The 56,515-nt window shown below is 60.4% G+C and carries 51 protein-coding genes and 3 pseudogenes (1 of these 54 cut by a window edge); 31 read left to right on the top strand and 23 right to left on the bottom strand.

Features of this window, described 5'->3' with window-relative positions; translation table 11 throughout:
- From ACP7B3_RS28130 to ACP7B3_RS28115, 4 genes and pseudogenes are all read right to left on the bottom strand, one after another.
- A protein-coding gene (locus ACP7B3_RS28130) for a GNAT family N-acetyltransferase (protein WP_426182536.1) crosses the window boundary here: on the bottom strand, positions 1-381 show its 5' portion. It extends 168 nt beyond the left edge of the window; 381 of the gene's 549 nt are visible here — the first part of the coding sequence; it begins with the start codon at positions 379-381; its stop codon lies beyond the left edge, outside the window.
- Positions 378-857 (bottom strand): annotated as a pseudogene (locus ACP7B3_RS28125) (cysteine hydrolase family protein). The gene ACP7B3_RS28130 and the pseudogene ACP7B3_RS28125 overlap by 4 nt, the downstream one beginning before the upstream one ends.
- 242 nt (positions 858-1,099) lie before the next feature.
- Positions 1,100-2,926, bottom strand: a complete 1,827-nt coding sequence (locus ACP7B3_RS28120; protein WP_426182533.1) for a glycoside hydrolase family 15 protein — start codon at positions 2,924-2,926, stop codon at positions 1,100-1,102.
- A complete protein-coding gene (locus ACP7B3_RS28115; protein ID WP_426182530.1) occupies positions 2,919-3,719 on the bottom strand; it encodes a glucose 1-dehydrogenase in 801 nt (266 codons plus the stop codon). The genes ACP7B3_RS28120 and ACP7B3_RS28115 overlap by 8 nt, the downstream gene beginning before the upstream one ends.
- Before the next feature lie 143 nt (positions 3,720-3,862).
- On the opposite strand from ACP7B3_RS28115, the gene ACP7B3_RS28110 reads away from it, so the two are divergent.
- From ACP7B3_RS28110 to ACP7B3_RS28075, 8 genes are all read left to right on the top strand, one after another.
- Positions 3,863-5,578 carry an ATP-dependent nuclease gene (locus ACP7B3_RS28110; protein ID WP_416363987.1) on the top strand — a complete coding sequence of 572 codons (1,716 nt, stop codon included), beginning with the start codon at positions 3,863-3,865 and terminating at the stop codon, positions 5,576-5,578.
- Positions 5,579-5,718: 140 nt separating this feature from the next.
- Positions 5,719-6,219: a sigma-70 family RNA polymerase sigma factor gene (locus ACP7B3_RS28105; protein ID WP_426182525.1), complete on the top strand. Its 501-nt coding sequence runs from the start codon at positions 5,719-5,721 to the stop codon at positions 6,217-6,219.
- Positions 6,220-6,242: 23 nt separating this feature from the next.
- On the top strand, positions 6,243-7,196 hold the full coding sequence (locus ACP7B3_RS28100) for a FecR family protein (RefSeq protein WP_426182522.1): 954 nt from the start codon (positions 6,243-6,245) through the stop codon (positions 7,194-7,196).
- Between the two features lie 97 nt (positions 7,197-7,293).
- Positions 7,294-9,699, top strand: coding sequence for a TonB-dependent siderophore receptor (locus ACP7B3_RS28095; RefSeq protein WP_426182519.1), 2,406 nt, complete (start codon positions 7,294-7,296; stop codon positions 9,697-9,699).
- A gap of 193 nt (positions 9,700-9,892) precedes the next feature.
- Positions 9,893-10,801 (top strand): hypothetical protein, encoded by a 909-nt coding sequence (locus ACP7B3_RS28090; RefSeq protein WP_426182516.1) that lies wholly within the window; start codon positions 9,893-9,895, stop codon positions 10,799-10,801.
- 98 nt (positions 10,802-10,899) lie between these two features.
- Positions 10,900-11,247 (top strand): type III secretion protein, encoded by a 348-nt coding sequence (locus tag ACP7B3_RS28085; protein WP_426182513.1) that lies wholly within the window; start codon positions 10,900-10,902, stop codon positions 11,245-11,247.
- A gap of 204 nt (positions 11,248-11,451) precedes the next feature.
- Positions 11,452-11,787 carry a hypothetical protein gene (locus ACP7B3_RS28080; protein WP_145163326.1) on the top strand — a complete coding sequence of 112 codons (336 nt, stop codon included), beginning with the start codon at positions 11,452-11,454 and terminating at the stop codon, positions 11,785-11,787.
- Positions 11,780-12,334: a type III secretion effector protein gene (locus ACP7B3_RS28075; protein WP_426182509.1), complete on the top strand. Its 555-nt coding sequence runs from the start codon at positions 11,780-11,782 to the stop codon at positions 12,332-12,334. The genes ACP7B3_RS28080 and ACP7B3_RS28075 overlap by 8 nt, the downstream gene beginning before the upstream one ends.
- A 26-nt stretch (positions 12,335-12,360) precedes the next feature.
- Here the strand turns inward: ACP7B3_RS28075 and ACP7B3_RS28070 are convergent, their stop codons facing one another.
- Complete coding sequence (locus tag ACP7B3_RS28070) at positions 12,361-13,512, bottom strand: MFS transporter (protein WP_145163328.1); 1,152 nt, start codon at positions 13,510-13,512, stop codon at positions 12,361-12,363.
- Positions 13,513-13,694: 182 nt separating this feature from the next.
- On the opposite strand from ACP7B3_RS28070, the gene ACP7B3_RS28065 reads away from it, so the two are divergent.
- The 5 genes from ACP7B3_RS28065 (at position 13,695) to ACP7B3_RS28045 (ending at position 20,783) form a co-directional block, all read left to right on the top strand.
- Positions 13,695-14,681: a diaminopimelate epimerase gene (locus ACP7B3_RS28065; RefSeq protein ID WP_426182506.1), complete on the top strand. Its 987-nt coding sequence runs from the start codon at positions 13,695-13,697 to the stop codon at positions 14,679-14,681.
- 301 nt (positions 14,682-14,982) lie between these two features.
- Positions 14,983-17,001: a type VI secretion system tip protein VgrG gene (locus ACP7B3_RS28060; RefSeq protein ID WP_426182503.1), complete on the top strand. Its 2,019-nt coding sequence runs from the start codon at positions 14,983-14,985 to the stop codon at positions 16,999-17,001.
- Positions 17,001-17,837, top strand: a complete 837-nt coding sequence (locus tag ACP7B3_RS28055) for a DUF4123 domain-containing protein (protein ID WP_426182500.1) — start codon at positions 17,001-17,003, stop codon at positions 17,835-17,837. The genes ACP7B3_RS28060 and ACP7B3_RS28055 overlap by 1 nt, the downstream gene beginning before the upstream one ends.
- The gene (locus tag ACP7B3_RS28050) at positions 17,830-18,612 is read left to right on the top strand and encodes a hypothetical protein (protein WP_426182497.1); all 783 of its coding nucleotides are present in this window, start codon (positions 17,830-17,832) and stop codon (positions 18,610-18,612) included. The genes ACP7B3_RS28055 and ACP7B3_RS28050 overlap by 8 nt, the downstream gene beginning before the upstream one ends.
- A gap of 14 nt (positions 18,613-18,626) precedes the next feature.
- A complete protein-coding gene (locus ACP7B3_RS28045) occupies positions 18,627-20,783 on the top strand; it encodes a lipase family protein (protein ID WP_426182494.1) in 2,157 nt (718 codons plus the stop codon).
- A 9-nt stretch (positions 20,784-20,792) separates the two neighbouring features.
- Here ACP7B3_RS28045 and codA read toward each other — a convergent pair whose 3' ends face one another.
- The 5 genes from codA to ACP7B3_RS28020 form a co-directional block, all read right to left on the bottom strand.
- The gene (gene codA, locus ACP7B3_RS28040) at positions 20,793-22,028 is read right to left on the bottom strand and encodes a cytosine deaminase (RefSeq protein ID WP_426182491.1); all 1,236 of its coding nucleotides are present in this window, start codon (positions 22,026-22,028) and stop codon (positions 20,793-20,795) included.
- Between the two features lie 27 nt (positions 22,029-22,055).
- The gene (locus ACP7B3_RS28035) at positions 22,056-23,273 is read right to left on the bottom strand and encodes a PucR family transcriptional regulator (RefSeq protein WP_426182488.1); all 1,218 of its coding nucleotides are present in this window, start codon (positions 23,271-23,273) and stop codon (positions 22,056-22,058) included.
- Complete coding sequence (gene codB, locus ACP7B3_RS28030) at positions 23,270-24,538, bottom strand: cytosine permease (protein WP_145163342.1); 1,269 nt, start codon at positions 24,536-24,538, stop codon at positions 23,270-23,272. The genes ACP7B3_RS28035 and codB overlap by 4 nt, the downstream gene beginning before the upstream one ends.
- A gap of 385 nt (positions 24,539-24,923) precedes the next feature.
- Entirely contained in the window at positions 24,924-25,280 is a 357-nt protein-coding gene (gene queD / locus ACP7B3_RS28025) for a 6-carboxytetrahydropterin synthase QueD (protein ID WP_003173033.1), read from the bottom strand.
- A gap of 76 nt (positions 25,281-25,356) precedes the next feature.
- Positions 25,357-26,436, bottom strand: coding sequence for a patatin-like phospholipase family protein (locus ACP7B3_RS28020; protein ID WP_242200939.1), 1,080 nt, complete (start codon positions 26,434-26,436; stop codon positions 25,357-25,359).
- Between the two features lie 159 nt (positions 26,437-26,595).
- Between ACP7B3_RS28020 and ACP7B3_RS28015 the strand changes: the two genes are divergently transcribed.
- Genes ACP7B3_RS28015 through ACP7B3_RS28000 form a run of 4 tightly spaced genes read left to right on the top strand, consistent with a single transcriptional unit; the run spans position 26,596 to position 29,196 of the window.
- Positions 26,596-26,898, top strand: coding sequence for a PepSY domain-containing protein (locus ACP7B3_RS28015; protein WP_426182483.1), 303 nt, complete (start codon positions 26,596-26,598; stop codon positions 26,896-26,898).
- Positions 26,898-27,212, top strand: a complete 315-nt coding sequence (locus tag ACP7B3_RS28010) for a PepSY domain-containing protein (RefSeq protein ID WP_145163348.1) — start codon at positions 26,898-26,900, stop codon at positions 27,210-27,212. The genes ACP7B3_RS28015 and ACP7B3_RS28010 overlap by 1 nt, the downstream gene beginning before the upstream one ends.
- Positions 27,212-27,880 (top strand): response regulator transcription factor, encoded by a 669-nt coding sequence (locus tag ACP7B3_RS28005; RefSeq protein WP_106580083.1) that lies wholly within the window; start codon positions 27,212-27,214, stop codon positions 27,878-27,880. Before ACP7B3_RS28010 ends, ACP7B3_RS28005 begins: the two co-directional genes overlap by 1 nt.
- Positions 27,877-29,196 (top strand): sensor histidine kinase, encoded by a 1,320-nt coding sequence (locus ACP7B3_RS28000; protein ID WP_242200933.1) that lies wholly within the window; start codon positions 27,877-27,879, stop codon positions 29,194-29,196. Before ACP7B3_RS28005 ends, ACP7B3_RS28000 begins: the two co-directional genes overlap by 4 nt.
- Positions 29,197-29,341: 145 nt before the next feature.
- Here ACP7B3_RS28000 and ACP7B3_RS27995 read toward each other — a convergent pair whose 3' ends face one another.
- Both ACP7B3_RS27995 and ACP7B3_RS27990 read right to left on the bottom strand, forming a co-directional pair.
- The gene (locus tag ACP7B3_RS27995; protein ID WP_370004744.1) at positions 29,342-30,097 is read right to left on the bottom strand and encodes a methyl-accepting chemotaxis protein; all 756 of its coding nucleotides are present in this window, start codon (positions 30,095-30,097) and stop codon (positions 29,342-29,344) included.
- 102 nt (positions 30,098-30,199) lie between these two features.
- Positions 30,200-30,346, bottom strand: a pseudogene (locus ACP7B3_RS27990) (HAMP domain-containing protein); the annotation flags it as partial.
- A gap of 1,388 nt (positions 30,347-31,734) precedes the next feature.
- Between ACP7B3_RS27990 and ACP7B3_RS27985 the strand changes: the two are divergent.
- The 3 genes and pseudogenes from ACP7B3_RS27985 to ACP7B3_RS27975 all read left to right on the top strand — a co-directional run bounded on the left by ACP7B3_RS27985 (position 31,735) and on the right by ACP7B3_RS27975 (position 34,836).
- Positions 31,735-33,054 (top strand): Na+/H+ antiporter family protein, encoded by a 1,320-nt coding sequence (locus ACP7B3_RS27985; protein ID WP_164487975.1) that lies wholly within the window; start codon positions 31,735-31,737, stop codon positions 33,052-33,054.
- A 102-nt stretch (positions 33,055-33,156) separates the two neighbouring features.
- Positions 33,157-33,978: pseudogene (locus ACP7B3_RS27980) on the top strand (cache domain-containing protein); the annotation flags it as partial.
- A gap of 36 nt (positions 33,979-34,014) precedes the next feature.
- Complete coding sequence (locus ACP7B3_RS27975) at positions 34,015-34,836, top strand: methyl-accepting chemotaxis protein (RefSeq protein ID WP_406991760.1); 822 nt, start codon at positions 34,015-34,017, stop codon at positions 34,834-34,836.
- 173 nt (positions 34,837-35,009) lie between these two features.
- On the opposite strand, the gene yegQ is transcribed toward ACP7B3_RS27975, so the two are convergent.
- Entirely contained in the window at positions 35,010-36,323 is a 1,314-nt protein-coding gene (yegQ, locus tag ACP7B3_RS27970; RefSeq protein WP_426182478.1) for a tRNA 5-hydroxyuridine modification protein YegQ, read from the bottom strand.
- Positions 36,324-36,674: 351 nt separating this feature from the next.
- On the opposite strand from yegQ, the gene ACP7B3_RS27965 reads away from it, so the two are divergent.
- Positions 36,675-37,742, top strand: coding sequence for an AI-2E family transporter (locus tag ACP7B3_RS27965; protein WP_145163361.1), 1,068 nt, complete (start codon positions 36,675-36,677; stop codon positions 37,740-37,742).
- Positions 37,743-37,761: 19 nt separating this feature from the next.
- On the opposite strand, the gene ACP7B3_RS27960 is transcribed toward ACP7B3_RS27965, so the two are convergent.
- The 3 genes from ACP7B3_RS27960 to ACP7B3_RS27950 form a co-directional block, all read right to left on the bottom strand.
- Entirely contained in the window at positions 37,762-37,944 is a 183-nt protein-coding gene (locus tag ACP7B3_RS27960) for a hypothetical protein (RefSeq protein ID WP_106580093.1), read from the bottom strand.
- Between the two features lie 91 nt (positions 37,945-38,035).
- Positions 38,036-38,230, bottom strand: coding sequence for a hypothetical protein (locus tag ACP7B3_RS27955; RefSeq protein WP_145163363.1), 195 nt, complete (start codon positions 38,228-38,230; stop codon positions 38,036-38,038).
- Positions 38,231-38,464: 234 nt separating this feature from the next.
- Positions 38,465-38,818: a hypothetical protein gene (locus ACP7B3_RS27950; protein WP_053255424.1), complete on the bottom strand. Its 354-nt coding sequence runs from the start codon at positions 38,816-38,818 to the stop codon at positions 38,465-38,467.
- Between the two features lie 156 nt (positions 38,819-38,974).
- Between ACP7B3_RS27950 and ACP7B3_RS27945 the strand changes: the two genes are divergently transcribed.
- On the top strand, positions 38,975-39,793 hold the full coding sequence (locus ACP7B3_RS27945) for a shikimate 5-dehydrogenase (protein WP_145163365.1): 819 nt from the start codon (positions 38,975-38,977) through the stop codon (positions 39,791-39,793).
- Between the two features lie 118 nt (positions 39,794-39,911).
- Here ACP7B3_RS27945 and ACP7B3_RS27940 read toward each other — a convergent pair whose 3' ends face one another.
- Positions 39,912-40,562 carry a YceH family protein gene (locus tag ACP7B3_RS27940; RefSeq protein ID WP_426182472.1) on the bottom strand — a complete coding sequence of 217 codons (651 nt, stop codon included), beginning with the start codon at positions 40,560-40,562 and terminating at the stop codon, positions 39,912-39,914.
- Positions 40,563-40,687: 125 nt separating this feature from the next.
- Between ACP7B3_RS27940 and ACP7B3_RS27935 the strand changes: the two genes are divergently transcribed.
- Positions 40,688-41,197, top strand: coding sequence for a DUF1993 domain-containing protein (locus tag ACP7B3_RS27935; RefSeq protein WP_053255427.1), 510 nt, complete (start codon positions 40,688-40,690; stop codon positions 41,195-41,197).
- A 63-nt stretch (positions 41,198-41,260) separates the two neighbouring features.
- Here ACP7B3_RS27935 and sstT read toward each other — a convergent pair whose 3' ends face one another.
- Complete coding sequence (gene sstT / locus ACP7B3_RS27930; RefSeq protein ID WP_106580097.1) at positions 41,261-42,481, bottom strand: serine/threonine transporter SstT; 1,221 nt, start codon at positions 42,479-42,481, stop codon at positions 41,261-41,263.
- A gap of 239 nt (positions 42,482-42,720) precedes the next feature.
- On the opposite strand from sstT, the gene ACP7B3_RS27925 reads away from it, so the two are divergent.
- Entirely contained in the window at positions 42,721-43,878 is a 1,158-nt protein-coding gene (locus ACP7B3_RS27925; protein WP_369303342.1) for an MFS transporter, read from the top strand.
- A gap of 4 nt (positions 43,879-43,882) precedes the next feature.
- On the opposite strand, the gene nhaR is transcribed toward ACP7B3_RS27925, so the two are convergent.
- A complete protein-coding gene (gene nhaR, locus ACP7B3_RS27920) occupies positions 43,883-44,785 on the bottom strand; it encodes a transcriptional activator NhaR (protein WP_145163373.1) in 903 nt (300 codons plus the stop codon).
- A gap of 134 nt (positions 44,786-44,919) precedes the next feature.
- On the opposite strand from nhaR, the gene ACP7B3_RS27915 reads away from it, so the two are divergent.
- The 4 genes from ACP7B3_RS27915 to mnmH all read left to right on the top strand — a co-directional run bounded on the left by ACP7B3_RS27915 (position 44,920) and on the right by mnmH (position 48,181).
- Positions 44,920-45,171, top strand: coding sequence for a hypothetical protein (locus tag ACP7B3_RS27915; RefSeq protein WP_145163375.1), 252 nt, complete (start codon positions 44,920-44,922; stop codon positions 45,169-45,171).
- Positions 45,172-45,198: 27 nt separating this feature from the next.
- Complete coding sequence (locus ACP7B3_RS27910) at positions 45,199-45,948, top strand: TerC family protein (protein WP_106580101.1); 750 nt, start codon at positions 45,199-45,201, stop codon at positions 45,946-45,948.
- Between the two features lie 95 nt (positions 45,949-46,043).
- Entirely contained in the window at positions 46,044-47,078 is a 1,035-nt protein-coding gene (selD, locus tag ACP7B3_RS27905) for a selenide, water dikinase SelD (RefSeq protein ID WP_262206250.1), read from the top strand.
- A complete protein-coding gene (gene mnmH / locus ACP7B3_RS27900; RefSeq protein WP_426182464.1) occupies positions 47,078-48,181 on the top strand; it encodes a tRNA 2-selenouridine(34) synthase MnmH in 1,104 nt (367 codons plus the stop codon). The genes selD and mnmH overlap by 1 nt, the downstream gene beginning before the upstream one ends.
- Before the next feature lie 129 nt (positions 48,182-48,310).
- Here mnmH and ACP7B3_RS27895 read toward each other — a convergent pair whose 3' ends face one another.
- Entirely contained in the window at positions 48,311-49,366 is a 1,056-nt protein-coding gene (locus ACP7B3_RS27895; protein ID WP_426182461.1) for a permease, read from the bottom strand.
- 58 nt (positions 49,367-49,424) lie between these two features.
- Positions 49,425-50,126 carry a histidine phosphatase family protein gene (locus ACP7B3_RS27890; protein WP_145163383.1) on the bottom strand — a complete coding sequence of 234 codons (702 nt, stop codon included), beginning with the start codon at positions 50,124-50,126 and terminating at the stop codon, positions 49,425-49,427.
- A 251-nt stretch (positions 50,127-50,377) separates the two neighbouring features.
- On the opposite strand from ACP7B3_RS27890, the gene ACP7B3_RS27885 reads away from it, so the two are divergent.
- From ACP7B3_RS27885 to hemB, 3 genes are all read left to right on the top strand, one after another.
- Entirely contained in the window at positions 50,378-51,076 is a 699-nt protein-coding gene (locus ACP7B3_RS27885) for a glutathione S-transferase N-terminal domain-containing protein (protein ID WP_242200913.1), read from the top strand.
- Positions 51,077-51,093: 17 nt separating this feature from the next.
- Positions 51,094-51,936, top strand: coding sequence for a PhzF family phenazine biosynthesis protein (locus ACP7B3_RS27880; RefSeq protein ID WP_262206248.1), 843 nt, complete (start codon positions 51,094-51,096; stop codon positions 51,934-51,936).
- Positions 51,937-52,052: 116 nt separating this feature from the next.
- Entirely contained in the window at positions 52,053-53,027 is a 975-nt protein-coding gene (hemB, locus tag ACP7B3_RS27875; protein ID WP_416363897.1) for a porphobilinogen synthase, read from the top strand.
- Between the two features lie 127 nt (positions 53,028-53,154).
- Here hemB and ACP7B3_RS27870 read toward each other — a convergent pair whose 3' ends face one another.
- The gene (locus tag ACP7B3_RS27870) at positions 53,155-53,502 is read right to left on the bottom strand and encodes a hypothetical protein (protein WP_369303347.1); all 348 of its coding nucleotides are present in this window, start codon (positions 53,500-53,502) and stop codon (positions 53,155-53,157) included.
- A 16-nt stretch (positions 53,503-53,518) separates the two neighbouring features.
- On the bottom strand, positions 53,519-56,515 hold a 2,997-nt coding region (locus tag ACP7B3_RS27865), incomplete at its 5' end, for an RHS repeat-associated core domain-containing protein (protein ID WP_426182456.1).

Here is a 56,515-nt window from a genome sequence, read left to right as displayed (position 1 = left end):
ATGCAAGTGCATGTGCGCGATGCCCCAATCGAGCATCGCCCGCAACGCTTCGCTCATCAAGCCCTGGCCACGGGCGGTGGGCGCCAGTTCACAGGACAGGGCGCAGCTGTGCCAGGCGCGATTCCATTTGAACAGGCCGCAGCTGCCGATCAGTTCGCCGTCCCGTTCAATCCCCCAGCGTGTGCCGGGGTTGGGCTGGGTGCGCCACTGGGCGAAGGTGTCGATCAGCGCGTAGGCCTGGGCGAGGTCGGTCATCGGGTCGGCGCCAAACCAGCGCATGTTGATGGTGTCGCGGTGGATGGCGAACAGGGCGGGGGCGTCGTTTGCGCGCAGTTCGCGCAGGCACAGGCGCTGGGTGGCAAGCGTCGGGAATGGGTTCATGAGGCGGTCGTCGCCATCACCTGAGCCCGATCAATCACGCATCCAAAATGGTGCCGCCACAAATCCACGCCCAGTGTTCCCGACAGGTCCAGCGACGAGCCCATGGTCAAGTCGCTGATCAGTGTCGGCTGCAAGCCGGCGTCAAATAACGCGAACCCGGCCGCCAGCACGCACGTATCGGTTTGAAGGCCACACACCAGCACGCGCTCCGGCGCCAGGCTTTTCAGTTAGTCCAGGGTTTCGGGTGTCGGCGCATAGCCGTGTTTGATGAAGATGCGCTCGGCTGGGATCAGGCTGTCGTCATCCGGCGCGGGTTGCCAGCCCAGTTGGCGGGTGAAGGGGGTGATGCTTTCGTCATGGCGCTCCACAGTGGCCACCAAGGGTAGGCGCCCGAGCAGGGCGTTGATGCCATCGACCAGCCACGCGGGTGGATTGAAGGAAGGTTGCACGTCGATGATCAACAATACCTGGCGCATGGGGTTCCTGAACGCAGCTCGGGGGATGCCCATTGTGCACGCTGTTGGGTTCAGCGAGGCGCCTCAGATCAAAATCAACAGCTGGAGGCTGAACCCAATCCCCTGTGGGAGCGGGCTTGCTCGCGAATGCGATGTGTCAGCCTCTGCATGCAGTCACTGACACTCCCGCTTCTCGACAAATCCGCTCGCACAGGTGGCCCTCAGTGTCAGGTAGATAGGCCTCTGCTGTGCGTCAAGTCCGCTCACGGTTGCCAGGTGGTCTTTTCCCCGCTCAGCTTGCGGTCCAGGAAGGTCGCCGCGCTGATCAGCGCCAAATGGCTCAACGCCTGCGGCGTATTGCCCAGGTGATGCGCCTGGCTGTCGAACTCTTCGGCGTACAAGCCCAACGGGTTGGCGTAGCGCAGCAGTTGTTCGAATTCCAGGTGGGCCTTCTCCACTTGCCCGGCGCGCGCCAGGCATTCGACGTACCAGAACGAACACGCGGCGAATGCGCCTTCGGTGCCTTGCAGCCCGTCGATCTGGCTGTCGTCGTTGCGGTAACGGTAGACCATGCCGTCACGCACCAGGCTTTTCTGGATTGCTTCAAGCGTCGACAGCCAGCGTGGGTCGGTGGCCGCGACGAAGCGCACCAGCGGCATCAGCAGCATCGAACCATCCAGCGCAGTACTGCCGATGTGCTGCACGAAATGCCCGCGCTCTTCATTCCAGAAGTTGCTCCAGATATCCGCGTAGATCGCCTGGCGTGTCTGGTCCCAGCGCGCAAACGGGGCGGGCAGCGAGCGCTTGGAGGCCAACCGGATTGCGCGGTCCAGCGCCACCCAGCACATCAGGCGCGAATGCAGGAAGTGATGCTCCTCACCGCGCATTTCCCAGATGCCCACGTCTTGCTGGTTCCAGATTTCGCACACCTGATCTGCCACTTCCACGGTGTGTTTCCAGCCTTCATGGGAAATTGCTTCGCCGTATTTGTTGACCAGGTACACCGCGTCCATCAGCTCGCCGTAGATATCCAGCTGGACCTGGTCAAACGCTTCATTGCCGATGCGCACCGGTTTGGCGCCGCCGTGGCCGCTGAGGTGATCAAGCGTGGCTTCCGGCAGTTCCTGGCGCCCATCGATACCGTAAAGAATATTGATTTTGGTCGCCTGACCGCAGCAGTCGCTGACGCGGCCCTTAAGCCAGCGCATGTAAGCGTTGGCCTCTTCGATGAACCCCAGACGCATGAAGGCGTAGACGGTAAACGAGGCGTCGCGGATCCACGTGTAGCGGTAGTCCCAGTTGCGTTCGCCGCCGGGGGTTTCCGGCAGGCCAAATGTCGCGGCGGCGATGATTGCGCCGTGCTTGCGCGAGGTCAGCAGCTTCAAGGCGAGTGCCGAGCGGTTGACCATTTCGCGCCAGCGCCCACGGTAATTCGACTGTGCGATCCAGCCGCGCCAGAATTTCAAGGTGTGCGCCAGCGCCAGGTCGGTGCAGCCGTTGTTGACGCGGGGGTCATCCTGGCCGCCGAGCACGAACTCAGCGCCTTCTTCCTGGCCCAGGGTGAAGCTGGCCACGGCGGCATCATCTTCGATCTGCATCGCGTGGCTGCCCGCCAGCCGCAGGCCAGGCAGGCCGTCGGCGGTAAAAGACACGATACCGTCGGCGAGGCTGGCCTGGGTTGGCGTGCGCGCATAGTCGTGGCGCACGGCGCAGCGCAGCTGGATGTTTGCGCTGCCGCTGACCACGCGCACGCGGCGAATCAGCAGCGGCAGGTCGTCGATTTCTTCACTGATGACCAGCAGGTCGGTGATTTCCACCACGGCTTCATCGCTCAGCCAGCGGGTTTGCAGCACGTTGGTATCGGGCAGGTAGATTTGCTCACGCCGTGCGTTTTTCAGTTCGGGGGAGAGTTGAAAGACACCCGCCTCAGGCGTGTCGAGCAGCGAACAGAAGATTGACGGGCTGTCGAATTCCGGCCAGCAGAAAAAGTCGATGCTGCCGCGGTCATTCACCAAGGCCGCGCTGCGCATATCGCCAATAATGCCGTGGGCATCGATGGCGCTTTGGGGTTCGTTCTTGAAATCAACCATTGCCACGAAACTCCGGATAAAGGCTCATGCCACCGTCAATGAACAGGGTGCTGCCGACCACGTAGTCGGACGCGTCGCTGGCCAGCCACACCACCGCGTTGGCCACGTCTTCGACGTCGCCGACGCGGCCATAGGGAATCAACTTCAACAGCTCTTTTTCTGCCGCACCCTCGGTGGCTACGCGGTTGATCGCCGTACGAATGGCGCCCGGCGCAATGCCATTGATGCGGATGCGTTGTTCGCTGACTTCCTGGGCGAGGGTGCGCATCAGCATCTCCACGCCGCCCTTGGAGGCGGCGTAATTCACATGCCCGGCCCAGGGAATGATCTGGTGCACCGAACTCATGTGGATGATTTTGCCGGCGGCACGCGACACGCCTTCGCGCACGCCCTGGCGGTTGAAAATCCGCACGGCGGCGCGGGCACACAGGAACTGGCCGGTGAGGTTGACGCCGATCACGGTGTTCCAGTCGTCGAGGGTCATGTCGACCAGGTTGGCGTCTTTTTGCAGGCCGGAGTTGGCCACCAGAATGTCCAGGTGGCCGAAGGCATCGAGGGTCTGGGCGAATAAACGTTCTACGTCGGCTTCCTTGGACACATCGCCACCGATGGCAATCGCCTGGCCGCCGTTGGCGTTGATCTGCGCGGCAAGGGCTTCGGCCGGCGCCGCCTGCGAGTTGTAATTGAGCACCACGGCCGCACCGGCCTCGGCCAATGCCTTGGCAGCGCCTGCACCAATGCCGGAACTGGCGCCGGTGACCAGGGCCACTTGTTGCTGCAACGAGATCTGCATAGCCCACCCACCGTTTTAAGAGAGTCTTTGCAGCTGACTGGCGGCGCAGGGCGGAAGTTCACCGGTTGTCTCAAATGCGACGATGGCTGCTTATCCTGCTCAGGCGTTATCGTTGGAGATGTCGTCAGGTACAGGTTCAGGAAGTGGGGAATGCCGCCGATACGCAGGAACATCAATCAGCGTGTTTTGGGCTCATGCATATTTCGCATATTTGGTTTTCTGGCATTCGTACCCTCAATTCTCCCCAGCAGAGCGTCCCTCAAGACCTTTCAGCGCAGGCGCATTTCGACATGTTGTTCGAAACGAGCCCATTAGAAACGGGGCAGGTAAACGTGTTGCTTGGCGAGAATGGGGCCGGTAAATCGACAATCCTCGACATGCTGAGAGGCCTGCGGTACCCAGAGATCTTGGCTTCGCTCCCCCGGGAAAATCCTCCCAGGCAGAGTAATCCCTCCTACGGTGTCAAGTTCAGTAATGGCGAGCGCTGGGGTTATCTCTTTTCCTCTGGTGCGGCGGAACATCCCGAAGAAGCATTGCGTTACGCAAGTTGCATACAATTGCTCTTGCCACCGCCTCAGGCTCATGACGGTGGATGGCAATACTCCTCGGATCAAAGAAGGTTGGCGCGTCGAAAGGTGAATGTGTCGGGTCAGCTTTATAAAAATGCACCGTTCAGCCCGTTCCCACGCTTTTTCAGTTGCTCGTGCATCTGCTATCGCGCTAGTGCCCAACCTGAAGAGGCGTTCGATAAGGCATTCGTTGAGGCGTTGAATAGCATCCGCCACCATCTTCTCGGTTTGGCGGTGTTTCCTAGGGCGGAGGAGAGGGGGCAGACGCTGCTCAACGATGTTTCGTTTCATCTGAGCGAGCCCGGGATCATCGGCGTTTGGCTGGATGATGATCATCGAATGTCTAACGAGTTGCAGGGCCACTGGCTACCATCCGGCTGGAAGACGTTCGCCTGGATTGCAAGCTGGCTGAGGACGTGTCCGGAAGGCGCAGTGTGTCTGATCGAAGAACCGGAAACCCATCTGCATCCAACCCTGATGCGTTACTTGATGGAGACGCTGATCCAGATTGCCAGTGAGCGAACACAACAACTATTTATCAGCACGCATTCCGCAGCATTGATCAATGTTGCCGCTACGGAAAAATTGAAGATTTTCCAGAGCCACGGTACCTACATCGATTGCAAGCCAGACCTAAGCGAAATTCTTGACCGGATGGGGTATATGGCTTCCGATATCTTGCAGGCCAATTGCGTAATCTGGGTTGAAGGGCCTTCTGATCGTACCTATTTAAACCATTGGATCAGCGGGCTGGCGCCCTCTCTGCGTGAAGGTATTCATTATTCAATCATGTTTTACGGTGGGCGTTTGCTGAGCCATCTGACCGCAGATGATGATGGCGAGGAAGGGGATGACAACCTTGAGGATCTTATTAGCCTGATTAGATTGAATCGACATTCAGCGATCTTGCTCGACAGTGATAAGAGCGGCGTCGATAAAGCGATCAACGTCACAAAGCAACGCATTGTTAATGCTTTCAGTCACCACCCAAACCGGCATGTATGGGTGACGAAGGGACGTGAGGTGGAAAACTATCTAGATCCCCTGCGACTGGAAAAAATAATCAAAGCAGTCCATCCGTCGGCGGCACGAACAGGGGGAACCAGTATTTGGGCAAACCGTTTGCTCTACAAAAAGCAGCATGCGCAAAAGAGCAAAACAGCCAACAAGGTCAAGGTAGCATCCGCCTACGTTGCTGATCATATACCTGACTACAGCCCTCTCGATTTGCGAGTGCAAGTTGAGCTGCTGTGTCAGTTCATCAAACGTTGGAACTCAGGCATGGTGTAGCCTGATTAGGCGTTGCAAGTATGGGGTGTGCGGTGGAGCGACGCCGCATCCGGGGAATCACAATCTCGGCGACGCGAAGCAATTGCTCCACTTAATAGGAAACATTACTATTCACGCCCCGCCTCCTCAGTGCTCACTCGATGACTCCTCAGCCGCCCCGCAGAACAGGCTTTTTCGAGCACTACGAAGAGTTGATCGGAACCTGGACACGCTGCCTGAGAAACCGTCAGCAGGCCGAGGACCTGGCCCACGACACCTTCGTGCGGGTGCTAGAGTCGCGTTCCAGCGAGGTTGAGCAACCGCGCGCCTATTTGCATCAAACCGCGCGCAACATCGCCGTTGATGCCTATCGCCGCGAAGACCGGCGTGAGGCGCTGGCGCTGGAAGCCTTTGATCAGCGTTCGCCGCACAGCGGCGATCCGGAGCATTTCATGCACGCGATCCAGTTGGCGGACTCCATCGAGCGGGCCCTGGCCGAGTTGCCGCTCAACTGCCGCAAGGTATTTATCTGGCAGAAAATCGAGGGCCTGACCCAGCAGGAAATCTCCGTGCGCCTGGGCCTGTCTAAAAACATGGTGGAAAAGTATATGATCCGCACCTTGCGGCATCTGCGTGACCGCCTGGATGCGATGGCCCCATGACCCGCTTTGACACAGGACCTTCCATGATGGATAGCCGCGCTCGCGACGAAGCCGCGCAATGGTTTGTACGCCTGCAAGAGGCCGACTTGAGCAGCGCAGAACGCCAGCGCTTCGACGCCTGGCGCAACGAGCGTCCCGAGCACCAGTACGAATTCGATGTGCTGCAAGGGATGTGGAGCGCCGCAGACCTGCTGCCCAAGGCGCGTTTGCAGGCGTTGTGTGAGGCGCCGGTCGAGCGGCCCCGGTGCCGCGCCGTTGTGCGTTACGCCGTCGCCGCCAGTGTGGTGGCGATTGCCCTGGGCCTCGGGCTGTTCAGCGGGCTGGATCAGCCCACACCCTACAGTGCGCAATTCAGTACGCGCGTGGGTGAGCATCGCCAAGTGGCCTTGCCGGACGGCTCGGTCATGGACCTGAACAGCCGCAGCGTGGTCGCGGTGCACTACGAAAAGGGCCGGCGCGGTGTGGAGATCAAGCAAGGCGAAGCGATGTTCAGCGTCGAGCATGACACCCGTCGCCCGTTCATCGTGGTCGCCGGTGCAGGACAGGTGACGGTCACCGGCACACGGTTCGATGTGCGCCGTGACGACGACCAGACCCGCGTGGTGGTCGAGGCCGGCACCGTCAAGGTACAGGGGCGCTCGACGGATCAGAGGGTCACGCTCACGGCAGGCCGCGGCACGCATGTCGATTCCCAGGGGCAGGTCGCAGCGGCTTACGCGGTGAATGCCGATGAACTGACCGCCTGGCGCAGCGGAAAACTGGTGTTCAACAACGCCACCCTCGGCGAAGTGGCCCGTGAAGTATCGCGCTATCGTGAACAGCCCTTGCGGGTCAGCACGGCGGCGGTGAGCAACCTGCGCTTGACCAGTGTGTTCAACGCCCGCGACACCGACGCCTTGCTCAAAGCCTTGCCGCACATACTGCCGGTCGCCCTGCGCAGCTTGCCCGATGGCAGCCAGGAAATTATTTCCCGCTGAGATTCAGGTTTTTTCCGAGTTCTTCGTCTTCTCCTGCAACTGCAACTGGTTTGCATTAACAGCCGCACACTCTTGCGATCACAGGACTGGGTTCGACGTGAAAAAACTGACCGTCTACAACAATAAAATTTCCCGCTGGGCGCCCCTGGCGCTGGCGCTCGCCGTCAGTGCCGCGCTGCCTGCGGCCTATGCTGGCGACGGCATCCACATCCGCGCCCAGCCTTTGGGCGCAGCGTTGAGCCAGTTGGGCCAGCAGACTTCCCTGCAAGTGTTTTTCAACCCGGACATGGTCGCCGGCAAGCAAGCGCCTGCGGTGGACGGTAACCTCTCGCCCGAACAAGCCCTGCGCCAGCTGCTGCAAGGCAGCGGCCTGGATTACCAGATCGACGCCGGCTCTGTGACCCTGCGCCCGCAAAGCACCGGCACCGGTGAAGCGGGCTCGCCGCTGGAGCTGGGCGTCACTGACATCAAGGTGGTTGGCGACTGGTTGGGCGATGCGAACGCCGCCGTCGTGCAGAACCACCCTGGCGCGCGCACGGTGGTGCGCCGTGAAGCCATGGTGGAGCAGGGCGCAATGAACGTCGGTGACGTGCTGCGCCGTATCCCTGGCGTGCAGGTGCAGGAATCCAACGGCACCGGTGGCAGTGATATTTCCCTGAACGTCGGCGTTCGTGGCCTGACGTCGCGCCTGTCGCCACGCTCCACCGTGTTGATCGACGGCGTACCGGCGGCGTTCGCCCCGTATGGCCAGCCTCAACTGTCGATGGCGCCGATTTCCGCCGGCAACCTGGACAGCATCGACGTGGTGCGCGGCGCCGGTTCCGTGCGTTATGGGCCGCAGAACGTCGGCGGTGTGATCAACTTCGTCACCCGCGCCATTCCCGAGACGTTCTCCGGGGAAGTCGGCACCACCTTGCAGACGGCTGAACACGGTGGCTGGAAACACGTCGACAACGCCTTTGTGGGTGGCACCGCCGACAACGGGATTGGCGTCGCGTTGCTCTATACCGGCGTCAACGGCAACGGTTACCGCGACAGCAACAACGCCAATGACATCGACGACGTGATCCTCAAGACGCACTGGGCGCCGACCGATCAAGACGATTTCTCGCTTAATTTCCACTACTACGACGCCAGCGCCGACATGCCCGGCGGCTTGACCCAGAAGCAATTCGACGCCAATCCGTACCAGTCGGTGCGCGACTACGACAACTTCAGCGGCCGCCGCAAGGACGTGTCGTTCAAGTACATCCGGCAGATCGATGACCGTACCCAGGCCGAAGTGCTGACCTACTACACCGACAGCTTCCGTGGCAGCAACATCGCCAACCGTGACCTGAAAACCATCGGCTCCTACCCGCGCACCTACTACACCTTCGGCATCGAGCCGCGTGTGTCGCATGTGTTCGACGTGGGCCCCAGCACTCAGGAAGTCAGTCTCGGTTACCGCTACCTGAAAGAAGGCATGCATGAGCAAGCCAGCAGCTTGAACCTGGTCGACAATGTGCCGACGCCGGGTGGCCAAAACGATGGACACGTTTACCAGGATCGCACCGGCGGCACCGTCGCCAACGCGTTCTATCTCGATAACAAAATCGATATCGGCAAATGGACCGTCACCCCGGGTATCCGCTTTGAAACCATCGAAACCCGTTGGCATGATCGCCCGGTGGTCGCCCTGAACGGCGTGCGCACCGTGGAGAAAAATCGCAAGATCGAAAGCAACGAGCCCTTGCCGGCGTTGAGCGTGATGTACCACATTTCCGATGCCTGGAAACTGTTCGCCAACTACGAAACCTCGTTCGGCAGCCTGCAGTATGCGCAGATCGGGCAGGGCGGCCGGGTCAACCAGACGGCCGATGGCCTGAACCCGGAAAAAGCCAAGACCTACGAGGTCGGCACGCGCTACAACGACAGCGTGTGGGGCGGCGAAGTGACGTTGTTCTACATCGACTTCTCGGACGAGTTGCAATACGTCAGCAATGACGTGGGCTGGACCAACCTGGGCGCCACCAAGCACCAGGGCATCGAAACCTCGGCCCACTACGACCTGTCGAACCTCGACCCGCGCCTGGACGGCCTCACCGCCAGCGCCGGTTTCACCTACACCAAGGCCACCTCTGAAGGCGATGTACCGTTCAAGGGCCGCGACTTGCCGCTGTATTCGCGTGAAGTGGCAACGGCGGGCCTGCGTTACGACATCAATCACTGGACCCATAACCTGGACGTCTATGCCCAGTCCGGGCAACGAGCGCCGGGCACTGGCACTACCTACATCACCCAGGGCACTGCCGATGGCCAGTACGGCGATATTCCTGGTTATGTCTCGGTCAACGTGCGCAGCGGCTATGACTTTGGTGCGCAACTGTCGAACCTGAAACTGGGCGTGGGCGTGAAAAACGTTTTCGACCAACAACATTACACGCGCTCGAGCGACAACAACGCCGGGTTGTACCTTGGCGAACCACGTACCTTCTTCGTACGGGCAAGCGTCGGGTTCTGACCTGCCGTTGACACGAAAAATCGCAGCCCTGGGGCTGCGATTTTTTTCGGCTTTCCTACAGGCAGTTAAGCGACCTGCTGCCGGGTCAGGAACCTATTCCGACAGAGGCGCCACACAGGGGGAAACCTGAACGACTTCGACGTCACGCTGGAGTGGCAGGTTGGTAATCGATCCCCTTGCACTGGAGGCACTTATGTCGGTATCGGCTCTCGATACGTCTGTTTCTGTTTCATCAACCACTGACACGGCGCTGGCTGATTCCAAGCCCGAAGCCAGGGCCAACCGCTCGTTTTCTGTTGCGCCGTCCTACGACAGCCACGGTGCCGGGAACGTCAGTTATAACCTGTCGGTCAATGTTTCCGGGCCGGTGTTTGGCGCTCATCAGCAAGCAGCCCAGGGTCACACTGATCATCATCATTGGGCGCCGGCGATGACTCACTCGGCCTCGCAACAGGGTTTCATGCAGCAGTTTCAACATGCAATGGGCCATTGGTTTGGTCGTCAGCGCCCCGACGCGCATGCTCATCACAACGGCGTACCGCCAACGCCTGTGCCGGTTGGGTCGGGTAAACCAGACCTCGTCTACGCCCATAAAAGTAATGACCAACTGGCGCAGTTGCTGCTGAACAACTTCGCTGCGTTCACCGGATCAAGTCACTCCAAAACCTTGAGTGCTCGCACCCTTAAAGACATGGCGGCAAAACAGCTGGGCAGTGATCCCAAACTGAATGAAAACATTCGCACAGCCAGAGAGGTATTGCGACGTACCGGCATGATGGACGCCCTTGGCAGTCGAACCGACCTGCACGCCCTGGCTAAACTCATTCGTGACGACAACCCCTTCAAATATAAGGATGACAAACAAATAGCCCAGGAAATGCTCAACCATTTCAATCAATTGAAAGATTACGTTGGGCACGAAATCAACATCAAAGACCTTCAGACACTGGGCAAAACCCCCATGACGGGCATCCCTTCGATCGACCATTTAATCCAACTGAGTAAAGCGTTTACCGGCCGCGGCGATTCGCTGAAGAAAATGGACGCAGACGCGGATGGCCGGATCAACGTGTTTGAAATCCTGGTCGCACTGTCCCGCTGATTGAGTACGCGCGATGCAATCGGCGCGGCGAACGCTTCGTGGCGCTTGCTGCGTTGAATGGGCCAACGGCTTGGCGCACTCGGTGGTCTTTTCAGAACATGAATCAGGGCCTGGATATGACTTCAACTTCGTTTCAACCCTGCCCAAGGGGTGGCCTCGACACCTTCGCCAAGGGCGCCGACGTTGAGCGCTCAACATCAGTGGCGGGGCAAGAGCTGCCGAATGACGTTCTGCTTGCGGCCCCGCCGAACGGGTACGCGGCAGAAGTGCAGCGCATGAAAGCGTTCGCGGGGCAGTGCAAGTTCCGGGCACCGGTCGCCGATGATTTCGCCCGCGGCATGCTTGCGCCTGGGGAGGCGAGCCGCAACGAAAGCAAATGGTCGGGCGCCTGGGCTGTGTTGATCAATGGCCTGAAAACTGTCTGGCGTGGGAGAACGTCGGGTTGACCCAACGCCTCAGGGTTTTTACATGCTGTTATTGGTATTCAGCCGCTGCCCGGAACTATCGTGCGCAACTCGCCACACATCGGTTGCTTGCTCCTACGCAATCAAACCACTGATCCGGAACACCTCGGTGTTGAATTTCAGGCAAGCGCAGATCAGCAAAAGGTCGGGAGATGACGTATGACAATTGAGGGTGCATTACCGCGCATGCTGCCAACGGCCATGGGCGGCCCGCAGGTTCGCTGGCCTTCGCCGCCGCCTGTGGCACAGCCGTTTTGCGAGGATCAGTCTGTTGCGCAAGACCTGCCGCCGCCGCGGCGGCACGGCTTGCGCGCAACCTTGCCGTCGTTGCGGCACCAGGCGCTGCAGAACGCGCCAGCGGCTCGCGCAGACACCACACTTCCGGGCCCGAGCTTCACCGACAGGCAACTGGCGCTCGAGTTGCGAAAGAACTTTGACGTGTTTGAAAACTACAGCGAGGGGGGTTGTGTGACGCCGTCTTCGCTGCGCCAATTTGCAGCCGAAAAGCGTGAGGGTGAATGACGTGCGCGACCGCATGATCCTGGTGGTCAGGGAAATTCTCAAGCGCCCGCTGCTGAGCGACGCGATCATCGATTGCGACGGCTATATCACCCGCGACAGCCTGGAAGCCGCGTGCGCATTGCGCGGCAACAGTTCACCCAACGCCTTCAGCCAGGACCCTTTCCATGGCCAGGGCAATGCCAGCGTCGTGCAGGCGCTGCAAGGTCACTTCAAACAGTTGAGGGACACGCTAAAGGACCGCACCGTGTTCTTTGAAACCTTTGAGTACGTGGATATTTCGCTGCTCAAAGTGGTGATGAATGATCCCGATGACAGCGACTCACTGGGCAGGCCGATTCTTGAACCCGCCACCGGGCTGCCCAGGAAGAAATACAGTGAACACTGTGTGTACACGGCAAAAAACATCATCGAGCGCCCAGGTTTATTGCGCGCGTTGCAGCGCGCCAGTAACCAGCGCTTGTTTGGCCGCTCCAGGCACGAGGGCTGGCTGTGCAACAAAAGCCTGGAGCGCTGGCTGGAACAGCACCAGATGCACAAGGCCCGGTAGCGTCCAGGCCGTGTGCGGCAGGCAATTCACACCTTGAGAATTTTGCCGCTGATGGCCACGCCGGCCAGCAACATCGCGACCAGCACAAAGGCGATGCTCAAGCTGCTGCCGTGGGCGATAAAGCCGATCATGGCCGGGCCGGCAAGAATGCCGGCATAGCCCAGGGTCGTAATGGCCGGTACCGCGATGTGTTCCGGCATGACTTTTTGCTTGCCGACGGCGGTGTACAGCACTGGCACGATGTTCGAGCAACCGGCGCCCACCAACGCATACCCCAGCAGCGCGGTTTCCCAGGCCGGGAAAAGCGTGGCGAGCAGCATGCCGGCGGTGGCCAGCGAACCGCCGATGATAATCACACGGGTGGCGCCCAGCCGCCGCACAATGGCATCGCCGGTCAAGCGTCCAGCGGTCATGGTCAAGGCAAATGCCGCATAGCCGAGGCCGGCGTAAGCCTCATCCAGGCCGCGCTCGGCGCTGAGGAACACGGCACTCCAATCCAGCACCGCGCCTTCAGCCAAAAATACGATGAAACACAGGCAGCCAATAAACAGCACCACCCCGTGAGGCACTGCAAACGCCGGGCCCGAGCTTTCGCTGCCGTAGGGCAACAGATGTGGCCCGGCCTTGAGCAGCGCCACCGCCATGATCACGATCACCACCAGGGTCGCCTGCAACGGCGACAGGCCCAGGCCGAGCAGCCCGGAGACCCCCGCCGCGCCGACAATGCCGCCAAGGCTGAACAAGCCGTGAAAGCCCGACATCATGGTTTTGCCGCTGGCGCGCTCAACGATGACGGCTTGCAGGTTGACCGTCGAATCCACGGTGCCCAGGCCGGCGCCAAACAGAAACAGCCCGGCCATCAGCAGCGGGATCGAGCTGACCGTCGCGAGCATCGGCAGGGCCAGGCAGATCATGATCGTGCCGCCCGTCAGCACGCGTCGGCAGCCGTAACGTGAGGCCAGCGCACCGGCCACCGGCATGGCGATGATCGAACCCACTCCCAGGCACAACAGCAGCAGACCCAGCGTGCCCTCATTGAGTTGCGCGCGTGCCTTGGCATACGGCACCAGCGGCGCCCAGGCGGCGATGCCGAAGCCGGCGATGAAAAAAGCGATACGGGTCGACATTTGTTCCAGTCGCCCGGGAACCACGGGCGCTGGAGTGGGAATGGCAGTCATGAAAAATCCTTGGTTTTGCGTTCAGCGAACGATGTCCGGCGCGACATCCTTGCATATCAGGCGCTCTCGAGCGAGCCGGGTTGCCTGTGGATGACCCGGTCGACAGTTCTGTAATACGCTGCCGCACACTGTGCAGGCAATTGGACGGACAAGCCGATGAAGATTTTCACGCGGGTGGCAAAATGACCCAGTTCTATGACGCGCGGGGCAATATCTACGCGGTGGTCAGCCCGGCCTATCTGCGCAGCCGCGGTATTGATGTGCCCGAGCGTGCTGACTTGGCGGCGCACACTCGCAAAGACTGGGCAACGTCGGCAATCACTTCCGAGTGCGGCTGGGGCGCGTTGCCCCGACCCGCCAATGCGAAGGCGCACCGTTGCGATGGTTTGCTGGTCGGGCCGTTTCAATCCGCGCCGCCGTTCGACCTGCTGATCGTCAATACGGATGGCTCCCTCGCCGAACGCAGCGGCAACGGTCTGACTATTTTTGCGCAGGCGTTGACCGACCAGGGCTTGATGGTTCAAGCGTGTGAATTGCGCGTGCACCATGACCAGCCGGCCACGGCATCGCCTGTTGCAACCCGCGTGGAGCCGGCGTTGTACGAAGAGGTGGCAGGTTTCTGGCTGGCATTGGGGCTACCAATGTTCGGCCCCGACGCAGTGGCTGCTACGGGTGTTGATGCGGTTGCGGTCAGGGAGCGTGAGTTCAGTCACGTGGCCGCGCTGGCTGCAGTGAACCCGCAATGGGCCTGCAGTCAGTTTGTACGTGTGGGCAACCCTCATTGCGTGACGCTCGTCGAGCATGCCAGCGCGTTACCCGACAATCAGTCGATGCAACAGCCGGAACTGTTCGGGTTGTTGCAGGCGATTGCCTTCGCACCGCCGCTTGGGCGTGGTCAACCGTGTCGTGCCGGAATCAATCTGCAATGGGCTGCCCGATCTTCGGACAATCACGTGATCGCGCGGGTGTTTGAGCGGGGAGAAGGGCCCACCGCGTCCTCGCGGACCAGCGCCAGTGCCGTGGCGTGCGCGGCATGGCGAGCAGGTTGGGTCACGGACGGCGTAGTGGCCGTGGTCATGCCAGGTGGCACAGCGCCCGTACGGTTGCAAAGCCAGGGTGAAACAGTGCTGAGCGTCAGTCTGTTCGGGACTGCAAGGGCTCAAACCTGATCGTGATAGAGCAGCTGATGGCGTGGGTGAGTGTCAGCTGTTTCTTTGTTAGTTAGTTATGCTTGTAAAGTTGGTGTGGGAATTTTCTTGTTGTCTGTAGTTGCGTTATTAATGCGCTGTCACGTTTCGTAAAAGACACTTCCGACCCCCATGTACGAAACTTCTTTTTTGTTTTTGAGCGGCCGCATTTCGCCTGAAATCGCTAAGCTTCACTGCGTTAAGGCGCTTTTTCCCAGCCGTTCGATCAACATCCGACGGGAGAAAGCCTTTCAGTCAACGCTTTGATGATGGGTAACTACGGATGGTGAGTGCGTTAATGTCGTCACGTTTCAAATTGATACTTCCAGAGGTTGCCAACGACTTTCAAGTGCTCGCGTTTAAAGGCAATGAAGTTATTGATCAGCCTTATTTCATTCAACTGCAGCTCGTCAGTGAAAACGCCTCGCTGGACCTTGAGGCGCTGCTCCATCAGCCTGCCTATCTTGACTTCGGCGCCGCGGACGCAGGACTGCACGGGCAAATCCACGCCATCGGTCGCGATGATCCGGGCGCGCGGCTGACCCGTTATCACCTCACCCTGGCTCCCCGGCTGGCATGCCTGGCCCACCGGCGTGACCAGCGGATTTTCCAGCAGCGCAGCGTGCCGCAGATCATCGCTGCGGTGCTTGAGCATCACGGCATCCTTGCCGACGCCTATTGCTTCGAACTCGGCCCGGTGGTCTATCCGCCACGCACGTTCTGCGTGCAGTACGCCGAAACCGACCTGCACTTCATTCAGCGCCTGTGTGAAGAAGAGGGCATTCACTACCATTTTCGCCACAGCACCAACAATCACGTGCTGGTGTTTGGTGACGACCAGACGGTGTTTCGGCGCTTGCCTGTGCAGCGCTATTGTCCGGTGCGTGACCACGTCGACGAATCGGGGATGATCCAGGGCTTCGAGGTGCGCCTGGAAACCCGCACTCGGCATACGGCTCGTCGCGATCATGATTTTGAGCACCCGTTGTTGCGCCTGCACGACACAGCAGGCACTGCCTCGGCGCAACCTTTGGAGGATTATCGCTACCCTGGCGGCTTCCGCGACCGTGCACGGGGCAAACAATTGGCGCGTCGAAGCCTGGAACGCCATCAAAGCGACCGTCATCACGCGCTCGGCCGCAGTGATCAAGCTGCATTGAGCTGCGGCCATTTCCTCGAATTGCGCGATCACCCCGATCCGGCCTGCAACGACCTTTGGTTGATCACGTCAGTGCGTCACGAGGGTTATCAACCGCAGGTACTTGAGGAAGCGCTGGTTGAGACGGACGTATTTCAGGGCTACCGCAACCGATTCACCGCAACACCCTGGCGCGCGCCTTATCGGCCGCGTCTGAAGCACCCGAAGCCGACCATCAATGGCAGCCAGACCGCCACGGTGACAGGGCCGGCGGACGAGGAGGTGTACTGCGATGCCTATGGCCGGGTGAAGGTACGGTTTCATTGGGATCGCCTGGAAAACGCCGATGACAAAAGCAGCTGCTGGGTACGGGTAGCGTCCGGTTGGGCGGGGGATGGCTTTGGCGCAATGATGATTCCGCGCGTGGGCATGGAGGTGCTGGTGACCTTCCTGGAGGGCGACCCCGACCGGCCATTGATCAACGGCTGCCTGCCCAATGCGCTGCACATGCCGACCTATCCTTTGCCGCAGCACGGCACCCGCAGTGTCTTGCGCAGCCGCAGTTCGCCAGGCGGCGGTGGAGCCAACGAACTGCACCTTGAAGATCGCCGTGGCGAGGAGCTCATCTACCTGCGCGCCCAGCGTGATCTGGAGCAGCGAGTGGGTCACGACAGCCGCTTGGAGGTCGTCGGAGAGCGCCACGAAATCATCCGGGGACTGAGCACGGCTCACTTGCAAAGCGGCGAGCGTCGTCATATCGAGGGTGATCGCAATGTCGAGCTCAAAGCGCATGATCACCTGGACGTGCAGGGCGACAGTCAGACACGGGTAGGGCGTCTGCTGGTCATTGAAGCCGGGCAACAGATCCATCTCAAGGCAGGCGCCAGCCTGGTCATCGATGCGGGCGCGCAACTGAGCCTCAGGGCCGGGGGCGAGTATGTGCTGGTTCAGGCCGGCGGTATTTTCACCAGCAAACCCATTACCGTTGGCGGCTCGCCACCCCCGAATTCATCCGCGAGCGCCTTTTCAGCAACAGCCGGGCCGAAAATGGCGGTCGCACAAGGCGTCGTCATGGGGTTGGCCCGGCAGTTGGGGGCTGATTTTTGTCCTGTGTGCGAGCAATGCCGCGAAGGCCAGTGCGACATCAAGCGGAGGGCTGCTTGATGCAGAGCATGCCTGGCCGCTGGATGGCCCAACAGCAACAAGCGGGCCGCCGACTGTGTCTGATCCTTGACGGCAACCATGATGCACGCCAGCCGCTGCTGGCGGCCCGTCATCTGTCGCAGTATTACAGTCTTTACGGTGAGAGCGCCGTGGCCGAACTGGCAGCGGTTGGTCCGGTGATTCTGCTGTTGGAGCAGGCAAGTGAGCCCGCGCTGTTCGACCTGCTGCAGCACCCGCAGGCCGACTGGGGTTGGTTGGCAAGCCTGCCCGACGACGACCTGGCCGGTGTGGTCCGACATTGGCGCGAGCGCATGCTGGTAGGGCTTGAGGGTGGCCAGGCGTTGTATCGCTTTCACGACAATCGAACCCTGGCTCGCGTGTTGGCTCATCTGCCGAGTGAGCACTGGCCAGTGTTCCTCGGCCCGCTGATCAGCGTGTGCTACTGGCACGAGGGCCAGTGGCACCACAGCGATAATCCGGCCCCCGGTGAGTATCCGGTGCCAGTTGCGGCACCCTGGCTCAACACCCCCAACCCCCATACGGCGGCCATCCTGCACGCCAATGTCCTGCGCTACCTGCTGACCGAGCACAGCGAAGACCTCGCCGCGCTGGTTGAATTCCAGGACCCTCGAATCTGGTTATCCCAGGTATTGGAACAGGCCCGTGCGTGGCAATGGCGTGAGCCGCAACAGCTTGAATTCCTGGTAGTGCGCAGGTTGGAAGAGGCAACGCGTACCTGCGTGATTCAGTGGCCGCCACTGCACGCAGAAACGCCTGGAGACCACTTCGAACGAGTGTCCGCGCAGTGGCGCAGGTTGGGAGGCAAGCATGAATAAGCGCCTGCGTGGTGCATTGGTCGGGCTTGGTGCGGGGTGGCTTTCGGGGTGTGCGGTGGGGCCGGTCAATCACTTTACGTTGGAGGTGGATTTGCCTGCGGAGTTTCGGTTTACGGGGGCGGCTAACTACGGTCCTGCGCGGGACCAGTTGTGCACCTTGCCGCAACGTCGAGGCAAGAGGCCAGAGCGGAAGATCTTTATTGCCGATTACAAACCAGTGGTCGAACGAGTGAGCTATGACCTGCCGCTGACTGAAACCATTGAGGGATGCCCATCGGTGTTGAAGAGCGTGGACTTCGACATTTATGCGAAATGGGGCGAGCGCGACGCAGATGTCGGTGGAGATTCGGCTGCTATCTATTTCGCAGATCCTGTCGAATCTGAGCTCGTAGCAGGGATGCCTGACTCAGGTGTGCAGGAGCTGGCCGGTCAATGCAGGTGGTTTTTTCGCACGGTAGGGCCCTTGCATGCAATCAGGAAAATTCTGGAGTGCAAAGCGTTGGACGCAGGAGGGCAGCTGCAGAAAGTGCGAGCGGGCGGTGTCGTGCAACGCGAGCTGTTACCTGGGAAAAAACTCAGGCTGGTACTGGCGCTTACGGATCAGGAAGAACCGGCTTTTGACCGGCGGTGGGTAGCTGTACCGGGAGGTTGGAAACGCTGCAGGGGGAAAAGCTTTGATGATCAGCAGGGCGCTTGCGAGCCCAATAACACAGACTTCAAACCTATAAAGATGCCGGATGGACGCACATGTGATGTCTATCCCACGTGTGATTGACAAGGAGTCGAGTCATGAATCAAGAAGCGCGGAAGCAAGCTTTTTTCAGCAGCAACATGCCTGCGTGTGCATTGAAAGGGCATTGGGCAAGCTTTTGTCTGGTTGATGAAACGGGCAGCGGGAAGGCTTACGGCGGGCTTGCTTACACTGTCTATGACAGTACAGGCCACTCGTACAATGGCAGGCTGACCGGGGAGGGGTTTGCCAAGCTACAAGGGTTTTACTGCGGTCCCGTCGTGCTTATTCTGGAAGGGCTGTACGCTGGAAATGAGCAGCCGTATTTTGAATTGAGTACGCGCAAGACTTACAAATTACCCATCACCGAACTCCAGGTCCGGGCCGAACAAACCCGCTTTTGCACTGCTGACGGCCAGCGTATAGAGGCAAATCCTGCACAGCGCAAAGCGGACCGGTTTTATCAGGTAGAGGTGCGCGACCTGGTCCGGCATGTTGCTCACTTGCCGCCGTTGGCGCCCCGTACTTACCCACCACAACGCCATGCGTTAAGAATGATGGCTGAGTTGGGCTTCGGTCCGCCTCAGCCGACTTTGTCAGGCGTGGTGTTGTTCCCCAACCTGCATACGGTGCTGGAAGTACGACCTTTGCGAGCCCTGCGCCCGATGCTATCCACAGGGGATCGTTTCTGTGCCTTGAACCTCTACCAATTGGCGTTGATGGCTACCTTGAGTTACTGCGATTTCGGACAGCAGCCTCCAACGAATCCGGTGGATCAAGTCAGCTTTCCTCTGGATCCCGGCATAGGGAATCTGTTCGTCGAAAAGCTTTCGGCCTATCAGGAAGCCTGGAATTTAGATCGCGAGCAGGTGCAGCGCTTTTATCCGCTCTATGAGGAAGTCCCATACTCCCAGCGTTTTGAGATTGTGCCCTTCAACCCTGACGTGTATCCACAGAACCGCTCTGAGCTTGGAGCAAAACAGCAGCATCCTGCTCGGGTGCATTTTTTTAACGATGAGCAGTTCGGAACGGACACTCAGGCGTTCATCACTCATCACGCTGAGGTCATCCTGATCGCTGTGCGAGGCACCGCCAGCGGCGCCGATGCACTGCGAGACGCGGACGCCCACCAAGTGCCGTTTTCTGATGGCGTGGGCAGAGCCCATAAGGGCTTCTACCAGGCGTATCGGGCGATGCGCGATTTTATTTTGCGATACCTCGAGCAGTTTCACAGCGGCCAACGCATCGTAATCTGCGGCCACAGCCTTGGCGGCGCCATCGCCTTGCTCCTGGCAGAAGGATTGCGACGAATCCCCGACACTCGCTACAACATTCTCCTCTACACCTATGGCGCACCCCGCGCCGCCGACGCCGAGTTCACTGAAGGCGCGTCAGCCCTGGTCCACCATCGCATCGTCAACCACAACGACCCGGTGCCCAGCGTGCCGGCCACATGGATGAACACCACCGCAAAACTCTGGGTTCCAGGCGCAGTGGCATTGTTCAGCGCACCCGGTCCGGGCGGGCTTCTGTTTGCCGCCGGCCTGGTGCGTGTGGGTGGCAATCCCTATCAGCATCACGGTGAACAGCAGCACTTCATGCCGATCAAGCTGGCCGATGGCACGCATTCTTCGGTGTTATGGAAGCCCGGTTGCGAGTCCATCCTGCAGGCCGGTTGTAACCGTGCCTTGCAGCTTCAAGGCGATATGCCCAGCCGCGCCAACGTGCTGAAACAACTGTTTCAGGCCAGCCAGCACTTCATGACGGCCAGCTACATCCCTGCTGCCTGGGCCACGTTGCGTCGCTGGCAACAAACCGTGGATAGCCAAGGGCCTCTGGTCACGCACAGAGAGTTTGAGTTGCTCGACCATGCGCTTGAGAGCATGACCGCGCAGTTACGCGACAAGAACCGAGAGCTTGACCGTCGCCGCCCCACAAACCAGCGTGGCTATGGGCACGAACATAGCCACGCGTTGAACGCAGAAATTGACCGGTTGCGCACCAGTCGCCAACGGTTGGAGTCTCTGCGCTGGCGGCGCCTGGACGCGCGCGACCTGTATGGCAGTCACGCCAATCGCGCGCACCTGCAACCCAGCCTGAAGCGTTGGTTCAGCCACCGTGAAAACCGTGAGCTGGCGCAAGTTGCCAGTATTCCTGCGCCGATTCATGACGGTTCCGGCAACGTACATCCGCTCGACCTCGACTCCATTGTGTAGCCACACCGTTTACAAAAACTCCACCTGCGCCGGTTGCCGTTTCATCAGCACTTTGCCATTGCGGATTGAGTACAGCGGTAGGCCCTGGCTGCGAATAACTTCGTAGTCGCTGTTTGCCGACAAGATCAGCAAGTTGGCCGGGCGCCCGGGCTCCAGGCCATAACGCTCGCCCAGGGCCATGGCCTTGGCACTGTTGTCGGTGACCAGGTCCAGGGCACTTTGCAGATTGCGGTAGCCGAGCATATGGCAAATGTGCAAACCGGCTTCCAGGACCCGCAGGATGTTGCCGTTGCCCAGGGGGTACCAGGGGTCGACGATCGAGTCCTGGCCAAAGCACACGTTCATGCCGGCTTCGAGCAGTTCGTTGACGCGGGTCACGCCGCGGCGTTTCGGGAAGCTGTCGAAGCGGCCTTGCAGGTGAATGCTTTCGGTGGGGCAGGACACGAAGCTGATGCCTGATTGCCCCAGCAGGCGAAACAGTTTGGCGCAATACGCATTGTCATAGGAGCCCATCGCCGTGGTGTGGCTGGCGGTAACGCGTGCGCCCATGTCGCGGCTGCGGGCTTCTTCGGCCAGCACTTCGAGAAAGCGCGAGTGAGGGTCATCGGTTTCGTCGCAGTGCACGTCCACCAGGCAACCCGTGCGTTCGGCCAGGTCCATGAGGAATTTCACCGAGCTCACGCCTTGGTCGCGGGTGTATTCAAAGTGGGGAATGCCGCCGACCACGTCGGCGCCCAGGCGAATGGCTTCCTCCATCAACTCGCGGCCATTGCGGTAGGACTCGATGCCTTCCTGGGGGAAGGCGACGATTTGCAGGTCGATCAGGTGCGAGCTGTCTTCGCGTACCTCAAGCATGGCTTTGAGTGCCGTGAGCTCGGGGTCAGTGACGTCGACGTGGGTGCGGACATGCTGAATGCCGTGGGCGGCCAGGGTCTGGATGGTTTTCTTGGCGCGAGTCTTGGTGTCTTCCTGGGTGATCGTGGCTTTACGCTCGCCCCAGCACTCGATGCCTTCGAACAGCGTGCCGCTCATGTTCCAGCGCGGCTCACCAGCCGTAAGGGTGGCGTCGAGGTGAATGTGCGGTTCAACAAAAGGCGGTATGACCAGGTTGCCGGCGGCGTCCAAATCGCCGGCCCCTAAAGCAGGTGCCTCGGTTTGCGAAGTGATGTTGGCGATCCGGCCGTGTTCCAGGTGCAGATCATGCAGGCCTTCACGGTTGCGCAGGCGGGCGTTGATGATATGCATGGGCAAGTTCCTCTTGGCTAAAGACAATCAGGCAATCAGCCGCCAGATCATCAGGGCTATTCCGATGTCCAGGCGGTCATATGAGTTGCCCAGCGTCAGCCCGCTCAGGGCTTCGATACGCTGGACGCGGTGCGTCACTGTGTTGCGGTGCAGGGCCAGGCGCTGCGCGGCGGCCACAAGGTTACCATTCTCGTGAAACCAGGCTTCCAGGGTCGGCATCAGGCAGGGGCCATGGTGGCGGTCGTGGCGCAACAACGGGCCCAGGCGTTCATTGAGAAACTGGTCGAGCAGGGCGCGATCACGCACGCCACTGAGCAGTTTCAACACGCCCAGTTCGTCATACACACAAAGCCCGGCGCGGTCGCTGAAACGCCGCGCCGCCGCCAATGCCTGGCGTGCTTCATCCTGCGCCTGAGCCAGGCGCGCGGGTGGGTGTGCCGCGGCGCTGAGGCCGATAAACAGTTTCAAAGGGGCCAGCCGCAGGTTCAAGGGGTTGAGCCAGGCAGCCAATTGTTGGCGATTGGCCAACGCTTGCACGGCATCGGTGGCCGGCAGTAGCAATGTCCAGTGCCCAGCCCTGCCCACTATCGGCAACGCTGCATGATGCTGCGCCGAGAACTGGCGCAATCGACGGGCGATACCGTCGTGCTGCCGGGCCAACTGCGCTTCTGCCTGCGCGGTATCACCCTGGGCAAATAATGCCTCGCCACCCTCCAGTTGCAACTGGACAATCTGCCAATGCCCGGCCAGCGACATGCCCAGTTGCGCGGCCCGATGCAGCAACACTTCAAGGGACTGATAATCACCGGCGAGCAAGCGTTCCAGCACGTCGTGTCGCGAACGGCCCAGTTGCTCGGACTGGATCAGCGCCGAACCAATCGCTTGGGTCACCAGCACCATTTTCAGCGAGTAAGGCTGCTCGATCAGCGGCATGCCGGCCGTTTCGGCGGCGTCCAACAGGCGCTGGGGGATCGCCTGAATATAGGCCGGCCCTGTGAGAATCACCAAACCGGCAACCTGACGCTGGCACGCTTCCTCCAGCAAGCGCAGGAGGTTGGGTTCATCGCGTGGGTGATTGATGCCGGTGACGAACACCAGCTCGCCGCCCAGCACCCACTCGGCAATCCCGCTGTTTTCCGCGACATACGGCCAGCGCACCGCGTTATCCAGGCCGCTGTCACCTGCGCGCAGGCGCATCGATTCAAGGCCGGGCAGGGCCAGTACATCAGCGACGGTAAGGCTCATGCCGGGGCATCAGCCAGCGGGGCACGCACACGCAGCACGGCGGTCAGCACGATGTAGGTCAGCGACGCGGCGACAATCCCCACCAGTGGCGCCACCCACGGCGAATGGAACGCCAGCACCGTGCCCACCGCGTACGCCACCAGACCAGGCCAATTGAATGCCGGCAGGCGCGTCTCGGCCAGGCGCGGGTACTGGCCACGATAGCGGTAAAAGAAGTCTGCCATTATCACGCCGCCAATCGGTGGGATCACCGTGCCCAGCAAAATCAGGTAGGGCACCAGCATGTCGTACATGCCGAGCAGCGCCAGCAGGGTGCCGATGACCGCCCCGGCCAGGGTTACGGTCTTGCGGCGGCGGGTCCGCAGCAAGTTGCAGCCGGCGACGGCAAAGTTGTAAATGGTGTTGTCCTGAGTGCTCCAGATATTGAGCAGCAACATGGCCATGGCCGCCATGGCGAAGCCTTGCAGCAACAACACTTCCACCACGTCTGGCTGCTGATAGACGATGGCGCCATAGGCCCCGATCAGTACCATCAAACCATTGCCGATAAAAAAACCGATCAGGCTGGCCAGCACCGCGACCTTGGCCGAACGGGAAAACCGCGTCCAGTTGGTGGCCTGGGTCGCGCCGCTGACAAAGGTGCCGAACACCAGCGTGATCGCGGTGGACAAATCCAGCTCGCCCGTCGGCACGACTGCCAGCAGGCCGTCCAGCCCGCCGACTTTTACCGTGGCGACCCACATCGACAGAAACAGCAAGATGCCCATGGCCGGCACCGCGATGTAGGACAGCACCTCCAGCCCGCGATATCCCACGTACGCCGTGGCGCAGAACACCATGCCGAACAGCACCATCAGGCCCAATACGCTGCCCTGGCTCAGCTCGAAATACTTGCCCAACACCACGGCGGCGGTGGCCGTGCCCCAGGCGTACCAGCCGATCTGGGTGAAGCCGAGGATCAAGTCGCTGAGCTTGCTGCCGACCTCGCCAAAGCAGAAGCGGCCCATCAACACTGAATTCAAGCCACTCTTGAACGCGATGTAACCCAGGCCCGCGGCGTAAATGCCCAGCAACAGGTTACCCAGGGCCACAACGCCAAGCATGTCGGTAAAACTGAAGGCTACGCCCAGCTTGCCGCCGGCAAACATGGTCGCGGTGAAAAACGTGAACCCCAGCAGCACCATGGCGGTGGACGCCAGGCCCTTGCGCGCATGCATCGGCACTTCGCTGAGGGGGTAATCGTTGCCTGGTTCTTGCTGAGTCATGGCCCTGCTCCCTGAATGAGTGACGCAGGCCTGTTGCACCGCGCGTGCCAAATCGGCAGAAGTGACAGGCGCACGGAAGATGCTGTGCACCGTGCACAGTATTTATAGCCATATTGCGGAGAATCGCAGGGAACAGTGGTCTTTGTGCCCAGTCAGGCACGAAAGCGGTGCAGCGGTGATACAAATTGGATCAGCATCTTGCGCCGTGGCTTGGTCGTGGACACGCGGCGCGAGCCATGCGCTATGGCGCGACGGGTTCCAAGCTCGAAAGGCCGTGTGCGCGGCCAATCTCGAACCGCGTAGCACAGCCCTCCGGCATCGGCCGGGGACGGCGGCTGGCGCATAAAAAAACCACCGCAAGGGTGGTTTTTTTCACCGCGTCGGCTTACTCGCCGCGGTAGATGCAGCCGCTGGTGCAGGTCTCATGGATGCGAATCGCGCTGAGTTCCGGCAGCAAGGGTTTGAGCTCATTCCAGATCCATTTGGCCAGCACCTCGCTGGTTGGGTTTTCCAGGCCTGGGATGTCATTGAGGTAGTTGTGGTCGAGGCGTTCATAGAGCGGCTTGAAAATCGCCTTGATCTCCGAGAAGTCGCGAATCCAGCCGGTATGCGGATCAAGGTCGCCGCTCAGGTGGATCGCCACCTTGAACGAATGCCCATGCAGGCGCCCGCATTTATGGCCGTCCGGTACATGGGGCAGGCGGTGGGCGGACTCGAAGGTAAACTCTTTGAAGATTTCCACAGTATTTTCAGCTCGGTCAGGTATCTGGCAGGCGGCGAGTTTAACAGCTTGATCCTTCGCCGCGCATACCGCTTGGTCATAGCGCCAGCAAGTGCTCGCCCAATGTGCCTTTATCCGCCAGGTCGAGGAACTCATCGCCTAACCGTCGGCTCTCGCTCATTGCGGTTTGCCAGTACTTGTTGCGGCTCGGGTCATCGCCCATGAAGCGCTTGAAGTCGCTGCGGTCTGGCAGTTTGCCGTGGGGCAGGCGGGCGAGGTAGTCCCTGGACGGGGCCAGCAGCAACACATCCTGCAAACCCTGTTGATTACTGCGCCGCCACGGCAGGCCCTTGTCGAACCAGCCGGGGATGACCCGGTCGGTGAAGTGCGGGTACAGCACGATGTCATCGCCGTGGTAGGGCAGGTCGAGGTGATAGTCGAGCAGGCCGCCATCGCGGTAAGTGCCGGCGCCCGCGCCGGGCAGGTCGCGTACGCCTTGCATCACCATGGGGATCGAGCCGGACGCCAGCAGCGCCTGGCGCAAGTTGCGCAGGTCCAGGTCGAGGAAACGCGACGGGAAGTCCTTCAGCGGATGCACCGGCGGCGCCTGGCGCGGGTCGTGGATGATCAGCCGTTCGAAGTGCCGCGCCAGCCGCGCACGGCCGCGCAGGTTGTCGGCAATGACCGACGACAGGCCCAGACCGAGCCGACCGCGATGGTCATCGGCGAGCAGGCCGTGGCTTTTGACCACCATGATGTTCAGGCGATAGTCGGGGTTGTCGAGCACCCGCGCGTCGCGGCCTGCGAGCAGGTCATCGAGCATGCGCTGGCAGCTGCGGCTGACCTCGGCCATGGTCACGCCCTTGGCAAAGCGTTGTTCGTTGTACAGGCGGCCGAGGTCGAGCAGGCCTTGCACCGGGTCGGGCAGGCAGGCGCTGGCAAACCGCCATGAGCCGATGGAGGCGCCGATCAGCGCACGCTCGCGTGGCGCGCGCGGCAGCCAGTCGCCGAACAAGGCCAGGTCCAGGCCCTGGATGCCCAGTGCCTTGGGACCGCCGGCCGCGCCGGGCAGGATACCGACATCCGCAGGTTTGAGGCCTTGTTCGCGAATGCGCGCAAAGGCGCGTTTACCGGCCTTGAGCGTCAACGCGGGAAATTTGATGTGGATGGCTGTCATACCAGTCTCTTTTCAAGCGAGCGGGGCAGTATAGGAAAACTCGCGGGTGATGGGTAAAGAGGACGATTGAAAAATGCCATGGTGGCAATTCAGTTTCAGTTAAGTTGCAGCGGGTACGTTGGCCTGCGTAGGAAAAACATCCTGAAACGGAGATTTGCCATGAAGCGCCTCACAGCGCTGGTCGCCGCCGGTATCATCGCCTGCACCTCGGCGCAGGCCTGGGCAGTGGACCCTGACAAGCCACTGACAGTGCCTGGCACTGTTACAATTGTCGCCTTTGATCAGCTGGAAGCCACGGCCCTGGCACTGCACCCGGGTTCGACCCTGCTGGACACCGACCTGGACGAGGCCTACGGCAAGTACTTGTACCAAGTCGAACTGGAAGATGCCGACGGCATCGAGTGGGAAGTCGAATTGGACGCGCTCAGCGGGCACGTGCTCAAGAATCATCAGGAAACGTAATGAAGGTATATCGACGCGCCAGCGGTTTGATGGTGCTGGTGCTCCTGGCTTTTTGTTCCAGCCTGGCGGCCCGCGACCTCAACCAGGATGAAGCCTTGGCACTGCGCCAGCAGGGCGTGATCCTGCCGCTGGAGCAACTGTTGCAACAGGCCATGTCGCGCTACCCCGGCTCCCGGTTGCTGGAAGCCGAGCTTGAAAAAAAACACGGCCAATATGCTTATGAGGTGGAGCTGGTGACCACCGAAGGCGTGGTGCGCGAGATCAAGCTGGATGCCACCACCGGCGTGCTGCTCAAAGATAAGGAAGACGACTGATGCGCCTGCTTCTGGTGGAAGACAACGTTCCCTTGGCCGATGAACTGCTGGCCGGCCTGCAGCGCCAGGGCTATGCCGTCGACTGGCTGGCCGATGGTCGCGATGCTGCCTATCAGGGCCGCAGCGAACCCTATGACCTGATCATTCTCGACCTGGGCTTGCCCGGCCTGCCGGGGTTGGACGTGTTGGCGCAATGGCGTGCAGCCGCCCTGGCCACGCCAGTGCTGGTTCTCACCGCGCGCGACTCCTGGGCTGAACGCATCGAGGGGCTCAAGGCCGGTGCCGACGATTACCTGAGCAAACCCTTTCACCCCGAAGAACTGCACTTGCGTGTCCAGGCGTTGTTGCGCCGCTCCCATGGCCACGCCAACCAGCCCACCTTGCAAGCCGCCGGGTTGCACCTGGATGAAGGCCGCCAGTGTGTACTGCGCGACGGCGAAGAAATCCAGCTGACCGCCGCCGAATTCCGCCTGCTGCGCTACTTCATGCTGCACCCGGAACAGATCCTGTCGAAAAGCCACTTGGCCGAGCATCTTTATGACGGCGAGACCGAGCGCGACTCCAACGTGCTGGAAGTTCACGTCAACCACCTGCGTCGCAAGCTGGGCCGTAGCGTGATTGAGACCCGGCGCGGCCAGGGTTACCGCTTTGGCGCCAGCCCTGCATGAGGTCGATTCAGCGGCGCCTGAGCCTGGGGCTGATCAGCGTGATGGTGGTTGTCGGCGTGGTATTGGCGCAAACCAGCCTGTGGTTGTTCGAGGCCGGCTTGCAGCGCTACCTGGAAGCGGGCTTGCGCAACGACAGCGAAAACCTGCTGGTGGCGCTGGTGCGCGGGCCGAACGGTGTGCAACTGGATGAACAACGTTTGTCGCCGGCCTATCAGCGGCCGTTTTCCGGGCATTATTTCCGTATCGATTTTGCCGACATTCACTGGCGTTCCCGTTCGTTGTGGGACCAGGAGTTGCCCCGGCTGCCGGAAGCCGGGCTCAAGGGCAACCTGCAGCTGGGCCCGGAAGGCCAGCAACTGCTGGTGTTGCGCGCGGACTACAAACGTTTTGGCCAGTCGATTTCCATCAGCGTGGCCCAGGACTACACGCCGGTGCGGGAAAGTTTCCGTCTGATGCGTCAGATCGGCCTGGTGATGGGCCTTGCGGCATTGCTGCTGGTGCTGGTCCTGCAACGGGTCACGGTTCGCCGCGCCTTGCGCCCGCTGGAAACCGCCCGCGAACAGATCGCTCAACTGCAACAAGGCCAGCGCTCACAGCTCGACACTCAAGTGCCGCTGGAACTGGAACCACTGGTGGCGCAGATCAACCACCTGCTGGCTCACACCGAAGACAGCCTCAAGCGCTCGCGCAACGCGTTGGGCAACTTGGGGCATGCGCTGAAAACACCGTTGGCCGTGCTTTTAAGCGTGGCTTCCAGTGAACAGCTCAAGGCCCATCCCGAACTGGGCAAGCTCTTGCGCGAACAACTGGAGCAAGTGCAGCAACGCCTGAATCGCGAACTCAACCGCGCACGCCTTGCCGGTGAAACCTTGCCGGGTGCCTTGTTCGACTGCGAAAAGGAGCTGCCGGGCCTGCTCGCCACATTGAACATGATCCACGGTGAACACCTGGACTTGAGTTACCACGTCACGCCCGGCCTGCAATTGCCCTGGGACCGCGAAGACCTGCTGGAACTGCTCGGCAACCTGCTGGACAACGCCTGCAAATGGGCGGATGCGGAAATACGCTTGAGCATCAGCGAAACGCCGCACAGCTATTTGCTGGCCGTTGAAGATGACGGGCCGGGCATTCCGCAGAGTCAGCGCGACCAAGTGTTCAGCCGGGGCACGCGCCTGGATGAGCAGATCGACGGCCATGGCCTGGGGCTGGGGATCGTGCGGGATATCGTCGAGGTGTGGGGCGGGGTGTTGCAGTTGCAGGAGAGTGAGTTGGGTGGCTTAAGGGTGCTGATCGAATTGCCCAAACGCCAGGCCTGATACACCCATTTGCAACATGTGGGAGCGGGCTTGCTCGCGAAAGCGGAGTGTCAGCCGACAAATTCGGCAACTGACACACTGCATTCGCGAGCAAGCCCGCTCCCACATTTGGATCTCCACAAGGGTCAGGGTTTGTGCAGGTCAGTTACACCCGAAATTGATCCATCAACCCCTGCTGCTGATTCGCCAGGCTGTTCAGCGCTTGGCTCACTCGCGCCGATTCATTTGCCTGCTCCGACAGCGACTCGGTCACATCCCGGATCGTCGCCACGTTGCTGTTGATCTCCTCGGCCACCGCGCTTTGCTCTTCGGCGGCGCTGGCGATTTGCAGGTTCATGTCGCTGATCACCGTGACTGCCTCGCCAATCTGGCGCAGCGCGGTGACCGCCTGGCCGACCTGCTCGACACTGCCCTGGGCCTGGCGATAGCTGTTGCCCATGGAGCCGACCACATCGGTGGTGCCGTTTTGCAGCAGTTCGATCACCACACGGGTTTCTTCCACCGATTCCTGGGTGCGCCGTGCCAGGTTGCGTACTTCGTCGGCGACCACGGCAAATCCACGGCCGGCCTCACCCGCGCGCGCGGCTTCGATGGCGGCGTTGAGTGCCAGCAGGTTGGTTTGCTCGGCAATGCCTCGAATCACTTCCAGCACCGAACCAATTTTCTCGCTATTGGCCGCCAAGCCTTCGACCTGAGCCATGGCGGTGCTCATGTCCGCCGCCAGGTGCCCGATGTTGGTGGTCGTGCGGTCGATCACGGTCAAGCCTTCGCGGGTGGCCTGGTCGGCGTCGCGCGCGGCTTGTGCGGCTTGGGCGGCGCTGCGGGCAACGTCCTGGGCGGTGGCGCTCATTTCGTGGGAGGCGGTGGCCACCTGGTCCACCTGGCGGTATTGCTGTTCCATGCCGGCGCTGGTCTCAGTGGCAATTGCGGCGGACTGGTCGGCCGTGCCGCGGGCGTCCTGCACTGAGCGTTTGACCTGGGCAATGATCGGTTGCAGTTTGTCGAGGAAGCGGTTGAACCAGCCGGCCAGTTGGCCCAGTTCATCCTGCTTGTCGTAGGCCAGGCGACGGGTCAGGTCGCCTTCGCCGCTGGCGATGTCTTCCAGCATGCGCGCCACGCCAAGGATCGGCCGGGTCACGCTGCGCGCCATCAGCCACACCAGAATCAAGCCGACCACGGCGGCGAGCAGGCCCAGGCTCAGTTCCAGCAGGGTGCCGCGGGTGTTGTCGGCATCCAGTTGCGCCTTGAGCGCTTCGGCGGGGCCCACCAGGACTTTTTCCGGCACATCCAGCAACACACCCCATGGCTTGCCGCCGGGAATCGGTGCGAACGGCGCCAATACCTTGAGTTGATGGTTGTTGCGCACGCTGCGGATTTGCGTGCTGGCCGCCAGCGCGTTGATCAATTGCGCGCCGCTGGCCGTGTCGACTTTATCCAGGCGCTGGCTGAGTTTGCTCGCATCCGGGCTGTAGCCGGCGAGCAAACCGGTGGGGCTGAGGATGCTGACTTGCGTCTGGCCGTCATACAGCTTCTGGCTGGCCTGCTGGCTCACGGCCTGCAGGCTGTTGAGGTTGATGTCCACCGACAGCGAGGCGATGACTTTGCCGTTGACCATCAGCGGAAACACGATGCTGGTCATCAGCACGTTTTGCCCGTCGATCACATAAAAGTACGGCTCGATCACGCAAGGTTTCAGGGTGGTGCGCGGGCAGGTGAACCAGGCGTTGGCTTTCTCGCCGCTGGGGCCGACGCTGGTGTCGGACATGTCGCTTTCGGGCAGTGACATGGAGGTCAATTTGCCTGGCGTCGGTTGCGACCAGTACAGGGCAAAACGGCCTTTGTCGTTGCTGCCCAGCTCCGCCTGATTGGCGAACAGCTCATCCTTGCCGTCCAGCGAATTGGCTTCAAACACCAGCGACAACCCGAGCAGGTCCGGGTTGGCCTGCAGCGCGGCCTTGACCTGGCGGGTCAGGTCTTCGCGGGTGTCGAAGGCGTCGAGGAAGCGTTTCTCTGCCTGTTCGCGCAAAAACAGTACCTGACGGGCAAAACCATGGCCGTACTGGTAGGCGTCCATGAATTGCTGGCGAATGCCCAGCGCCTGCACTTCACCCTGGGCCTCGATGCGCGCCTGGGCGGACTCGTCGAGCATCTGCATGCTCGAGGCTTTGACCTGCTGCGAGCTGTGCTCCATGCGATACAGCGACAGACCCACCAGCAGGGTCACGATCCCCAGCAGGCAAAGGCCGGCGAGCAGGGTGATTTTCCATTGAATGGACAGCTGTCTGAGGAACATCGAGGAGCATCCTTAACCTGAAAACACAGAGAGCCTCTGTATCGGCCGCTTTTGATGCTTCTTTATTATTTAAACGTTCAATTGAGCGCTGAAAACGACGCCGTTTTTTGACATGCGCGCCCGCCTGCTGCAAAGTGCGCGCCCTCTAATAAGACCTCTTCAAGCCTGCACGCTGGCAGCCAACCCCATGGCCGCCCGGGCGCGGGCATGCCTGTTTTTTATGTTTCTGTCTTGAGGTAATCATGATTAACGCAGTCATCGCCGCGGTCGGCACCATGCTGGTGCTCAGCTTGTCCCGCGTGCATGTGGTCATAGCCATCATCGTCGGCGCCCTGGTGGGTGGCTTGACCGGTGGCCTGGGCATCGAAGCCACGCTCAAGGCCTTCAACGGCGGCTTGGGCGGCGGGGCGACCGTGGCGTTGTCTTACGCCTTGCTCGGCGCTTTCGCGGTGGCGATTGCCAAGTCCGGCCTGGCCCATGCCCTGGCAGACAAGGCGCTGATGCTGGTCGATCGTCAGGAAGCCACCGGCGGCAGCCACGTCAAATGGTTGCTGATCGGTCTGTTGTGGGTCGTGGCGATTGCCTCGCAGAACATCCTGCCGATCCACATCGCGTTTATTCCGCTGCTGGTGCCGCCGTTGTTGTACGTGCTGACCAAGCTGCAATTGGACCGCCGCCTGATCGCCTGTGTGATGACCTTCGGCCTGATCACGCCGTATATGTTCCTGCCGGTGGGTTTCGGCAACATCTTCCTCAACCAGATCCTGCTGGCCAACGTGGCCAAGAGCGGCGTCGACATCAGCCAGGTCAACGTCACCCACGCCATGGGCTTGCCGGCGCTGGGCATGGTGGTTGGCCTGCTGGTGGCAGTGTTTGTCAGCTATCGCAAAAAGCGCGTGTACGACCTGGAAAAAATCGAGCGCGTCGAGCAAGTGGCCGTGCAGTACAACCCGCTAACCCTGCTGGTGGCCGGGCTGGCGATTGCCTCGGCGTTCATCATTCAGCTGTGGCTGGACTCGATGATCATTGGCGCCCTGGCCGGGTTCCTGATTTTTTCGGTGTCGGGCATCGTGCGCTGGCGCGAAACCGACGACCTGTTCACCGAAGGCATGAAGATGATGGCCATGATCGGCTTCATCATGATCGCCTCCTCGGGGTTTGCCGAAGTGCTCAAAGCCACGGGTGACGTGCGTTCGCTGGTAGAAACCTCGGCGGCCTTCATCGGCCATAGCCGTGGGGTGGGCGCGTTGCTGATGTTGCTGGTGGGGCTGCTGGTGACCATGGGCATCGGCTCGTCGTTTTCCACGGTGCCGATCCTCGCCGCGATTTTTGTACCTTTGTGTGTGCAACTGGGCTTCAGCCCGTTGGCGATTGTGTGCATCGTCGGCACCGCAGGCGCACTGGGCGATGCGGGCTCACCGGCTTCGGACTCGACCCTCGGCCCGACTTCCGGCCTGAACATCGACGGCCAGCACCACCATATCTGGGACACCGTGGTGCCGACGTTCCTGCACTACAACATCCCGTTGCTGGCATTCGGCTGGCTCGCTGCGATGACCCTTTGATGATTTGAAACACCTCCCGCGCCACGGGTTTCCAGTGGCCTACAGATCCGTTGCAATTGGCCGATAGCCTCTCCAAGTCGCCACTAATAAGAGAGAAAAGCCATGCGTCTGAGTCTGAAGGCCAAAGTCCTGTCCCTCGCCGTAGTGCCGGTGTTGCTGTTTGCCGTGGTCATCAGCCTGACCACCGTGTGGATCCTCCAGGGCCAGGCACGCAACGAGGTGGATGAAACCCGCCAGCGCCTGCTCAACGACGCCAAGGCCACCCTGCAAAGTTATGTCGAGGTGGCCATGACCACCATCAAACCGCTCTACGACGCCGCCGCCCCTGGCGACACCGCCGCGCGGGCCGAGGTGGTCAAGTTGCTGTCCAACACCCGCTACGGCAAGGACGGCTACTTCTTCGGCTACGACTCCGAGACCATCCGCCTGTTCAAGGGCAACAGCCCTGACGGCGTGGGCAAGAGCTTCAAGGACAACCGCGACCCCAACGGCGTCTACGTCAACCGCGACCTGGTCAAGGTCGGCAAGGACGGCACCCACTACCTGCAATACAGCTCGACCCAGCCGGGGCAGACCGAGTTGGTGCCCAAGCTTGGCTACACCGAATACCTGCCCAAGTGGGACATGGTGATTGGCACCTCGGTCAACCTCGACGGTATCGAAGCCCAGGTGGCCGTGGTTGAGGCCAAGGTCGAGAAACGCATGGAAGGCGTGCTGCTGAGCATCCTCGGTGTGGCCGTGGTGGTGTTGCTGGTGATTGCCGCCGTGGGCATGGTGACCGCCAATACCATCCTGCGTCCGTTGAACTTGATGAAAGCCAACCTCGACGATATCGCGGCGGGCGAGGGCGACTTGACCCGCCGCCTGGCCATCACCAGCCAGGATGAACTGGGCGATCTGGCGGGTGCGTTCAACCGCTTTGTCGACAAGATCCACGGCCTGGTGCGCCAGATCACCGAGATGACCTCGCAACTCACCGGGTTGGTCGGGCAGGTGTCCGAGCAAGCCCAGCGCTCGGAAACCGCGATGGAGCGCCAGCGTCACGAAACGGACCAAGTGGCCACCGCCATTAATCAGATGTCCTCCGCCGCCCATGAAGTTGCGCGCAGCGCTCAGGGCGCTGCCGTCGCCGCGCAACAGACCGACGCCGAGGGCCAGGCCGCCAAGCGCGTGGTGGACGGCAGCATCGCGCAGATTCATGCGCTGGTGAATGACATCCGCAGCAGTGGCGTGTCGCTCGACAGCTTGCAACAGGACGTGTCGTCGATTGTCAGCGTGCTGGGCGTGATCCGTTCGATCGCCGAACAGACCAACCTGCTGGCACTCAACGCCGCCATCGAAGCCGCGCGGGCAGGCGAGGCCGGGCGTGGTTTTGCAGTGGTTGCCGATGAAGTGCGAGCGTTGGCCAGCCGTACTCAAACCAGCACCCAGGAAATCCAGGGCATGATCGACCGCCTGCAAAAAGGTACCGAAGCCGCCGTGGACGCGATGCGCCGTTCCAGCGATGCCGGCGACGGCACCTCGGCCCAGGCCAACCAGGCCGGCGCCTCACTGGACACCATGGCGCAGCTGATCGGCACCATCAACTCGATGAACGCGCAGATTGCCAGCGCCGCCGAAGAGCAAACTGCCGTGGCCGAAGAGATCAACCGCAGCGTCCATCAGATCGCCGTGGCGGTCGACAGTGTGGCTGATGAAACCCAACTGGGCGCCCAGACCTCTCGCAGCCTGGCGGATTTGGGCCAGCGCCTGGGGCAGTTGGTCGGTCAGTTCAGGATCTGATCTTTCATGGGTTTAACCGATGTTTAACTGACGTACATACGAATATACCTCTCACACGCGGGGCCGCCGCCACGGTGATCGATGGCGTGTGCCGGGACGTCAGCCAAGCGTTGGGCGATGGTTATCCGATGTTCATCAAAGGCCGCTAGATGCGTATTCTGCGTGGCGACGCGTTAGAGGTCGCGCATCAGCAGGCCGAAACGCAGGTCCATTGCGGCCGGGAGCGGCACGTACACGGTGTGCCCGTCGCCCGGCGCGACCTCAATGGCTTCACCCTTGGCGTTGTGCAGCACGGCCAGGTCGAAGTGAAAATTCCCGGCGGGCGTCATCAATTCCAGATGATTGCCCACGGCAAAGCGGTTCTTCACCTTGACCTCGGCCAGCTCGCCACGGCGCTCGCCAGTCAACTCCCCGACAAACTGCTGCCGTTCCGACACCGAGCTGCCGTGCTGGTAATTCTGGTACTCATCATGCACGTGGCGGCGCAGGAAACCTTCGGTGTAGCCGCGCTGGGCGAGTGATTCCAAATTGGTCATCAGCCGCCGGTCAAAGGCGCGACCGGCCACCGCATCGTCGATGGCCTGGCGATACACCTGGGTGGTGCGTGCACAGTAGAAGTGCGATTTGGTACGGCCTTCAATCTTCAGCGAATGCACGCCCATGTGGGTCAGGCGCTCCACGTGCTGCACCGCGCGCAGGTCCTTGGCGTTCATGATGTACGTGCCGTGTTCATCCTCGAACGCGGGCATTTGCTCATCCGGGCGATTGGCTTCCTGCAGCAGGAACACTTGATCGGTGGGCGCGCCGATGCCCAGGGTTGGCTGACACGTTTGGACGATGTCGCCCGTAGCGTTTTCCACCGCTGGCGTGGCCTGATACTTCCAGCGACACGCGTTGGTGCAGGTGCCTTGGTTAGCGTCGCGCTTGTTCAGGTAGCCCGACAGCAGGCAGCGTCCGGAATAGGCCATGCACAGGGCGCCGTGCACGAACACTTCCAGCTCCATGGTCGGCACGTGTTGGCGGATTTCGTCGATCTCTTCCAGTGACAGCTCGCGCGACAGAATCACCCGGCTGATGCCTTGTTGCTGCCAGAACTCGACGCTGGCCCAGTTCACCGTGTTGGTCTGCACCGACAGATGAATGGGCATCTGCGGAAAATGGCGGCGTACCAGCATGATCAGCCCAGGGTCGGACATGATCAGCGCATCCGGGCCCATGCCGATCACGGGGGCCAGGTCCTTGAGGAAGGTTTTCAGCTTGGCGTTGTGCGGCGCGATGTTCACCACTACGTAGAAGCGTTTGCCCTGCGTGTGGGCCTCCTGGATGCCGAGCGCCAGGTTGGCGTGGTCGAATTCATTGTTGCGCACACGCAGGCTGTAACGCGGCTGGCCGGCGTAGACCGCATCGGCGCCGTAAGCGAAGGCGTAGCGCATGTTTTTCAGGGTGCCGGCGGGGGCGAGCAGTTCGGGGGCGATGACAGATGGCATGGGTTCGCGCCGCAAAAGGTCGCGAGGGTAGTGGAGCTTGATCTGGGATTTATTGATCCAGATCGTCCTTTGTTGATTTTGTATCGTGGTGTATCGGCAGGTGGGTTTCGACATAGGCGCGATACGTCGGGGGATTCCAATGGTGCATCCCCACAGCCACTTCGGCGAAGGCCGCGAGGACGCTCAGGAGCAGATGATTCAGACGCTGTTGAGTGAAGCAAAGGCGCAGGCTCCCGGGCAATGAGTGATGCGGTCTATGCTTGTGCGATAAACGATGGCACTCCCAGCATTCGCAGCGGACTAAGCAACAGGGCCTGCACGGGGCCTTGGCTTTTCTGACATGGACCGGACATGAATCAAACCAACCTGCAATTCAAAACCCTGCTGTTGCTGCTGGCCCTGGTGACCATCGCTTTTATCTGGATATTGCTGCCGTTCTACGGTGCGGTGTTCTGGGCGGTGATCCTCGGCATTATCTTTGCCCCGATGCAGCGGCGCCTGCAACAGCGGTTCAGCTGGAACCGCAACCTGACGTCCCTGGCGACGCTGACGGTGTGCCTGATCATTGCGATTTTGCCGGTGATCATTACCAGCGTGCTGCTGGTGCAAGAGGGCGCGACCCTGTACAAAAATATCGAAAGCGGCAAGTTGGACGTGGCCGGGTACATCGAGCAATTCAAGAACGTCCTGCCGCCATACTTCCAGCACCTGCTGGACCGTTTTGGCATGGGCAACCTGGAAGGCCTGCGCGAAAAGATCGTCAAGAGTGCGATGCAGGGCAGCCAGTTCTTTGCGACCCAGGCGTTCAGCTTTGGCCAGGGCACGTTTGATTTCCTGGTGAGCTTTTTCATCATGCTGTATCTGCTGTTTTTTCTGCTGCGCGACGGTCCGGAGCTGGTGCGCAAAGTGCGCACGGCGGTGCCGCTGGCCGAGCCGCAAAAGCGCCGTTTGCAGCTCAAGTTCAATCGCGTGGTGCGGGCTACGGTCAAAGGCAACGTGCTGGTGGCCGTGACCCAAGGCGCGCTGGGCGGTTTGATTTTCTGGTTTCTGGATATTCCCAGTGCGTTGCTCTGGGCGGTGTTGATGGCGTTTCTGTCGCTGCTGCCAGCCGTGGGCGCGGGGATTGTGTGGGGCCCGGTGGCCATCTACTTCCTGTTGAGCGGTTCGATCTGGCAGGGCGTGGTGTTGGCGGTGTTCGGCGTCTTCGTGATCGGCTTGGTGGACAATGTGCTGCGCCCGATCCTGGTGGGCAAGGACACCAAGATGCCGGATTACCTGATCCTGATCTCGACCCTGGGCGGGCTGTCGGTGTTTGGCCTGAACGGGTTTGTGATCGGGCCGCTGGTGGCGGCGTTGTTTATGTCGAGCTGGGCGCTGTTTGTCGAAAGCAAACCGCGGGTCAAGCTGCCGCTGCCTTAGCGGTTACAGACGGCGAGCTTCAGGCGTGCAGCCTGAAGCTCGACGCTTGTTGAAGCTGTTTTTCGGCGGCCGATAACGACGTGAGCGGGCCGCTGATGGGCTCGCCATCGCGCACCAGGTACCAGCAAGCCAGCAGCCCCAGCTTGCGAAGAGGGGCGGGAACGGCGCTGCCGATAACGGACATGATCTGAACAGTGGGCATAGAGACCTCCAATTGCTATGGAGGCCACCTTACGGCGCTGCGGGCCGAAGGAAAAATCAACCGGCTCGATAGTCGTCATCAACACAAGACGTCAATCCACCACTTGATCAAGCATGATCACCACTTCCTGCTCACTGAGCAGCCCCTTGTGCACCAGGTTTTCCGCCAACAACGCCAGGAACTTCGCGCTGCGATGGCCTTCTAGGTGCTTGAGCTCTGTGAGTGCGCTGTAGACCTTGCTGGACGTGCACAGGCCGGCGGTGCGGTGCGGGTTTTGCGTGGGCATGGTCAGTCGTCCTTAATTGTTATTGGCTGGACAGAATCAATAGTGAGAGGGCTTGGTGACACAAACATGACAGCGCAAGCCAGGTTCGAGCAAGTAGACATTAGCCATAATGATGTGCGATTACGCCTCGAGCATTGTCCTCACAGCGACCTTTGCAGGGTAAATCCGGACCTTTGAGGCAAAAAAAAGGCCCCGCGTGTAAGCGGGGCCTGATCCTGGGATGTCAATTGCGCGTTACCAGCCGCGGCCGTAATAGCCATGGGGAGGGCCGTAGTAACCGCGTGGTGGGCCGTAATAAACCGGCGCCGGGCGATAATAAACCTGCTGTTGCACATACACCGGTGGCGGCGGAGCGTAGTAGACCGGAGGAGGCGCGGCATACACCGGTTGCGGCTGAACGTAAACCGGTTGCTGCACATAGACCGGCTGGGATTGGCTGGCAACCACCGAGCCGACAACGGCTGCGCCGACTAAAGCACCCAATACGGCCGGGCCACCCCAACCACCACCGTGGGCGGAGGCTTGGCCTGCCATAGCGAGTGCGCCGATAAGCAAGGCGATTTTGGGGATTTTACGGATCATGGTCATTCCTCGGTTAGCCCCTGCGCTTGTGGTCTGCAATCAATAGACTCAAGGATTGTCGCGGGGATACTTTTAAGACAACGTATTTCTGAAAAACAGCACAGCCGATAGGTAAAGGTTGTGTAAGGTCTGTACCCAATTGCTTACTCAAAGGAGTTTTCCATGCAGATGCACCCCAACAAGGACACCCAACTGTGCATGTCATTGTCGGCGCGTCCCGGGAATTTTGGCTTGCGTTTCCATAACCATCTGTATGAACAGCTGGGTCTGAACTTCTACTATAAAGCCTTCAGCAGCCAGGATTTACCCGGCGCGATCGGCGGTATACGCGCACTGGGCGTTCGCGGTTGCGGCGTTTCCATGCCATTCAAGGAGGCCAGCCTTGCGTTGGTCGATGAGCTCGACGACTCGGTCAAAGCCATTGCCTCTCTCAACACCATCGTCAACACCGACGGCCATCTCAAGGCCTACAACACCGACTACATCGCCGTCGAACAACTGCTGAAAAAGCACGCGGTACCGAAGGAATCCACCTTTGCCCTGCGCGGCAGCGGCGGAATGGCCAAGGCCGTGGCCAGTGCCTTGCGCGATGGTGGTTACGCCCATGGCGTGATTGTGGCGCGTAACGAAGCGGCCGGTCGGGCCCTGGCCCAAAGCCTGGGGTATGAATGGCAGGCAGAGCTGGGTGACTTGCGCCCGCAGATGTTGGTCAACGTGACACCGATCGGCATGACCGGTGGGGCAGAGGCGGATCAACTGGCGTTTGAGGCTGAAGCCGTGGATGCCGCCGATACCGTCTTCGATGTCGTGGCGATTCCCGCCGAAACGCCGCTGATCGTGCGCGGTCGGGCCAAAGGCAAGCGAGTGATTACCGGCCTCGAAGTGATCGCGATCCAGGCGTTGGAGCAATTTGTGCTGTACACCGGCGTGCGGCCCACGGATGAACAGTTTCAAGCCGCAGTGGCCTTCGCCCGAGCCTGAAAACCACTGGAGCTAATGTGGGAGCGGGCTTGCTCGCGAATACGATGTGTCAGTCGACGAATGTGCCAACTGAACCACCGCCTTCGCGAGCAAGCCCGCTCCCACATTGTTGATCGAGTTATGCCTGTTCCAGTTGTGCCAGGCGTTCTTCAAGCGCTGCGATTCTGGATTCAAGCTCTTCGATACGATCCAGAGAAACCGCCCCCGTCGACCGCTCAGCCGGATTCCCCCGTGCCGCCAGAATCACCTCGATATCCGCCGGATCCCCCAGCGCATGGGTATAACGGTCTTCCCGCTGCCCGGCCTGACGCGGCACCAGCACCGCCAGCCCGCGCGCGATCAAACGCTCCAGCTGGTGCACGACTTGCTCGGCGTCTTCAAAATCATGCATGCGCCCGCTGCGGGTCAGCAGTTCATTGACCGTCTGCGGCCCGCGCAGAAACAGCAGCCCGATCAGGATCACCTGGGCCGGCACCAGTTCCAGTGCCTTGTCCACGCGATGCTCCCAGCGGTCGGCACGGCTGCCCATCACCAGGCGGGTAAAACCCTGGCCTTCCAGCGCGCGCAGGCTTTGGCCGACCTGGCCCTGGCTGAGGTTCGTCACCGGTTCGCGGCTGGTCTTCTGGTTGCACGCCAGCACCAGGGCGTTAAGGGTCAGCGGGTAGGTTTCCGGGTTGGTCGCCTGTTTTTCGATCAGGCAGCCCAGGATGCGGATTTCCGTGCTGTTCAGGCGCGGCTCAGGGGTCTCGGTGTCGTGCTCGGCGGTCATCGCGCTTTCCCTATGCAGTGAACCCACTAGCCTAATCCTGAAAAAATAAAAGACAAGCGGCACGCGCGGCTGGCATGTCTATAATCGCCGCTGGTTCCAAACCCTGCCATTACCGTGAGACTGTCATGACTATTTCCCTGTACGCCGCCTCCATCCCGGTCTTCAAGCAAATGCTCAACGCCCTGAGCGATGTGCTGAACAAGGCCGAAGCCCACGCCACCGCCAAGAACATCGAGCCAAACGCCTTGCTGCAAGCGCGCCTGTTTCCGGACATGTTCCAGCTGGTGCGCCAGGTCCAGATCGCTGTCGACTTCGCCAAAGGCGTTTCCGCGCGTCTGGCCGAGATCGAAGTGCCGAAGTACGAAGACAGCGAAGTGACCTTTGCCGACCTGCAAGCACTGATCGCCAAGGTGCTGGCATTTGTCGACACCATCAAGCCTGAGCAAATCGACGGCAAGGAAGGCATCGAGATCATCACCCGCCCAGGCACGCCGAAAGAGAAGCGCTTCAGCGGCCAGTCCTACCTGCTGACCTACGGCCTGCCGCAGTTCTTCTTCCACGTCACTACCGCTTACGCTCTGCTGCGTCACAACGGTGTAGAAGTGGGCAAGCGTGATTACATGGGCGCTTTCTAAGCCCATAAAAAAAGCCCGGGGTTGTTCTTGATCGAACGCCCCGGGCTTTTTCATGCCTGACAGTTAAGCCAATTGCTCATCCTTGCCCAGGCACGCCGCAGCAGTAAACAGCACATCGGTGGAAGAGTTGAGCGCGGTTTCCGCCGAATCCTGCAGCACGCCGATGATGAAACCGACGGCCACCACCTGCATGGCAACTTCGCTGGGAATACCAAACAGGCTGCACGCCAGTGGAATCAACAGCAGCGAACCGCCGGCCACACCCGACGCACCACAGGCACAGATCGCCGCGACCACGCTGAGCAGCACGGCGGTGGGCAGGTCGACGGCAATGCCGAGGGTGTGAACCGCTGCGAGTGTCAGCACGGTGATGGTGATTGCCGCACCGGCCATATTGATGGTGGCACCCAGTGGAATTGACACCGAGTAGGTGTCTTCATGCAGGCCCAGGCGTTTACTCAGCGCCAGGTTCACCGGAATATTCGCCGCCGAACTGCGGGTGAAGAAAGCGGTGATGCCGCTCTCACGCAGGCACATCAGCACCAGCGGGTAGGGGTTGCGGCGCAGTTTCCAGAACACGATGGCCGGGTTGACCACCAGCGCCACGAACAGCATGCAGCCGATCAGCACCATCAGCAGGTGGACGTAGCCGAGCAGGGCGCCGAAGCCGGAGGTGGCCAGGGTTGAGGCCACCAGGCCGAAGATGCCAAGCGGTGCGAAGCGAATCACCATGCGCACGATCAGTGTCACGCCGTTGGACAAATCCTCCAGCACGGTGCGAGTGGTTTCACCCGCGTGACGAATCGCGATGCCCATGCCGATGGCCCAGGCCAAAATGCCGATAAAGTTGGCATTCATCAGTGCGCTGACCGGGTTATCCACCACACTGAGCAGCAGGCTTTGCAGCACCTCGCCGATGCCGCCGGGCGCACTGACGCTGGCATCGTGAGTGGCGAGCACCAGCATCGAGGGGAACAACGTGCTGGCAATCACTGCGACCACGGCGGCAGCGAACGTGCCCAGCAGGTACAGGAACAGGATCGGCTTGATATGGGTTTCCTGGCCGTGTTTATGACTGGCAATCGATGCCATCACCAACACGAAGACCAGAATCGGCGCCACGGCCTTGAGCGCGGCGACAAACACCTTGCCGATAAAACCGGTGGCCTTGGCCGCCTCTGGCGCGAACAACGCCAGAAGGATACCGGCGACCAGGCCGAGGATGATTTGCGTGACCAGGCTGACGCGAGCCAGTCGTTGCAGCAGGGAAGGGGCAGCAGTCATAAACACATGTCTCTATTTTTTTGAAGGCACAGCGGCGCACGCAGAACGGGCTGTAGGACGCGGGGCGCGGAGTCTAGCACGCTGTACAAAGTGTTCCGTGCGATGCGGCATTCGGTCACCCGCGGCGGCGGGCCTTGGCTAAATCCCGACATACTCTGTTAACATTCCCGCCTCTCACCTTTCCTATCCGTCAGCGAGCCCTTCGGGCTGTCGTTGATGTCGTCGTTTCTGGAGTTTTCATGCTGTTTCCCATCCTGCTGCTGTCGGCCGCCGGCTTTACCGTGCTGACCACAGAATTCATTATCGTCGGCCTATTGCCGTCCATTGCCCGGGACTTGGATGTCAGTGTCTCCCAGGCCGGGCTGCTGGTGACCTTGTTTGCCTTTACCGTGGCGGCGTTTGGTCCGTTTCTTACGGCGTACTTCGCGCGCTTTGGGCGCAAGCGTCTGTTCATCAGCATTCTGATCATGTTTGGCGTGGCCAATACGGTGGCCGCGCTGGCGCCGAATATTTGGGTAATGGCAGTGGCACGGTTGATCCCCGCGTTGGGGCTGCCGGTGTTCTGGGCCCTGGCCAGTGAAACCGCAGTGGATATCGTCGGCCCGGAATACGCCGGGCGCGCCATCGAAAAGATTGGCTTTGGCATCGTCTGCGCCACCGTGTTCGGCATTCCAGTGGGCACGTTGATTTCGGACATGTTCGGCTGGCGCACCGCGTTCGCGATCCTCGCCGTGGTGGCGTTGGCCAAGGCTTTGCTGCTGTTTATCTACTTGCCGGTGACTAAGCCGAAAAACGATCAAGTCACCCTGCGCTCGCAGTTCAAGATCCTGCGCAACCCGGTGATGCAGGGCCATATTTTGTTGTCGATCCTGGTGTTCAGCGGCATGTTCACTGCTTACACCTACTTGGCCGACATCCTCGAGCGCCTTGCCGGGTTCGACGGCACCCTGGTGGGCTGGTGCCTGATGGGCTTTGGCGCGGTCGGCCTGCTCGGCAACTCCCTGGGCGGGCGCGCGGTGGATCGCCACCCATTGATCGCCTCCATGGTGTTCTGCGGGTTCATGATCGCCGGCATGGTGGCCTTGGTTCCGGCGATTCATTCAACGATTGGCCTGGCAGCGGCGATGGCCGTGTGGGGCGTGACCCAGGCGGCGATGTTCCTGGTCAGCCATGTGCGGTTGATGAAGGCCGCGCCCCATGCCCCGGCGTTTGCCGCGTCGTTGAATATTGCTGGCGCCAACCTTGGGATCGGCTTGGGCGCGATGGTCGGCGGGCATGTGATCGACACCTTTGGCCTTGGCAGCCTGGGTTTTGCGGCGTCCGGTTTTATCCTGGTGTCGATCTTGCTGGCGCTGTGGCTGATGACCGTCAAGCAGCCGCTCGCATCCAACGCCTGAACCCTCAGGGCAGGGCGGTAAACAGCTCGCGTCGCGCCCCTTCGGTAATCGCCACAATGCCAGGGTGCTTGATTTTACGTTCCACCGAGATCGCGTAAAACGACTCGGTGACCGCATCGGTCTGGCCGATCAGCGCCACGCCATACTGGCGCACTACCTCATCGGCAATCACGCTGGGGGCAATAAAAATGCCGCTGCCGGATTGCCCGAATGCCTGCATCAAGGCGCTGTCGTCGAACTCGCCGATGATCTTCGGTTGGATCTGCTGCTCGGCAAACCAGCGCTGCAAACGGCTGCGCACCACCGTCTCGGCTCCCGGAATCAACAGCGGCGCACCCTGCAAGCTTTGTGGGAAATCGCCGCCATACCTGTCTGCCAATGCCTGGGTGGCGAAAAAACTGATACCGCATTCGCCCAGCTTCTGGCTGTAGCCCTTGATGTCCAGGTGTGTGGGCATGGGGCTGTCGGAAATCACCAGGTCCAGGCGCTGGATCGCCAGGTCGGCCAGCAGGCGGTCGAGTTTGTCTTCGCGGCAGGTGATGCGGATTGGCTCGCTCAGCTCCATGGTCGGCGCGATCAGCCGGTACACGATGGATTTAGGCACCACGTCCGCGACTCCGACCCGGAACAGGATCTGCTGTTCGTTGGGCTCTGCGCGCAACAGCGCCTCCAGCTCATTACCGGTCTGGAACATCTGCTCGGCGTAGGGCAGGGCGCGGCGCCCGGCTTCAGTCAGTTCCAACTGACGCCCGACGCGCTGAAACAGCGCGATACCGAAGGTTTGCTCAAGCAAACTGATCTGACCGCTGATGGTCTGCGGCGTGAGGTTCAATTGCTCACAGGCGCGCACGATGCTGCCGGTCTTGGCCACCACCCAGAAGTAATGCAGTTGTCGGTAATTGAGCATCACGGTCTACACTTCGTAAAAAGCGAAGTATATGTCAAAAAAATACGAATTTTCCTGAACTGTCCGCCTGCATAGAATGCCTCGCTATCGAGGGGCCACCATTTGGACCCGCTGGTTCTAACGAGGAATACATGATGAAACTCAATTCCCTGGGCGCCGCATCGTTGCTTGCGCTTTCATTGGTAGTGGTCAGCGGTTGTGATCAGGTTGAAAAGAGCGCCCAGCAAGTGCTGGGCAAGGCCACCGAATCTGCCAAGCAAGCCATCGATGAAACCCACAAGGCTGCCGAACAGGCATTGAGTGAAGCGACGCAAGGCTTGATCAGCCCGGAAAAAAACCAGGAACAGAACGAAAAAGAATCTGAATCGGGCAGCAAAGAAGCCTAATTTCCCGCACAACGTCAGGACTGACCTATGGATTACCTCTTACAACTGGCCGCCAGCCCCACCGCCTGGATCGCACTGGCTACCTTGATCGTGATGGAAATCGTGCTGGGCATCGATAACCTGATCTTTATCTCGATTCTCACCAACAAATTACCCGAGAAGCATCGGGCCAAGGCACGCCGTATCGGTATCAGCATGGCGCTGGTACTGCGCCTGGGCCTGTTGAGTACCATCGCGTTTATCGTGCAGTTGACGGCGCCGGTGTTCGAAATCTTCGGCCAGGCGTTTTCGTGGAAGGACATGATCCTGATCGCCGGTGGCCTGTTCCTGGTGTGGAAGGCGACCACCGAAATCCATCACAGCATGGACCCGGAGCCGGAGGCGAAAGAAACCGTCAGCAATGCCGTGACCATTGGCTTTGCCGCGGCCATCGGCCAGATCCTGCTGCTCGACCTGGTGTTCTCCATCGACAGCATCATCACCGCCGTGGGCATGACCGAGCACTTGCCGATCATGATCATTGCGGTGGTGGTTTCGGTGATCGTGATGCTGGTGGCGGCCGAACCGCTGGCCAAGTTCATCAACGACAACCCGACTGTGGTCATGCTGGCCCTGGGCTTTTTGATCATGATCGGCATGACGCTGATCGCCGAAGGCTTCGGCGCCCATGTACCAAAAGGCTACGTGTATGCGGCCATGGCGTTCTCGGCAGCGATTGAGTGCTTGAACATCGCACGACGCAATCGCCACCAGCGTTTGCTCGCCGCGAGGCAGTAACGCCAGAAACACACAAAGCCGGCTGAGCGCACAAGCGCCCAGCCGGCTTTTTGCTGTCTGATAGAATCCGCGTACTTGTTACCTTGAGGTCCACCATGAACGAGCCGATTCGCCTTACCCAGTACAGCCACGGCGCGGGTTGCGGCTGCAAGATTTCACCGCAGGTGCTGGAAGTGATCCTTGCCGGCAGCGGCGCGCAGAACCTCGACCCCAACCTGTGGGTCGGCAACGCCTCGCGCGACGACGCGGCGGTGTACGCCATCGACGACGAGCGCGGCGTGGTCTCCACCACTGATTTTTTCATGCCGATTGTCGATGACCCCTTCGACTTCGGCCGTATTGCCGCCACCAACGCGATCAGCGACATCTACGCCATGGGCGGCGACCCGTTGATGGCCATCGCCATTCTGGGTTGGCCGGTGAATGTACTGGCGCCGGAAGTTGCCCGCGAAGTCATCCGTGGCGGCCGTTCGGTGTGCGACGCCGCCGGTATTCCGTTGGCCGGCGGGCACTCCATCGATGCGCCGGAGCCGATCTTTGGCCTGGCCGTCACCGGCATCGTGCAAAAACGCCACATGAAGCGTAACGACACCGCCACTGCCGGCTGCAAGCTGTACCTGACCAAGCCTCTGGGCATCGGTATCCTGACCACCGCCGAAAAGAAGGGCAAGCTGCGCGAAGCGGATATCGGCCTGGCCCGTGACTGGATGTGCACGCTCAACAAACCTGGCAGCCGGTTCGGCAAGTTGGCCGGCGTAACCGCGATGACCGATGTCACCGGTTTCGGTCTGTTGGGTCACCTAGTGGAAATGGCTGACGGCAGTGGTCTCACGGCGCGCATCGAATACCAAAAGGTCCCACGCCTGGCCGGGATCGAGGACTACCTCGATCAGGGCTGCATGCCCGGTGGCACCTTGCGCAACTTCGACAGTTATTCGAGCAAGCTCGGGCGCCTGCAGGAACTGCACAAGCGCGTACTGTGCGATCCGCAAACCAGCGGCGGCTTGCTGATTGCCGTTAGCCCTGAAGGCGACGCCGAATTCCACACCGTGGCCGCCGAACTGGGCCTGAGCCTTGAGCCCATCGGCGAACTGGTTGAGCGACAGACCCACGCGGTAGAGGTGTTTTGATGGCAACTGACATCACCGACTACCGCGACATCTTCCTCAACGACCGGCCAATGATGGATACCCGCGCGCCGATCGAGTTCACCAAAGGCGCATTCCCCGGTGTGGTCAACCTGCCGCTGATGACCGACGACGAGCGCCAGCGGGTCGGTACCTGTTACAAACAGCAAGGCCAGCAAGCCGCTATCGTGCTGGGGCATGAACTGGTGTCCGGGGCGATCAAGGCCGAGCGTATTGAACAGTGGGCGCAGTTTGCCAAGGCCAACCCTGAGGGCTATTTGTACTGCTTTCGCGGTGGGCTGCGTTCGCAAATCGTGCAGCAATGGTTGAAGACCGAAGCCGGTATCGATTACCCGCGAGTCGGCGGTGGCTACAAGGCCATGCGTACTTTCCTGCTGGAAACGCTGGAGCAGGCGACTGCGCAGTGTGATTTTGTACTGCTTGGCGGTATGACCGGCACCGGCAAGACCGAAGTGCTCGGCCAATTGCGCAACGCATTGGACCTGGAAGGCCACGCCAACCATCGCGGCTCCAGCTTTGGCAAGCGCGCCACCGCGCAGCCGTCCAACATCGACTTCGAAAACCGCTTGGCTGTGGACCTGCTGAAAAAGCGTGCAGGGGGTATCGAGCAATTCGTGGTCGAGGACGAAAGCCGCATGATCGGCAGTTGTGCGCTGCCGTTACCCTTGCACCAGAGCATGCAGACGTTTTCGATGGTGTGGTTGGAAGACAGTGTTGAAGGCCGCGTGGAAAGAATCCTGCGTGATTATGTGGTCGACCTCTGCGCCGAATTCATTCAAGTCTTTGGCGAAGACGGTCAGGCACTGTTCGCCGAGCGCCTGACCCAGAGCCTGGCCAATATCCACAAACGCCTGGGTGGCGAGCGCTTCCAGCGGCTGCAGGCGATCTTGCAGGATGCCCTGGCGGAACAGGCCCGCAGTGGTGCCGTGGACCTGCACCGGGTGTGGATCGAAGGCTTACTGCGCGAGTATTACGACCCGATGTATGCCTTCCAGCGAGAACGCAAAGGCGCGCGGATCGAGTTTGCGGGCGAGCAGAGCGCCGTGGTGGAGTACTTGCGCGAGCGCAGTAGCAAGTCAGAATAATCAGCGGTGGCTAAGGGCCTCTTCGCGAGCAAGCCCGCTCCCACATTTGACCGCGTTTATCCTGTAGGAACGTGGTCGAGATGTGGGAGCGGGCTTGCTCGCGAAAGCGCCCTGAACCTCACCCGAACTCTACAGGATGACCGCCCCGATCATCCCGCATACCACGCCCACCACCATGGTCAGCACGGCCACCGTCACCAGCACCCGCGCATCGAAATCCTTGCGCAGCATCAACAGGGACGGCAGGCTCACGCTCGGCAGGGTCATCAGCAAGGCCACGGCCGGGCCGGTGCCCATGCCCAGGGTCATCATGGTTTGTACGATAGGAATTTCGGCGGCCGTAGGAATCACGAACAGCGTGCCGACGATTGCCAGTGGCACCAGCCACAACAGGCTGTTGGCCATGGCCCCATCGACATGGGGAAACAGCCAGACCCGCGCGGCGCCCAGTACCAGCACGGCAATGATGTAGATCGGGATCGTGCTCCAGAACAGCTGCCACAGGGTACGCAACCAACGGCTCAGGAACGGTTGCGATTCGCTCAGGCTGGCGTCGGCGACCGCGTTCAATGCGGCTTCGGGCACTTGATCGGGCCGGGCAATCCGCTGTGCCACCAACGACACCCCGACCACCAGCACAATCCCCGCCACCAGCCGCAATGCGGTAAAGCCCCAGCCCAGTACAAAGCCCATGAACACCAGCGTCGCCGGGTTCAACACCGGGTTAGCGATCCAGAACGCCAACGCCGCACCCACCGACACGTTTTGACGGCGCATGCCCGCCGCCACAGGCGCCGCGCAGCAACTGCACATCATCCCCGGCAGGGCGAACAGCCCACCGCGCAGGGTCGAACCCAGCCCGGCGCGGCCAAACAGGCGCAGCAGCCAGTCACGGGGAATCAACACTTGCAGCAGCGAACCCAGAATTACCGCCAGCACGGCAGCTTTCCAGATCGCCAGGAAATACACCTGGGCGTAGGCCAGCGCGGCCGTCAGGGGCGCGGTTTGCTGGTCATTGAGAATCGAGGCACCGATGCTGTGGTTATCCGCCGCGACGAATGCCTTGAGGTAGTAGGGCGACCACTTCACGTAGTAGAGGCCAATGCAGGCCACCAGCAGGAACAGCGCTGGTTTCCACCAGAACGACCAGCCCCGGTTGGGCTGGGTGGAGACGAGGTTGGGCATGGTGCTGATCCGCAGATGATTCAATAGCGACGCATCATACGCTTGTGCCGCGCCGGCTTCAGATATCTGCGCTGACCTGAGTTGCATCCGGGCATGTCTGCTGGCCGTTATCCAGGCCTTGCTTGTAGTTGCGGCTCAGCAGCGACGCCTTGCCGTTGTGCCAGGTCAACGTCAGTACATACAGCGTGTCGAAGTCACTGCCCGACCAGTCTTCGGTGATGGTGTGTTTTTCGCCCGAAGCCTCACTGGCCACTTTGTTGATCAGCTCCGGCAGGTAGCCGTGCGACCAGGCGGTGTAGATGATCGCGTTGTGATACTTGTCTTCCACCAGTTCGTCGGCGAGGGCGCTGGTGTCGTTGGCCGAGAACTTGATGTTCACTGGCAGGCCCAGCTTGATCGCGCTGGGGCTGATGGTCATCAGCGGCCGAATGTAACTGTAGGAATTATCGTGCTCGCCTTCCTCTACATTACGCGTCGGGTTGGGCGCAAACACGAAGTTGGCTTTGCCGAATTTCTCCGGCAGCACGGTGGCCAGGTTCATCGCGCGGTTCAGGCCCTGGCAATTGAGCTGGCCGAGGCCGCCGACGGGTTTTTCGCCGTGGCGCAGGAATACCAGGGTTTGCACGCCATCCACCGGGCCGGCGCTGCTGATGCGCGACTCCAGGCTCAGGCCGATGGCGCCGCCTGCCAACAGCAGCGGCAGCATGATGTACGAATAACGTTTAAGGCGTTGCGCAAGGCACAGAGGCTTGATTGTCATTAGGTTCGAGTCTTCAGTGCATCGGATTAAGGCGGACAAGCCGGGACCCAGCGACGCATCCGGCGTCCTGCGGTTTTTCCGTGTCGTTGTAACAGGGTGTCTCCTTTCACCGTAATGGCGCACTTAAGAGTGCGTATCGGCATTTTGGTTCGCCTGCGCGCACGATAGCGTGGTTATGTTGCGCAATGATGACCCATGCAGGACGGCGTTGGGGTGGCTATCATGGGGGTTTTCCGCCTGGGGATTTCCCGATGAATGCACTCGCCGCTTTCCCGATAAACAGCAAATGGCCCGCCCAGCATCCGGAGCGTTTGCAGCTGTATTCGCTGCCCACGCCCAACGGCGTCAAAGTGTCGATCATGCTTGAAGAGCTGGGCCTGCCCTACGAGGCGCACAAGGTCAGTTTCGAGACCCAGGACCAGTTGTCCCCGGAATTTCTGTCCCTGAACCCCAATAACAAGATTCCCGCGATCATCGACCCCAATGGCCCGAGCGGTCAGCCGCTGGCGTTGTTCGAATCCGGTGCGATCCTGATTTATCTGGCGGAAAAAACCAGCCAGCTGCTTTCCGAAGACCCGGCCACCCGTTATGAAACCCTTCAATGGCTGATGTTCCAGATGGCCGGTATCGGCCCGATGTTCGGCCAGGTCGGGTTCTTCAACAAATTTGCCGGCAAGGCCTACGACGATAAACGTCCGCGTGATCGCTACGTCGCCGAGTCCCGGCGATTACTGGAAGTGCTGGAAAAACGCCTGCTGGGCCGCACCTGGATCATGGGTGACGAGTACAGCATCGCCGACATCGCCACCTTTCCGTGGATTCGCAACCTGATCGGCTTCTATGAGTCCGGCGATCTGGTCGGCATCGCCGACTTTCCTAATGTGCTGCGCGCGCTGGACGGCTTTGTCGCACGTCCGGCGGTAATTCGTGGCTTGAATGTACCTGCGTGACCCTAGAGCGTTGAAGTATGCCGATTTTTGATTTCAAGCAACTGGATGTGTTCAGCAGCGTTTCGCTCAAAGGCAACCCACTGGCGGTGGTGCTGGGCGCTGACAGCCTCACTGACCAGCAGATGGCCGATTTTGCTAACTGGACCAACCTGAGCGAGACCACGTTTTTGCTGACGCCGCGTGATCCTCGGGCTGACTATCGGGTAAGAATTTTCACCACGCTCACAGAGCTGCCGTTCGCCGGGCACCCGACGCTGGGCAGTTGCCATGCCTGGCTGCAGGCGGGCGGCGTACCGAAGGGCGACGAGATCATCCAGGAGTGCGAAATCGGCCTGGTGCGTGTCCGTCGTGAAGGCGGCGAGTTGGCGTTCATTGCGCCGCCGTTGTTGCGCACCGGCCCGGTGGATGCACCTCTGCTTGAGCGCGTGCGCCTGGGGTTGGGTCTGGCGCCCGAAGCCATCGTGAGCAGTCAATGGGTCGACAATGGCGCGGGCTGGCTGGCGGTGATGTTGGCCGATCGCGACCAAGTGCTTGCTTTGCAGCCGGACTACTCGCAATTGCGCGGTCTGGCGATTGGCGTCATCGCAGCTTGTGACCCGGCGCGCGACGCCGTGGACACGCACTTCGAAGTCCGCGGCTTTATCGCCGGTGACGGCGCTCAGGAAGACCCCGCCACTGGCAGCCTGAATGCCGGCATTGCCCAATGGTTGTTGAGCGAGGCGCTGGCGCCCGACTATTACGTGGTCAGCCAAGGCACGGTCATGGGGCGCGCCGGGCGTATACGCGTCGAGCGCCACGGCGATGAAATCTGGGTCGGCGGTGCGGTTGCGGTGTGCATCGAGGGGCGAGTACAGCTCTAGATCAATGAATTGTTACGGGCTGCGCAATACACTATTGGCCCCTTGGCGTTTGTGCTGCCGGGGCCAAGGGACATAAGCTTTCGCCCCAACTATTTCTGCCGCTATTCAGGACAGCCATGACCAGCCAGTTCCCCCAAGCCCGTCCACGCCGCCTGCGCCGCTCTGCGGAGCTGCGTGGTTTGTTCCAGGAATCCGAATTCACCCTCAACGATTTGGTACTGCCGATTTTCGTCGAAGAAGAAATCGACGACTTTGTGCCGATCACCAGCATGCCGGGTGTGCAGCGTATTCCTGAAAAGAAACTGGCCGCTGAGATCGAGCGCTATGCCCGCGCCGGGATCAAGTCAGTCATGACCTTCGGCGTGTCCCACCACCTGGACGCCAACGGCAGCGACACCTGGAAAGAACGCGGCCTGGTCTCGCGCATGTCCTCGATCATCAAGGACGCTGTGCCGGAAATGATCGTGATGTCCGACACCTGCTTCTGCGAATACACCGACCACGGCCACTGCGGCGTGATGCACGGTGCCCACGTCGACAACGACGCGACCTTGGTCAACCTCGGTAAACAAGCCGTGGCCGCCGCCCGCGCCGGTGCTGATGTGATCGCACCGTCTGCCGCGATGGACGGCCAGGTCCAGGCAATTCGCCGCGCCCTGGACGACGCTGGCTTCACGCATATTCCGATCATGGCCTACTCCACCAAATTCGCCTCGGCCCTCTACGGCCCGTTCCGCGAAGCCGGCGGCAGCGCGCTCAAAGGCGACCGCAAAAGCTACCAGATGAACCCCATGAACCGCCGCGAAGCCGTGCGCGAATCGCTGCTCGATGAGCAGGAAGGCGCAGACGCGCTGATGGTCAAGCCAGCCGGTGCCTACCTCGACATCATCCGCGACATCCGCGAAGCCTCGCGTTTGCCGGTGGCGGCGTATCAGGTGAGTGGTGAGTACGCGATGATCAAGTTTGGTGCCCAGGCAGGGGCGATTGATGAGGCACGGGTGGTGCGGGAGACGTTGGGGTCCATCAAGCGCGCGGGGGCGGATTTGATTTTTACTTACTTTGCGATGGATTTGGCGTTGGCGGGGATTTGATTCCGGTCGGTGACCCTGTGGCGAGCGGGTTTGTTCGTCACGGGCCTGGGATTGCTGTAAAGCACCGCGCTGGCAAACAATGAGCGTTGCGAGATGATGTTGAGGTTATAAAAAACAATCGAGGCTTTCAATGTGTGCTTCTGTAATCCGTAAGACGGTTCAAGAGTATCTGCATGAACGCTCTTTGATCGTATACAGGTGTGCTGAAGTAAGTTGCCATTGTTTTAAATACAGAATCGAAGCTGTCGTTGATAGATAAGTAGTGGTCGATCGAATCGATAAACCACTCCTGTTCAATCTTTGTATATGACAAAAACTCAGGTTTGGTCAACTCATCAAATAGCTCTGAAAGCTCCTTTTCATTATTTATATCTTTTGATGCAATAAGCTTTTCTCTTTCTAGATCGTCAGTATTTTCAATATCATAGGTAAATAATAAGCCGCGAATTATTGACATGCTGGGTTCTTTTTTCACACTTTTCATGGTTTTCTCACTCCGTATATGCTGTTTTAGGGTTGCCTTGGCTGTTGAGTATTACTCGGGCGTTGCGCTTTTGGCCATACTGCATGCCATCGGCGGAATATCCATCGCCAATTACCCTCCCCATGTTCATGGGTCTCAATGATGCGGCATGACCGTTTCTTCTGAAAATGAGCTGTGCTCTAAATATAGCGTTCAATTGATCCTTATGACTGAGATATCGAGTCGCGGCAGGTGGATATTTAGGCTGACCTATATTCGGACCTGATGTATAGACTTCGATAATTCCTGTTGTCGGGTTTCTTGCTGTTTGGAGTCTTTCCAGTTGAGATTCGAGTGTTGTCTGGGCGCCGTGTTTTTCCAAGAAATGCGCGCCTGGTGTCAATTTCTCTAGCTCATCCAATCGCCTGTACGCGTTTGCTTCTGTAAGTTCATCAATCCTCGCCTGTCGCTCTGCACGCGACATTTGTGGTGTTGCTGGCTCTGCGTGGTTAACGCCTACCGGCGGCTTTTTGTCGATAATACTTGGCGCGCAGCCATCCCCGCCGGGGCATGTGTTCAATCCCAGCGGATCGACCCACCCCGTAGGGTTCGGCGCGTACCGGTACGCGTTGATCCCACCTGCCAGCTTCACCGGGTCGGGCGTCAGGTAACGACCAATATCTGGATTGTAGTAGCGATGGCGGTTGTAGTGCAGGCCGCTTTCCGGGTCGAAGTATTGGCCCTGGAAACGTAGCGGATTGTCGACTTTGTTTATGTCGAGGCGGCTTATTTGGCCGTAGGCGCGGTAGTGCGCAGACCAGACGATTTCGCCGTCGAGGGCTGTGAGTTCCTGCGGGGTGCCGAGGTGGTCGAGTTGGTAGTGGAAGGGCCGGGTATGTTTTGGACCAAAGCCCTCCAGCAGGACCAGCGGACGGAAACTGTTCGGCTCGTAGATATAACTGCGATGCCTGTCCGCGTGATGCTCCGCAACCAGCTTGTCGCCTTGCCAGAAAAACTCCGTCGTTAGGTCGTCGACGGTTTTGCTGATGCGCCGACCAAACGGGTCGTAGCAGTAGCTCGCGGTTTGGCCGTTGGGTTGAGTGATACCAATCAACCGATGCTGGCAGTCGTAGCGGTACTCGGTAACGAGTTGATGACCCTTACCGCGTCTTTGTCGGATCAGATTGCCGAACGCGTCATAGTCATAATGATGATCGCCCTGCATCACCAATCGATTTCCCGCCACGATGTCCGGGCCAGGTCGATCCTGCATCAGCAGGTTGCCCGCCGGGTCATGGCCGAAGCGTTCCTGCACGTCTTGCGAATGATCGGCCCGAGTCAGGCGGGCGAGGGGGTCGTAGTGGTAGTGGTGTTCGCCTTTGCGGGTGTCGAGCAGGCGGGTGAGGTTGCCGGTTTTGTCGTAGTCGTAGTGGCGGCGGTAGAGCTTGTGCTCCTGTTGAGTGACTGCGTGGGCGTGTAGACGGTTTTGGTCGTCGTAGTCGAAATGGCTGAGCAATTGGCCTTGTTGGCGCTGGCGTTCTTTTCCGTTGTTGAACAGGTGTGAGGTGAGGGGGTTGCCATTCAGCTCGACGGTGGCGAGGTGGCCGCCTTTGTCGTGGTTGAAGGTGACGCGGTTGTTGTCCGGCAGGCGCAGGTTTTTCAGCTGGCCGCAGGCGTCGTAGCCGTAGCGTAAAGTGCCCCAGCCTTGGTGGTCGGCGATGAGGCGGTTTTGGCTGTCGTATTCGTAGGCTAACGCCCAGTGGCCGTCGTCGACGCTGAGGAGGTTGCCTTGGCGGTCGTAGGCGTAATCGATCACTCCACCGTCTGGGAGGGTTTTTCGTACGAGGCGGCCGGAAAAGTCTCGCTCATAGCGGGTGACTAACTGACTGCCATCGTCGCCGTGTTCGGTCTTTTCCAGCAGGTTGCCGTTGAGGTCGTAAACGTAGGCCGTGCGCTGACCGTCAAAGCCGACTTCTTGCTGGATCAGCCCGTTGGGGTGGTAATCAAGCCGGTAGGTCTCGCCAACCTCGTTTTCTATCTCGGTCAGCAGCAGCCGGGCGTTGTCGTAGCGGTATTTAACCTGGGTGCCATCGGCATTGAGGCGGCGGCTGACCAGGTGCAAACCGTCGGCATATTCGTAGCGGGTGACATGCCCCAATTCGTCACGTTCGGAGGTGATTTTTCCGTAGGGGTTGTAGCTGAATTCTCGCGTCGCTCCATCGGGTTTGGTGAGTTTCAACAAGCGCCCTGCGGCGTCCCATTGATACTGCGTCAGCGCGCCATGTTCATCCTCGCGCGCAACTTGCCGTCCAACATCGTCATAGCGATAACGCTTAACCCCACCATTCGGCAGCTGTTCCTCAACGAGCTGCCCACGCTCATTCCAGACCAGCCGATGACACCCGTTATCCGGATACCAAACCCCAATCAGCTGCCCGTATTTGTCGTAGGTGTAGTCCGTAATGTGGCCGTCAGGATCTGTCTGACGCGTAACGTCGCCTTGTTCGTTACGCTCATACTTCCAAACCGCCTCGCCCCGCCGTACAACCCGTACGAACCCGTTGTCATGCTCGTAGGAAGTCGGCTCATCCTCCCCAGGAAACATCGCCACCAAGCGTCCGGCTTCGTCGTACTGATACGCCGTCACCGCCCCCAGCGGGTCCTGCTCAACAGTCAGCCGGCCCTTGTCGTCGTAGGATTTGAAATGCTCTGCACCGTCCGGATCAATCCGCTGCACCAGCCGCGCGCGCTGATCGTGGACATACACTTCCTGACTGCCGTCAGCGTTGTGAACCGTAACCCTGCCGCCGTCTTCCCACGCATACCGCGTGTCCATCTGCGAAAAGCTGGCCCAATGCCGAACACAGCGCGCGGCCTTGCCAGACCGTTCCCACGCCCAAAAGAAGCTCGCCCCACCGGCCAGTTGCCGCTCAAGAATGACGTGCTGATCGTCGTACCGATAAACCTCACTTTCACCTACAGCATTGGTCGCGGAAACCAGTCGCCCAGCGTCGTCATAGGCGTA

Source organism: Pseudomonas sp. TWRC1-2 (genome assembly GCF_049896685.1).
GTDB lineage: Bacteria > Pseudomonadota > Gammaproteobacteria > Pseudomonadales > Pseudomonadaceae > Aquipseudomonas.
This window is presented reverse-complemented; position numbering and strand designations above follow the sequence as displayed.

Coding starts and splice junctions, on each gene's coding strand:
- ACP7B3_RS27955 (WP_145163363.1), bottom strand. CDS start 38,230: ATGCCCACGCAAAACCCGCACCGCACCGCCGGCCTGTGCACGTCCAGC.
- ACP7B3_RS28105 (WP_426182525.1), top strand. CDS start 5,719: ATGACTCCTCAGCCGCCCCGCAGAACAGGCTTTTTCGAGCACTACGAA.
- ACP7B3_RS27975 (WP_406991760.1), top strand. CDS start 34,015: ATGACCTCGCAACTCACCGGGTTGGTCGGGCAGGTGTCCGAGCAAGCC.
- ACP7B3_RS28045 (WP_426182494.1), top strand. CDS start 18,627: ATGAATCAAGAAGCGCGGAAGCAAGCTTTTTTCAGCAGCAACATGCCT.
- ACP7B3_RS27940 (WP_426182472.1), bottom strand. CDS start 40,562: ATGACCGCCGAGCACGACACCGAGACCCCTGAGCCGCGCCTGAACAGC.
- ACP7B3_RS28115 (WP_426182530.1), bottom strand. CDS start 3,719: ATGCAGATCTCGTTGCAGCAACAAGTGGCCCTGGTCACCGGCGCCAGT.
- codA (WP_426182491.1), bottom strand. CDS start 22,028: ATGCATATCATCAACGCCCGCCTGCGCAACCGTGAAGGCCTGCATGAT.
- sstT (WP_106580097.1), bottom strand. CDS start 42,481: ATGACTGCTGCCCCTTCCCTGCTGCAACGACTGGCTCGCGTCAGCCTG.
- ACP7B3_RS27890 (WP_145163383.1), bottom strand. CDS start 50,126: ATGACAATCAAGCCTCTGTGCCTTGCGCAACGCCTTAAACGTTATTCG.
- yegQ (WP_426182478.1), bottom strand. CDS start 36,323: ATGCCATCTGTCATCGCCCCCGAACTGCTCGCCCCCGCCGGCACCCTG.
- ACP7B3_RS28020 (WP_242200939.1), bottom strand. CDS start 26,436: ATGACAGCCATCCACATCAAATTTCCCGCGTTGACGCTCAAGGCCGGT.
- ACP7B3_RS28015 (WP_426182483.1), top strand. CDS start 26,596: ATGAAGCGCCTCACAGCGCTGGTCGCCGCCGGTATCATCGCCTGCACC.
- ACP7B3_RS28065 (WP_426182506.1), top strand. CDS start 13,695: ATGACCCAGTTCTATGACGCGCGGGGCAATATCTACGCGGTGGTCAGC.
- ACP7B3_RS27915 (WP_145163375.1), top strand. CDS start 44,920: ATGAAACTCAATTCCCTGGGCGCCGCATCGTTGCTTGCGCTTTCATTG.
- ACP7B3_RS27910 (WP_106580101.1), top strand. CDS start 45,199: ATGGATTACCTCTTACAACTGGCCGCCAGCCCCACCGCCTGGATCGCA.
- ACP7B3_RS28080 (WP_145163326.1), top strand. CDS start 11,452: ATGCTGCCAACGGCCATGGGCGGCCCGCAGGTTCGCTGGCCTTCGCCG.
- ACP7B3_RS27950 (WP_053255424.1), bottom strand. CDS start 38,818: ATGACCATGATCCGTAAAATCCCCAAAATCGCCTTGCTTATCGGCGCA.
- ACP7B3_RS28000 (WP_242200933.1), top strand. CDS start 27,877: ATGAGGTCGATTCAGCGGCGCCTGAGCCTGGGGCTGATCAGCGTGATG.
- ACP7B3_RS28090 (WP_426182516.1), top strand. CDS start 9,893: ATGTCGGTATCGGCTCTCGATACGTCTGTTTCTGTTTCATCAACCACT.
- mnmH (WP_426182464.1), top strand. CDS start 47,078: ATGGCAACTGACATCACCGACTACCGCGACATCTTCCTCAACGACCGG.
- ACP7B3_RS27925 (WP_369303342.1), top strand. CDS start 42,721: ATGCTGTTTCCCATCCTGCTGCTGTCGGCCGCCGGCTTTACCGTGCTG.
- ACP7B3_RS28010 (WP_145163348.1), top strand. CDS start 26,898: ATGAAGGTATATCGACGCGCCAGCGGTTTGATGGTGCTGGTGCTCCTG.
- ACP7B3_RS27895 (WP_426182461.1), bottom strand. CDS start 49,366: ATGCCCAACCTCGTCTCCACCCAGCCCAACCGGGGCTGGTCGTTCTGG.
- codB (WP_145163342.1), bottom strand. CDS start 24,538: ATGACTCAGCAAGAACCAGGCAACGATTACCCCCTCAGCGAAGTGCCG.
- ACP7B3_RS28035 (WP_426182488.1), bottom strand. CDS start 23,273: ATGAGCCTTACCGTCGCTGATGTACTGGCCCTGCCCGGCCTTGAATCG.
- ACP7B3_RS27880 (WP_262206248.1), top strand. CDS start 51,094: ATGCCGATTTTTGATTTCAAGCAACTGGATGTGTTCAGCAGCGTTTCG.
- ACP7B3_RS27965 (WP_145163361.1), top strand. CDS start 36,675: ATGAATCAAACCAACCTGCAATTCAAAACCCTGCTGTTGCTGCTGGCC.
- ACP7B3_RS28085 (WP_426182513.1), top strand. CDS start 10,900: ATGAATCAGGGCCTGGATATGACTTCAACTTCGTTTCAACCCTGCCCA.
- nhaR (WP_145163373.1), bottom strand. CDS start 44,785: ATGCTCAATTACCGACAACTGCATTACTTCTGGGTGGTGGCCAAGACC.
- ACP7B3_RS28055 (WP_426182500.1), top strand. CDS start 17,001: ATGCAGAGCATGCCTGGCCGCTGGATGGCCCAACAGCAACAAGCGGGC.
- ACP7B3_RS28120 (WP_426182533.1), bottom strand. CDS start 2,926: ATGGTTGATTTCAAGAACGAACCCCAAAGCGCCATCGATGCCCACGGC.
- ACP7B3_RS27935 (WP_053255427.1), top strand. CDS start 40,688: ATGACTATTTCCCTGTACGCCGCCTCCATCCCGGTCTTCAAGCAAATG.
- ACP7B3_RS27885 (WP_242200913.1), top strand. CDS start 50,378: ATGAATGCACTCGCCGCTTTCCCGATAAACAGCAAATGGCCCGCCCAG.
- ACP7B3_RS28100 (WP_426182522.1), top strand. CDS start 6,243: ATGATGGATAGCCGCGCTCGCGACGAAGCCGCGCAATGGTTTGTACGC.
- selD (WP_262206250.1), top strand. CDS start 46,044: ATGAACGAGCCGATTCGCCTTACCCAGTACAGCCACGGCGCGGGTTGC.
- ACP7B3_RS28050 (WP_426182497.1), top strand. CDS start 17,830: ATGAATAAGCGCCTGCGTGGTGCATTGGTCGGGCTTGGTGCGGGGTGG.
- ACP7B3_RS27995 (WP_370004744.1), bottom strand. CDS start 30,097: ATGGAACAGCAATACCGCCAGGTGGACCAGGTGGCCACCGCCTCCCAC.
- ACP7B3_RS28005 (WP_106580083.1), top strand. CDS start 27,212: ATGCGCCTGCTTCTGGTGGAAGACAACGTTCCCTTGGCCGATGAACTG.
- ACP7B3_RS27945 (WP_145163365.1), top strand. CDS start 38,975: ATGCAGATGCACCCCAACAAGGACACCCAACTGTGCATGTCATTGTCG.
- hemB (WP_416363897.1), top strand. CDS start 52,053: ATGACCAGCCAGTTCCCCCAAGCCCGTCCACGCCGCCTGCGCCGCTCT.
- ACP7B3_RS28060 (WP_426182503.1), top strand. CDS start 14,983: ATGGTGAGTGCGTTAATGTCGTCACGTTTCAAATTGATACTTCCAGAG.
- ACP7B3_RS27960 (WP_106580093.1), bottom strand. CDS start 37,944: ATGCCCACTGTTCAGATCATGTCCGTTATCGGCAGCGCCGTTCCCGCC.
- ACP7B3_RS28070 (WP_145163328.1), bottom strand. CDS start 13,512: ATGACTGCCATTCCCACTCCAGCGCCCGTGGTTCCCGGGCGACTGGAA.